52 protein-coding genes, 3 tRNA genes and 1 pseudogene (1 of these 56 cut by a window edge) are annotated in these 55,741 nt (G+C 72.6%); 32 read left to right on the top strand and 24 right to left on the bottom strand.

Annotated features, from left to right (window positions below; genetic code table 11):
• Both ACWGH1_RS19695 and ACWGH1_RS19690 read right to left on the bottom strand, forming a co-directional pair.
• Positions 1 to 77: the beginning of a peroxiredoxin gene (locus ACWGH1_RS19695; protein WP_453357779.1), read on the bottom strand. Its footprint begins 382 nt before the window's first position; 77 of the gene's 459 nt are visible here — the first part of the coding sequence; it begins with the start codon at positions 75 to 77; its stop codon lies off the left edge, out of view.
• A 183-nt stretch (positions 78 to 260) separates the two neighbouring features.
• On the bottom strand, positions 261 to 686 hold the full coding sequence (locus ACWGH1_RS19690) for a DUF3052 domain-containing protein (protein WP_030009300.1): 426 nt from the start codon (positions 684 to 686) through the stop codon (positions 261 to 263).
• Between the two features lie 448 nt (positions 687 to 1,134).
• Here ACWGH1_RS19690 and aceE point away from each other — a divergent pair, with 448 nt between their 5' ends.
• Positions 1,135 to 3,867 (top strand): pyruvate dehydrogenase (acetyl-transferring), homodimeric type, encoded by a 2,733-nt coding sequence (gene aceE / locus ACWGH1_RS19685; RefSeq protein WP_453356734.1) that lies wholly within the window; start codon positions 1,135 to 1,137, stop codon positions 3,865 to 3,867.
• A 70-nt stretch (positions 3,868 to 3,937) separates the two neighbouring features.
• Positions 3,938 to 4,774 (top strand): potassium channel family protein, encoded by an 837-nt coding sequence (locus tag ACWGH1_RS19680; protein WP_453357768.1) that lies wholly within the window; start codon positions 3,938 to 3,940, stop codon positions 4,772 to 4,774.
• On the opposite strand, the gene ACWGH1_RS19675 is transcribed toward ACWGH1_RS19680, so the two are convergent.
• Positions 4,755 to 5,150: a peptidase inhibitor family I36 protein gene (locus ACWGH1_RS19675; protein ID WP_453357767.1), complete on the bottom strand. Its 396-nt coding sequence runs from the start codon at positions 5,148 to 5,150 to the stop codon at positions 4,755 to 4,757. The two genes, ACWGH1_RS19680 and ACWGH1_RS19675, sit on opposite strands and share 20 nt — an antisense overlap.
• Before the next feature lie 198 nt (positions 5,151 to 5,348).
• Complete coding sequence (locus ACWGH1_RS19670) at positions 5,349 to 6,956, bottom strand: MFS transporter (protein WP_453408856.1); 1,608 nt, start codon at positions 6,954 to 6,956, stop codon at positions 5,349 to 5,351.
• Positions 6,957 to 7,109: 153 nt separating this feature from the next.
• On the opposite strand from ACWGH1_RS19670, the gene ACWGH1_RS19665 reads away from it, so the two are divergent.
• The 3 genes from ACWGH1_RS19665 to ACWGH1_RS19655 all read left to right on the top strand — a co-directional run bounded on the left by ACWGH1_RS19665 (position 7,110) and on the right by ACWGH1_RS19655 (position 10,037).
• The gene (locus tag ACWGH1_RS19665; protein WP_453356817.1) at positions 7,110 to 7,763 is read left to right on the top strand and encodes a TetR/AcrR family transcriptional regulator; all 654 of its coding nucleotides are present in this window, start codon (positions 7,110 to 7,112) and stop codon (positions 7,761 to 7,763) included.
• Between the two features lie 197 nt (positions 7,764 to 7,960).
• Complete coding sequence (locus tag ACWGH1_RS19660; protein ID WP_453356819.1) at positions 7,961 to 9,127, top strand: alpha/beta hydrolase; 1,167 nt, start codon at positions 7,961 to 7,963, stop codon at positions 9,125 to 9,127.
• Positions 9,128 to 9,203: 76 nt separating this feature from the next.
• A complete protein-coding gene (locus ACWGH1_RS19655; protein WP_453408855.1) occupies positions 9,204 to 10,037 on the top strand; it encodes a DUF4429 domain-containing protein in 834 nt (277 codons plus the stop codon).
• A gap of 184 nt (positions 10,038 to 10,221) precedes the next feature.
• On the opposite strand, the gene ACWGH1_RS19650 is transcribed toward ACWGH1_RS19655, so the two are convergent.
• Positions 10,222 to 11,244 (bottom strand): aldo/keto reductase, encoded by a 1,023-nt coding sequence (locus ACWGH1_RS19650; protein WP_453355223.1) that lies wholly within the window; start codon positions 11,242 to 11,244, stop codon positions 10,222 to 10,224.
• Complete coding sequence (locus ACWGH1_RS19645) at positions 11,241 to 11,621, bottom strand: MerR family transcriptional regulator (RefSeq protein ID WP_453355224.1); 381 nt, start codon at positions 11,619 to 11,621, stop codon at positions 11,241 to 11,243. The genes ACWGH1_RS19650 and ACWGH1_RS19645 overlap by 4 nt, the downstream gene beginning before the upstream one ends.
• A gap of 70 nt (positions 11,622 to 11,691) precedes the next feature.
• Between ACWGH1_RS19645 and ACWGH1_RS19640 the strand changes: the two genes are divergently transcribed.
• Entirely contained in the window at positions 11,692 to 12,510 is an 819-nt protein-coding gene (locus tag ACWGH1_RS19640; RefSeq protein WP_453355229.1) for a serine hydrolase domain-containing protein, read from the top strand.
• Here the strand turns inward: ACWGH1_RS19640 and ACWGH1_RS19635 are convergent.
• Positions 12,507 to 13,163, bottom strand: coding sequence for a pirin family protein (locus ACWGH1_RS19635; RefSeq protein ID WP_453355225.1), 657 nt, complete (start codon positions 13,161 to 13,163; stop codon positions 12,507 to 12,509). The two genes, ACWGH1_RS19640 and ACWGH1_RS19635, sit on opposite strands and share 4 nt — an antisense overlap.
• Positions 13,164 to 13,278: 115 nt before the next feature.
• Here ACWGH1_RS19635 and ACWGH1_RS19630 point away from each other — a divergent pair, with 115 nt between their 5' ends.
• The 5 genes from ACWGH1_RS19630 (at position 13,279) to fabF (ending at position 18,191) form a co-directional block, all read left to right on the top strand.
• Positions 13,279 to 14,508 carry a PucR family transcriptional regulator gene (locus ACWGH1_RS19630; protein WP_453355226.1) on the top strand — a complete coding sequence of 410 codons (1,230 nt, stop codon included), beginning with the start codon at positions 13,279 to 13,281 and terminating at the stop codon, positions 14,506 to 14,508.
• A gap of 89 nt (positions 14,509 to 14,597) precedes the next feature.
• A complete protein-coding gene (locus ACWGH1_RS19625; protein ID WP_453355230.1) occupies positions 14,598 to 15,515 on the top strand; it encodes an ACP S-malonyltransferase in 918 nt (305 codons plus the stop codon).
• Between the two features lie 20 nt (positions 15,516 to 15,535).
• Positions 15,536 to 16,540 carry a beta-ketoacyl-ACP synthase 3 gene (locus tag ACWGH1_RS19620; protein ID WP_453355227.1) on the top strand — a complete coding sequence of 335 codons (1,005 nt, stop codon included), beginning with the start codon at positions 15,536 to 15,538 and terminating at the stop codon, positions 16,538 to 16,540.
• A 55-nt stretch (positions 16,541 to 16,595) separates the two neighbouring features.
• Positions 16,596 to 16,844, top strand: a complete 249-nt coding sequence (locus tag ACWGH1_RS19615; protein ID WP_053677848.1) for an acyl carrier protein — start codon at positions 16,596 to 16,598, stop codon at positions 16,842 to 16,844.
• An 81-nt stretch (positions 16,845 to 16,925) separates the two neighbouring features.
• A complete protein-coding gene (gene fabF / locus ACWGH1_RS19610; RefSeq protein WP_453356231.1) occupies positions 16,926 to 18,191 on the top strand; it encodes a beta-ketoacyl-ACP synthase II in 1,266 nt (421 codons plus the stop codon).
• 64 nt (positions 18,192 to 18,255) lie between these two features.
• Here the strand turns inward: fabF and ACWGH1_RS19605 are convergent, their stop codons facing one another.
• Positions 18,256 to 18,750: a DUF3145 domain-containing protein gene (locus tag ACWGH1_RS19605; RefSeq protein ID WP_453356232.1), complete on the bottom strand. Its 495-nt coding sequence runs from the start codon at positions 18,748 to 18,750 to the stop codon at positions 18,256 to 18,258.
• A gap of 250 nt (positions 18,751 to 19,000) precedes the next feature.
• Between ACWGH1_RS19605 and ACWGH1_RS19600 the strand changes: the two genes are divergently transcribed.
• Complete coding sequence (locus tag ACWGH1_RS19600) at positions 19,001 to 19,897, top strand: SGNH/GDSL hydrolase family protein (RefSeq protein ID WP_453356233.1); 897 nt, start codon at positions 19,001 to 19,003, stop codon at positions 19,895 to 19,897.
• Between the two features lie 68 nt (positions 19,898 to 19,965).
• Here the strand turns inward: ACWGH1_RS19600 and ACWGH1_RS19595 are convergent, their stop codons facing one another.
• Positions 19,966 to 22,419: a beta-glucosidase gene (locus tag ACWGH1_RS19595; RefSeq protein WP_453408854.1), complete on the bottom strand. Its 2,454-nt coding sequence runs from the start codon at positions 22,417 to 22,419 to the stop codon at positions 19,966 to 19,968.
• A 154-nt stretch (positions 22,420 to 22,573) separates the two neighbouring features.
• On the opposite strand from ACWGH1_RS19595, the gene ACWGH1_RS19590 reads away from it, so the two are divergent.
• Positions 22,574 to 23,155 carry a TetR/AcrR family transcriptional regulator gene (locus tag ACWGH1_RS19590; RefSeq protein ID WP_453355915.1) on the top strand — a complete coding sequence of 194 codons (582 nt, stop codon included), beginning with the start codon at positions 22,574 to 22,576 and terminating at the stop codon, positions 23,153 to 23,155.
• A gap of 63 nt (positions 23,156 to 23,218) precedes the next feature.
• Here ACWGH1_RS19590 and ACWGH1_RS19585 read toward each other — a convergent pair whose 3' ends face one another.
• The 3 genes from ACWGH1_RS19585 to ACWGH1_RS19575 all read right to left on the bottom strand — a co-directional run bounded on the left by ACWGH1_RS19585 (position 23,219) and on the right by ACWGH1_RS19575 (position 25,631).
• Complete coding sequence (locus ACWGH1_RS19585; RefSeq protein WP_453355914.1) at positions 23,219 to 24,049, bottom strand: EI24 domain-containing protein; 831 nt, start codon at positions 24,047 to 24,049, stop codon at positions 23,219 to 23,221.
• Between the two features lie 71 nt (positions 24,050 to 24,120).
• A complete protein-coding gene (locus ACWGH1_RS19580) occupies positions 24,121 to 24,543 on the bottom strand; it encodes an organic hydroperoxide resistance protein (RefSeq protein ID WP_453355913.1) in 423 nt (140 codons plus the stop codon).
• Positions 24,544 to 24,608: 65 nt separating this feature from the next.
• Positions 24,609 to 25,631, bottom strand: a complete 1,023-nt coding sequence (locus tag ACWGH1_RS19575) for an NADP-dependent oxidoreductase (RefSeq protein ID WP_453355912.1) — start codon at positions 25,629 to 25,631, stop codon at positions 24,609 to 24,611.
• 115 nt (positions 25,632 to 25,746) lie between these two features.
• On the opposite strand from ACWGH1_RS19575, the gene ACWGH1_RS19570 reads away from it, so the two are divergent.
• Positions 25,747 to 26,169 carry a MarR family winged helix-turn-helix transcriptional regulator gene (locus ACWGH1_RS19570; RefSeq protein ID WP_361136527.1) on the top strand — a complete coding sequence of 141 codons (423 nt, stop codon included), beginning with the start codon at positions 25,747 to 25,749 and terminating at the stop codon, positions 26,167 to 26,169.
• 3 nt (positions 26,170 to 26,172) lie between these two features.
• Here the strand turns inward: ACWGH1_RS19570 and ACWGH1_RS19565 are convergent, their stop codons facing one another.
• The gene (locus ACWGH1_RS19565) at positions 26,173 to 27,060 is read right to left on the bottom strand and encodes an SCO2400 family protein (RefSeq protein WP_453408853.1); all 888 of its coding nucleotides are present in this window, start codon (positions 27,058 to 27,060) and stop codon (positions 26,173 to 26,175) included.
• A gap of 78 nt (positions 27,061 to 27,138) precedes the next feature.
• Here ACWGH1_RS19565 and ACWGH1_RS19560 point away from each other — a divergent pair, with 78 nt between their 5' ends.
• Positions 27,139 to 27,732, top strand: coding sequence for a hypothetical protein (locus tag ACWGH1_RS19560; protein ID WP_453357112.1), 594 nt, complete (start codon positions 27,139 to 27,141; stop codon positions 27,730 to 27,732).
• A gap of 16 nt (positions 27,733 to 27,748) precedes the next feature.
• On the opposite strand, the gene ACWGH1_RS19555 is transcribed toward ACWGH1_RS19560, so the two are convergent.
• Complete coding sequence (locus ACWGH1_RS19555) at positions 27,749 to 28,447, bottom strand: esterase/lipase family protein (RefSeq protein ID WP_453357111.1); 699 nt, start codon at positions 28,445 to 28,447, stop codon at positions 27,749 to 27,751.
• Positions 28,448 to 28,670: 223 nt separating this feature from the next.
• Between ACWGH1_RS19555 and ACWGH1_RS19550 the strand changes: the two genes are divergently transcribed.
• Both ACWGH1_RS19550 and ACWGH1_RS19545 read left to right on the top strand, forming a co-directional pair.
• Positions 28,671 to 29,708, top strand: a complete 1,038-nt coding sequence (locus ACWGH1_RS19550) for a rod shape-determining protein (protein ID WP_453357110.1) — start codon at positions 28,671 to 28,673, stop codon at positions 29,706 to 29,708.
• On the top strand, positions 29,705 to 31,315 hold the full coding sequence (locus ACWGH1_RS19545; protein ID WP_453408852.1) for a sensor histidine kinase: 1,611 nt from the start codon (positions 29,705 to 29,707) through the stop codon (positions 31,313 to 31,315). The genes ACWGH1_RS19550 and ACWGH1_RS19545 overlap by 4 nt, the downstream gene beginning before the upstream one ends.
• 14 nt (positions 31,316 to 31,329) lie before the next feature.
• On the opposite strand, the gene ACWGH1_RS19540 is transcribed toward ACWGH1_RS19545, so the two are convergent.
• Entirely contained in the window at positions 31,330 to 31,611 is a 282-nt protein-coding gene (locus tag ACWGH1_RS19540) for a hypothetical protein (protein ID WP_453357860.1), read from the bottom strand.
• A gap of 21 nt (positions 31,612 to 31,632) precedes the next feature.
• Here ACWGH1_RS19540 and ACWGH1_RS19535 point away from each other — a divergent pair, with 21 nt between their 5' ends.
• Together ACWGH1_RS19535 and ACWGH1_RS19530 are read left to right on the top strand one after the other, a co-directional pair.
• Complete coding sequence (locus ACWGH1_RS19535; RefSeq protein WP_453408851.1) at positions 31,633 to 32,985, top strand: carboxyl transferase domain-containing protein; 1,353 nt, start codon at positions 31,633 to 31,635, stop codon at positions 32,983 to 32,985.
• Between the two features lie 86 nt (positions 32,986 to 33,071).
• Positions 33,072 to 33,455 carry a hypothetical protein gene (locus ACWGH1_RS19530; protein WP_453357228.1) on the top strand — a complete coding sequence of 128 codons (384 nt, stop codon included), beginning with the start codon at positions 33,072 to 33,074 and terminating at the stop codon, positions 33,453 to 33,455.
• 26 nt (positions 33,456 to 33,481) lie between these two features.
• Here the strand turns inward: ACWGH1_RS19530 and ACWGH1_RS19525 are convergent, their stop codons facing one another.
• A complete protein-coding gene (locus tag ACWGH1_RS19525) occupies positions 33,482 to 34,744 on the bottom strand; it encodes an MFS transporter (protein WP_453357227.1) in 1,263 nt (420 codons plus the stop codon).
• 215 nt (positions 34,745 to 34,959) lie between these two features.
• Between ACWGH1_RS19525 and ACWGH1_RS19520 the strand changes: the two genes are divergently transcribed.
• The gene (locus ACWGH1_RS19520; protein ID WP_453354341.1) at positions 34,960 to 36,126 is read left to right on the top strand and encodes a carboxylate-amine ligase; all 1,167 of its coding nucleotides are present in this window, start codon (positions 34,960 to 34,962) and stop codon (positions 36,124 to 36,126) included.
• Positions 36,127 to 36,218: 92 nt separating this feature from the next.
• Positions 36,219 to 37,841 carry an MFS transporter gene (locus tag ACWGH1_RS19515; RefSeq protein ID WP_453354340.1) on the top strand — a complete coding sequence of 541 codons (1,623 nt, stop codon included), beginning with the start codon at positions 36,219 to 36,221 and terminating at the stop codon, positions 37,839 to 37,841.
• Positions 37,842 to 38,580: 739 nt separating this feature from the next.
• Here ACWGH1_RS19515 and ACWGH1_RS19510 read toward each other — a convergent pair.
• From ACWGH1_RS19510 to ACWGH1_RS19500, 3 genes are all read right to left on the bottom strand, one after another.
• Positions 38,581 to 39,267: a GAP family protein gene (locus tag ACWGH1_RS19510; protein ID WP_453354339.1), complete on the bottom strand. Its 687-nt coding sequence runs from the start codon at positions 39,265 to 39,267 to the stop codon at positions 38,581 to 38,583.
• 70 nt (positions 39,268 to 39,337) lie between these two features.
• Entirely contained in the window at positions 39,338 to 39,751 is a 414-nt protein-coding gene (locus ACWGH1_RS19505) for an SHOCT domain-containing protein (protein WP_453354338.1), read from the bottom strand.
• A 220-nt stretch (positions 39,752 to 39,971) separates the two neighbouring features.
• Entirely contained in the window at positions 39,972 to 40,250 is a 279-nt protein-coding gene (locus tag ACWGH1_RS19500) for a hypothetical protein (RefSeq protein ID WP_453354337.1), read from the bottom strand.
• Positions 40,251 to 40,851: 601 nt separating this feature from the next.
• Here ACWGH1_RS19500 and ACWGH1_RS19495 point away from each other — a divergent pair.
• A complete protein-coding gene (locus ACWGH1_RS19495) occupies positions 40,852 to 41,970 on the top strand; it encodes a sensor histidine kinase (RefSeq protein WP_453354336.1) in 1,119 nt (372 codons plus the stop codon).
• Here ACWGH1_RS19495 and ACWGH1_RS19490 read toward each other — a convergent pair.
• Positions 41,945 to 42,643 carry a response regulator gene (locus ACWGH1_RS19490; RefSeq protein ID WP_453354335.1) on the bottom strand — a complete coding sequence of 233 codons (699 nt, stop codon included), beginning with the start codon at positions 42,641 to 42,643 and terminating at the stop codon, positions 41,945 to 41,947. The two genes, ACWGH1_RS19495 and ACWGH1_RS19490, sit on opposite strands and share 26 nt — an antisense overlap.
• Positions 42,644 to 42,913: 270 nt before the next feature.
• Here ACWGH1_RS19490 and ACWGH1_RS19485 point away from each other — a divergent pair, with 270 nt between their 5' ends.
• The 9 genes from ACWGH1_RS19485 (at position 42,914) to ACWGH1_RS19445 (ending at position 54,163) form a co-directional block, all read left to right on the top strand.
• Positions 42,914 to 43,294: a helix-turn-helix domain-containing protein gene (locus ACWGH1_RS19485; RefSeq protein ID WP_453354334.1), complete on the top strand. Its 381-nt coding sequence runs from the start codon at positions 42,914 to 42,916 to the stop codon at positions 43,292 to 43,294.
• Positions 43,295 to 43,394: 100 nt separating this feature from the next.
• A complete protein-coding gene (locus ACWGH1_RS19480) occupies positions 43,395 to 43,571 on the top strand; it encodes a hypothetical protein (protein WP_453354333.1) in 177 nt (58 codons plus the stop codon).
• Between the two features lie 95 nt (positions 43,572 to 43,666).
• Entirely contained in the window at positions 43,667 to 45,019 is a 1,353-nt protein-coding gene (locus ACWGH1_RS19475) for a lanthionine synthetase C family protein (RefSeq protein ID WP_453353352.1), read from the top strand.
• 50 nt (positions 45,020 to 45,069) lie between these two features.
• Positions 45,070 to 48,387 (top strand): lantibiotic dehydratase, encoded by a 3,318-nt coding sequence (locus tag ACWGH1_RS19470; protein ID WP_453353351.1) that lies wholly within the window; start codon positions 45,070 to 45,072, stop codon positions 48,385 to 48,387.
• The gene (locus ACWGH1_RS19465) at positions 48,384 to 50,207 is read left to right on the top strand and encodes an ABC transporter ATP-binding protein (protein ID WP_453353350.1); all 1,824 of its coding nucleotides are present in this window, start codon (positions 48,384 to 48,386) and stop codon (positions 50,205 to 50,207) included. The genes ACWGH1_RS19470 and ACWGH1_RS19465 overlap by 4 nt, the downstream gene beginning before the upstream one ends.
• Positions 50,204 to 50,491, top strand: coding sequence for a hypothetical protein (locus tag ACWGH1_RS19460; RefSeq protein ID WP_453353349.1), 288 nt, complete (start codon positions 50,204 to 50,206; stop codon positions 50,489 to 50,491). Before ACWGH1_RS19465 ends, ACWGH1_RS19460 begins: the two co-directional genes overlap by 4 nt.
• Positions 50,488 to 51,177 carry an ABC transporter ATP-binding protein gene (locus tag ACWGH1_RS19455; protein WP_453353348.1) on the top strand — a complete coding sequence of 230 codons (690 nt, stop codon included), beginning with the start codon at positions 50,488 to 50,490 and terminating at the stop codon, positions 51,175 to 51,177. The genes ACWGH1_RS19460 and ACWGH1_RS19455 overlap by 4 nt, the downstream gene beginning before the upstream one ends.
• Positions 51,174 to 52,853, top strand: coding sequence for a DUF6297 family protein (locus ACWGH1_RS19450; protein WP_453353347.1), 1,680 nt, complete (start codon positions 51,174 to 51,176; stop codon positions 52,851 to 52,853). Before ACWGH1_RS19455 ends, ACWGH1_RS19450 begins: the two co-directional genes overlap by 4 nt.
• Before the next feature lie 59 nt (positions 52,854 to 52,912).
• A complete protein-coding gene (locus ACWGH1_RS19445; RefSeq protein ID WP_453353346.1) occupies positions 52,913 to 54,163 on the top strand; it encodes a S1 family peptidase in 1,251 nt (416 codons plus the stop codon).
• A 58-nt stretch (positions 54,164 to 54,221) separates the two neighbouring features.
• On the opposite strand, the pseudogene ACWGH1_RS19440 reads toward ACWGH1_RS19445, so the two are convergent.
• The 4 genes and pseudogenes from ACWGH1_RS19440 to ACWGH1_RS19425 form a co-directional block, all read right to left on the bottom strand.
• A pseudogene (locus ACWGH1_RS19440) lies at positions 54,222 to 54,451 on the bottom strand (ISAzo13 family transposase); the annotation flags it as partial.
• 405 nt (positions 54,452 to 54,856) lie between these two features.
• Positions 54,857 to 54,930 (bottom strand) — tRNA-Ile (locus ACWGH1_RS19435).
• Positions 54,931 to 55,104: 174 nt separating this feature from the next.
• A tRNA-Asn gene (locus ACWGH1_RS19430) sits at positions 55,105 to 55,177 on the bottom strand.
• A gap of 5 nt (positions 55,178 to 55,182) precedes the next feature.
• Positions 55,183 to 55,255 (bottom strand) — tRNA-Asn (locus ACWGH1_RS19425).
• Positions 55,256 to 55,400: 145 nt separating this feature from the next.
• Here ACWGH1_RS19425 and ACWGH1_RS19420 point away from each other — a divergent pair.
• Positions 55,401 to 55,703, top strand: a complete 303-nt coding sequence (locus tag ACWGH1_RS19420; RefSeq protein ID WP_453408850.1) for a YtxH domain-containing protein — start codon at positions 55,401 to 55,403, stop codon at positions 55,701 to 55,703.
• The last annotated feature ends 38 nt before the right edge of the window (positions 55,704 to 55,741 follow it).

Genomic DNA, 55,741 nt, shown 5'->3' with positions numbered 1-55,741 from the left:
TCGGAGAGCCGCACGGTGGCGCCGTGGTTGTCCTTGAGCTCGAAGTCCGGGGCCTTGCTGCCGACCTCGATCGCCATCTCTCGCAATCCCTTCGTTCCTGCATTCCTGCGGTGGGCTGTTCGGGTGCGGCCAGCCTATGGGGTACGGCCTCCGGGAGGGGAACGCGCGTGCGCCACCGCAACGCCGCCGGAACGCGCACACCCCGCCGACCGGGGTGATTCCGGTCGGCGGGGTGTGTCCGCTCGGCTGCGGGGCGCGGCTCAGCGCTTGGCCTTGGCGGCCTTCGGCGTCACCAGCTTGGTGGAGGTCCACTCCTTGCCGACGGGCAGGCCCTTGGCAAGCGAGAGGCCGGCCGTCTCGGCGGCCTCGCTGATGTCGCTGGCCTCGACGTAGCCGTCACGGCCCGTCTTGGGGGTCAGCAGCAGGATCAGTGCGCCGTCCTCGACCAGCTCGGTCGCATCGACCAGGGCGTCCGTCAGATCGCCGTCCTCGTCTCGGAACCACAACAGCACCGCGTCGGCGACGTCGTCGTAGTCCTCGTCGGCGAGCTCGCTGACGAGCTTCTCGACGGCGTCACGGAATTCCTGATCGACGTCGTCGTCGTAGCCGATCTCCTGGACCACCTGTTCGGACTGGAAACCCAGCCGGGCGGCCAGGCTCTCCGCGTGGTCCGCGGTCGCGCTCACGGGGTGCCTCCTGCTCATGTTCGGTGAATGTCTTTCGGCGGCGCGCGTACGCGCAGCATTGGGCGTAGTCCACACGGGCGCGGCGGATCGCGCAAGTACCCGGCCGCCGAGACCGTCGAAACGGTGACGATTGCGGCCGTCTCGCCGCAACTTTGATGGTGCCCGTACGGGCCTGTGGTGATTCATCCCACACCATTCCGGCTCAATCGGCATCGCTCGGGACTTCCCACCTGTTTGAGGGACGAACGGCCTTACGAAGGGGCTGATCGACTTGGGCGTAAGGTGGCGGTCCGGCCGGACCCGCTCTGACGTCGTTTCCCCCCGCTCCACCGGCGGTGCCCAGGCTTTCCAGGGGTTACCCAGTGGTAGAGGTGAAGATTTCGGCCGAGCGTAAGACCATGGGAGGCGGCGACCCAAGGCACGACTCCCCCGACAGCGAAGGAACAGCGTGGCTTCCGCATCCGATCGCAATCCGATCATCATTGGCGGCCTGCCGAGCCAGGTCCCGGACTTCGATCCGGAAGAGACGCAGGAGTGGCTCGACTCCCTGGACGCGGCCGTCGACGAGCGCGGCCGTGAACGCGCCCGTTACCTGATGCTGCGCCTGATCGAGCGGGCGCGCGAGAAGCGCGTGGCCGTTCCCGAGATGCGCAGTACGGACTACGTCAACACGATCGCCACCAAGGACGAGCCCTTCTTCCCCGGCAACGAGGAGATCGAGCGCAAGGTCCTCAACGCGACCCGGTGGAACGCGGCCGTCATGGTCTCGCGCGCACAGCGCCCCGGGATCGGGGTCGGCGGCCACATCGCGACCTTCGCCTCCTCCGCCTCCCTCTACGACGTGGGCTTCAACCACTTCTTCCGCGGCAAGGACGAGGGTGACGGCGGCGACCAGATCTTCTTCCAGGGCCACGCCTCGCCCGGCATCTACGCCCGCGCCTACCTCCTGGACCGGCTCTCCGAGCAGCAGCTCGACGCGTTCCGGCAGGAGAAGTCGAAGGCTCCGTACGGTCTGTCCAGCTACCCGCACCCGCGGCTGATGCCCGACTTCTGGGAGTTCCCGACCGTCTCGATGGGCCTCGGCCCGCTCGGTGCGATCTACCAGGCCCGGATGAACCGGTACATGGAGGCGCGCGGGATCGCGGACACCTCCAAGTCCCACGTTTGGGCGTACCTCGGTGACGGTGAGATGGACGAGCCGGAGTCGCTGGGCCAGTTGTCCATCGCGGCCCGCGAGGGTCTGGACAACCTGACGTTCGTCGTCAACTGCAACCTCCAGCGCCTGGACGGCCCGGTCCGCGGCAACGGGAAGATCATCCAGGAGCTGGAGTCGATCTTCCGGGGTGCCGGCTGGAACGTCATCAAGCTGATCTGGGACCGCTCGTGGGACCCGCTGCTGGCGCAGGACCGCGACGGCATCCTGGTCAACAAGATGAACTCCACCCCCGACGGGCAGTTCCAGACGTACGCCACCGAGTCCGGCGCGTACATCCGCGAGCACTTCTTCGGCGGTGACCAGCGGCTGCGAGCGATGGTCGAGAACATGACCGACCAGCAGATCCAGCACCTCGGGCGCGGCGGCCACGACCACAAGAAGGTCTACGCGGCGTACGCGGCGGCCAAGGCCCACAAGGGCCAGCCGACGGTGATCCTGGCCCAGACGGTGAAGGGCTGGACGCTGGGCCCGAACTTCGAGGGCCGCAACGCGACGCACCAGATGAAGAAGCTGACGGTCGACGACCTCAAGCGCTTCCGCGACCGGCTGCACATCCCGATCACGGACGCGCAGCTGGAGCGCGGCGCCCCGCCGTACTACCACCCGGGCCGCAACTCCCCCGAGATCCAGTACATGCACGACCAGCGCAACGCCCACGGCGGCTACGTGCCGACCCGCGTGGTGCGCGCGAAGCCGCTCCAGCTGCCCGACGACGCGGCCTACGCGGCGGCCAAGAAGGGCTCGGGCCACCAGTCGATCGCGACGACGATGGCGTTCGTGCGGATCCTGAAGGACCTGATGCGGGACAAGGAGATCGGCAAGCGGTTCGTGCTGATCGCGCCCGACGAGTACCGCACCTTCGGCATGGACGCCTTCTTCCCGAGCGCCAAGATCTACAACCCGCTGGGGCAGCAGTACGAGGCGGTCGACCGCGAGCTGCTGCTCGCGTACAAGGAGTCGCCGACCGGCCAGATGCTGCACGACGGCATCTCCGAGGCGGGCTGCACGGCCTCGCTGATCGCGGCGGGTTCGGCGTACGCGACGCACGGCGAGCCGCTGATCCCGGTCTACGTCTTCTACTCGATGTTCGGTTTCCAGCGCACCGGTGACCAGTTCTGGCAGATGGCCGACCAGCTGGCGCGCGGTTTCGTCCTCGGCGCGACGGCCGGGCGGACCACCCTCACGGGTGAGGGTCTCCAGCACGCCGACGGTCACTCCCAGCTGCTGGCGTCGACCAACCCGGGCTGCGTGGCGTACGACCCGGCGTACGGGTACGAGATCGCGCACATCGTCAAGGACGGTCTGCGGCGCATGTACGGCCCGGAGTCGGAGGACGTCTTCTACTACCTGACCGTCTACAACGAGCCGATCCAGCACCCGGCCGAGCCGGCCGGGGTCGACGTCGAGGGCATCCTCAAGGGCATCCACCGGGTGTCGGCGGCCACGGAGGGCAGCATCGGGGCGCAGATCATGGCCTCCGGCGTGGCCGTGCCGTGGGCGCTGGAAGCCCAGCGGATCCTGGCCGCCGAGTGGAACGTGAAGGCGGACGTCTGGTCGGCGACCTCCTGGAACGAGCTGCGCCGCGAGGCCGTGGAGGTGGAGGAGCACAACCTGCTCCACCCGGAGGAGGAGCAGCGCGTCCCGTACGTGACGCGCAAGCTCTCGGGGTCCGAGGGGCCGTTCGTGGCGGTCTCCGACTGGATGCGGTCGGTGCCGGACCAGATCTCGCGCTGGATCCCCGGCCCGTACACCTCGCTCGGCGCCGACGGGTTCGGTTTCGCGGACACCCGTGGCGCGGCCCGCCGGTTCTTCCACATCGACGCGCAGTCGGTGGTGCTGGCCGTGCTGACCGAGCTGGCGAAGGCGGGCCGGATCGACCGTTCGCTGCTGAAGCAGGCCATCGACCGCTACCAGCTGCTGGACGTCGCGGCGGCCGACCCGGGCGCGGCGGGCGGCGACGCGTAGCCGTCACCCTTCCGAGGGGGCGTTGGGACGGTTGTCCCAACGCCCCTTACTCGTTCTTTACTATGCGGGCATGAAAGAACCCTCCCGCCAGGCCCGGTGGGAGCGGCGGAGCCAGACCCCGCTGCTCGTGCTCGCCGTGGCGTTCGCCGTCGCGTACGCCGTGCCGATCGTGGCGCCGGACGCGAGCCCCGCGGTGCACCGGGCGTGCACGCACGCCGAGTGGGTGGTGTGGGGCGCCTTCGCCGCCGACTACCTGGTCCGGCTGACCCTGTCGCCGTCGCGGAAGGCGTTCGTACGGGGCCACTGGCTGGACCTGGCCGCGGTACTGGTGCCGATGATCCAGCCGCTGCGGCTGCTGCGGCTGGTGTCGACGCTGCTGCTGGTGGGCCGGCGGGCCCGGATGGCGCCGCAGGTCCGGCTGACCACGTACGTGGCGGGCGCGGTGGTGGGGCTGCTGATGTTCGGCTCGCTGGCGGTGCTGAGCGTGGAGCGGGACGCGCCCGGGGGGAACATCAAGAGCCTCGGGGACGCGCTGTGGTGGTCGGTGACCACCATGACCACGGTCGGGTACGGGGACCACTCCCCCACCACCGGGCTGGGGCGGCTGCTGGCGGTCGGGCTGATGCTGTCGGGGATCGCACTGCTGGGTGTGGTCACCGCCAACATCGCCGCCTGGTTCATCTCCAGGTTCGAGCGCGACGACCAGGTGGAGCGGGCGCAGACCGCGGCGATCGCGGAGCTGGCCGAGGAGGTACGGGCGCTGCGCGCCGAGGTCGCCCGGCTGGGAAACCGGCCGGCGGGGCCGGGGCCGGCCGGCGCCCCGGCGCGGGAGGACCGCACCGGGGCCCCGGCGGGGGCGGCGGACGACCACGCGTTCCCCGGGCCGGTCAGCGCTCCCAGACCTTGAACGCCCGCACCTGGTAGGGCGACTGCGGCAGCCAGACGCCGTCGCCCGGGTAGGTCTGGAACTCTCCCGTCTCCTGGCACTCCGCCGACTGGTACGTGGTCACCGGGCGGCCGGTCCGGTTGGTGAGGGCCTGGGCGCTGGTCCCGGCGGGCAGCGCGGTGCAGCTGTTGATGTCGAGGGTGCTGAGCTCGTAGGTGTGCCGGGCGCCCTTGAAGTCCGGCTTCACCCACAGGCACAGCTGCCCGGTGGCGCAGGCGCCGAGCGTCGGTGGCCCGGCGGCGTGCGCGGGGCCGGCCGTGCCCGGGACGAGGGCGGCCGCGGCCAGGGCGAGGGCGGCCAGGAAGGTACTGCGCTGCGCGGGGATACACGTACGCATGACGGGTCAACTCCTTGTGGACAAGCAGGCCCCGGACCGTTTCCGGAGCTCCGACGACCCCACGCTGACCTGCGGCGACGTGCGTCCGGAAGGTGCTGCGGCCGGGTCCACCCGGATAGGCGACAGCCCCGCCGGAACCGTCCGGCGGGGCTGTCGTGCGCAGGGGGTTGACGCCTGTGCGGCGCCCGGACGGCCGGCTCAGACGTGGGCCGCGCCCGTCCCCGCGGCGGCGTTCTCGCCGCGCTTGGTGAAGCCGGCCACGATCGCGGCGAGCACCGCGACCACGCCCGCGACGGTGAAGGCGGTGCTCATGCCCGAGACGAACGTGTCGTGCGCGACCTTGGTGACCGCCTGCGCGACCTGCTGCGGAACGCCCGGCGGGACGGGCGCGATGCCGACCTGCACGCCCTTCTCGGCGAGGTCGAGCTGCTCGGGGCTGAGCGGCGGCAGCTGCGCGCGCTGCCAGTTGTCCCCGAACGAGTCACGGACGGTGCCCGCCATGACGGCGCCGAGCACGGCGGTGCCCAGGCTGCCGCCGACCTGCATGGCGGCCTGCTGGAGCCCGCCGGCCACCCCGGACAGCTCCAGCGGGGCGTTGCCGACGATGACCTCGGTGGCGCCGACCATGACGGGCGCGAGGCCGAGGCCGAGGAGGGCGAACCAGAGCGACATGACCATCGTGCCGGTGCCCGGGGTCAGCTGGGCCATCCCGAAGCAGGCCGCCGCGGTGGCGACCATGCCGGCGACCAGCGGGATCCGCGGGCCGATCTTGGTGATCGCGGCGCCCGCCAGGGGCGATCCGATGATCATCATGCCGGTGAGCGGCAGCAGGTGGAGCCCGCTGTCGACCGGCCTCATGCCGTGGACGTTCTGGAGGTAGAAGGTGACGAAGAACAGGCCGCCCATGAACGCGAAGGCCATCAGCACCATCAGTACGGTGCCGGCGGACAGCGGCAGCGAACGGAACATCCCAAGCGGGATGAGCGGTTCGGCGACCCGGTTCTCCCAGAAGGCGAAGAGCGCGAAGCAGACGACCGAGGCGCCCAGGAAGGCCAGGGTCTTGGCGTCGCCCCAGCCCCACTCGGCGGCCTTGATCAGGGCCCAGATGAGCGAGAACATCGCGCCGGACAGCAGCAGGATGCCCAGCAGGTCGAAGGAGCGCGGGGCGTTCTCGGCCCGGTGGTCGAGCAGGATGAAGAGGCCGAAGCCGAGCGCGACGATCCCGACGGGGACGTTGATGAAGAAGACGGACTGCCAGCTGACGTGCTCGACGAGCAGGCCGCCGACGATGGGCCCGGCGGCCGTCGAGGCGCCGATGACCATGCCCCAGATGCCGATGGCCATGTTCAGCTTCTCGGCGCTGAAGGTGGCGCGCAGCAGGCCGAGCGCTGCGGGCATCAGCAGCGCGCCGAAGAGACCCTGGGCGACCCGGAAGCCGATGACGAGCTCGACGCCGGTGGACAGGCCGATGACGGCCGAGGAGAGCGCGAAGCCGGCGATGCCTATGAGGAAGGTCTGCCGGTGACCGAAGCGGTCACCGAGCTTGCCGGCGGTGATGAGGGAGACGGCGAGGGCCAGGAGGTAGCCGTTGGTGATCCACTGCACGTCGGCGAGGCTGGCGCCGAGGTCCTTCTGGATGGCGGGGTTGGCGACCGCGACGATCGTGCCGTCCAGGGTCACCATCATGACGCCGATCGCAACGGCGAAGAGGGTGAGCCACGGATGGCCGCGCAGTCCTGAACCCGACGGCGGCGGGCCTAATTTCTCAAGGGTCACCCGGCCGTCGGCGGTGATCTGACTAGTCATGCGAACAGGCTAGTGACAGCGACTGACACTTCACAAACGGCTTAACGGGACAGTCGCTGTCAGCTGGGTCACAGGTACCCTGACCGCTCACTCAGCGTCAGAACAGACCGGCATCGGATCCCGGCAGCAACACCGGAAGGGGACCACGCGGTGATGACCGAACACCGGCCCGCGCCGGCCGTTCCGGCGGCCGGACTGCGCGAACGCAAGAAGCGGCGCACCAGGGACGCGCTGCTGCGCGCAGCCCTCCTGCTGTTCCTCGCGCAGGGCTACGAGAAGACGACGGTCGACGAGATCACCGACGCCGTGGAGGTCTCCCAGCGCACCTTCTTCCGCTACTTCGCCAACAAGGAGGAGGTCGCGTTCGCCGTCCAGGACCTGGTCGAGTCGCACTTCGTGGCGGCGCTGCGGGCACGGCCGGCCGCCGAGGGGCCGCTGACCGCGATGCGCAACGCGGTGCTCGTCGCCTGGGACACCGTGGACGAGGCGATCTCCGACGTGGTGCCCGTCGACCTCTACATGCGCGGCTACCAGCTCATCGAGTCGACTCCGGCGCTGCTCGCCGTCCACCTGCGGCGCTCCACCGAGCTGGAGGAGCGCATCGCGCGGCTCGTCGCGGAACGCGAGGGACTGGACGTGGACGCCGACCCCCGGCCGCGGGTCGCGGTGGCCGCCTTCTCCGGCGTCATGCGGGTCACCGGACGGCTGTGGGGGCAGGGGCACGACACCAGCGTGGCGGCGATCCGGCGGATGACCGAGGCCTACCTCGATCAGATCGGCCCGGCACTGGCCGCGGACTGGCACTGAGCGACGGCGTGCGCGGGGGCGTACGTGCGGCGGCGGGGGCAGTAGCCGAGCGTGACGGCCCGACAGTCTGTGACTCGGTCGGCGGTGAGACCCGTCACCCGGCGCGCCAGGGGCTCCAGCGGTCTCCTAGGCTGGTTCCAGTGAAACTGCCCGGCTCCGTCCACCACACCGCCGGCGCCACAGCGCCCCCCGCCGCAATGCGCACCCTGCTCGCGCTCGCGGTCGTCCTCGTCATGCTGGTGATCACCGGCTGGACCTCCGTGCACCGGCCCGAGGCGGGCATCTCGCCGCGGGCCGCCGCCCTCTCCGCCTGGTCCCTGGCCCGGATCGACGGGCGCGCCCTGCCCGCCGCCGACGCCCCCGTCGCCGCGGTCTCCCGCTTCTTCGCCGGACTCGACGGCGCTCAGCGCGCCCGGCTCGCGGACGGCTACCCGCTCGTCGTCGGCAACCTCGACGGGGTGCCCGCCACCACCCGCTACCGGGCCAACCTGCACTCCCTGGAGCAGGCCCGGCGCGTGGAGGAGGCCCGCAGCCGGGACGTCGCCCTGACCCCGGCCGACCGCGCCACCGCGCTCCGGCGCGCCCACCGCCTCGAATCGCTGGCCGACCCGGGACGGCAGATCCTCCTGTTCGACCCCACCGGCGACGGCCTCGTCGCGGAGGTCTACGGCGACCTCGACCAGGCCCGCCGGGTGTCGGTGATCGTGCCCGGCGTCGACACCGACCTGCTCACCTTCGAGCGGACGCAGCGCCGGCTGACCGCGCCGTCCGGCATGGCGCGCTCCCTCTACGAGGCCGAACGCGCGAGCGCGCCGGACAGCAGCACCGCGGTCATCGCCTGGGCCGGGTACACCGCCCCCACCGGGGTCGGCATGGACGCCGCCACCGGCAAGCTCGCCGTGGAGGGCTCCGTACGGCTGCGGGCGCTGGCCGCGTCCCTGCCCGGGCGGTCCAGCGTGGCGCTGGTCTGCCACAGCTACGGCTCGGTGGTGTGCGGGGTCGCCGCGCACGAGCTGCCGTCGCGGGTGACCGACGTGGTGGTGGCCGGCAGCCCCGGGATGCGCGTGTCGAACGCCGCCGAGCTGCACACCGCGGCCCGGGTGTGGGCGATGCGGGACTCCGGCGACTGGATCGCCGACGTACCGCACCTGGAACTGGGCGGCCTGGGCCACGGGGCGGACCCCGTGTCGCCGGACTTCGGGGCGCGCCTGCTGTCCTCGGCGGGGGCCCGGAACCACACCGGCTATTTCGAGCCAGGGACCGCCTCGCTGGACAACTTCGCGAAGATCGGAACCGGCGCGTTCGGTTCCGTTGTGTGCGTGACAGGGGACGACACGTGCCGACAGGGAGTTTCCGGGGACTGACGGGCCCACTGGCCCCGCAGAACCGTCTCTGCGGTGAGGGGGACGAGCGGGGGCACGTCCCTCTACCATGAGCCGCATGGGGGACGTATTGGCCGGAAACCATGCCGTCTGGGAGTTCGACTCCGACTCGGTGATCATCCGTTTCGCGCGGGGGCTGCGGACGCCAAGGCTCTGGCACGCCCTCAGGGAGCGCCGGATCCCGCTGGAAGCGCTGTCCGAGGTGAGTCTGGCGGTGGGCAGGCGGGACACCGTGGTGCTGCGCGCCGTGCCGAGGCCCGGGGCGGATCCGCTGATGGAGGCCGCCGCCGGACAGCTCAAGGAGAGCTGCGACCCGTACCGGCTGGTGCTGCCCGGCGCGTGCGCCCCGCGGGCGGCGGCGCTGGCGGACGACGTTCGGGACCGGCTCGGGCCCGCGGCGGCGGCGGAGCGCTTCCTCGTCGCGGCCCCGCAGGCGCCGGCGCACCTCAAGGCGTACGACGCGCGCGTCGGCTTCGACGGGGCGGCCGTCGGCTTCCACTGGTCGCGCACGGGCGCCAGCAGTACCAAGTGGAAGGCGGGCGACCAGCGGTATCCGCTGGCGGAGGTGACGGGGGTGGTGTGGCGCTCCCCCGAGGGGCCGGAGGGGCACCTGCGGTTGCTGCTGCGGGACGCCGCCGCGGACGCCGCCGGCGGGGCCCGGCCGGACCACGACCTGGCGGCGGCCGTGTTCGGGGTGGGGTACGGGGCGGTGCACGAGTCGCTGCCGTTCGCGGCGGCCGTGCTGGCGGCGTTGCGGGGGCGGCGGATGCCGGTGACGACGGCCGCGCCGAAGGCCTCCGGCGGGGACCGGCTCCTTCACCTCGGTGAGCTGCACAGCGCGGGGCTGCTCACGGACGCCGAGTACTCGGCCCTGCGCGACCGGCTGGCGTAGCCGACGCCGTACGCCGCCGCGGCCGGCCGGGCTGCGGCGCCGTCGCGCGAGCGGCCCCGGCTGCGCCGGGTTAGTGGGGCTCCGCCCCACACCCCTCAATCGCCGGCGAGGCTGAAATTGCCCGGCCCCGCCGACCCCGGCCATGCCGGAATCGCCCGGGCCGCCGGCGGGCTGGATTCGCAGGCTAGCCCTCGCGGGCCGCCGAGGTGGAGGACATGTCCGGGTAGCGGTCGCCGGTGACCCCGGAGGCGATCGGCTCCAGCAGGGCCAGCTCCGACTGCGTCAGGGTGATCCGCGTCGCCGCCGTGTTCTCCGCGAGCCGGCCGGGCTTGCGGGTCCCCGGGATCGGCACCACGGTCAGCCCGTGCACCTGCGCCCGCTGCTGCACCCACGCCAGCGCGATCTGCGCCGGGGTCGCCCCGTGCGCCGCCGCGATCTCCCGCACCGGGGCCAGTAGCGCCGCGTTCGCCTTCGCGTTGTCGCCCGTGAACCGCGGCTGGTGCTTGCGGAAGTCGCCCTCGGACAGCTCCGTCGCCGCGTCCGTGAACGCGCCCGTCAGGAACCCGCGCCCGAGCGGCGAGTACGGCACGAACGCCACCCCCAGCTCCGCCGCCGCGCCCACCGCGCTGCGCTCCACGTCCCGGCTGAACAGCGACCACTCCGACTGGAGCGCCGCGATCGGGTGCACCGCGTGCGCCTCGCGCAGCTCGGCTCCGGTGACCTCGCTCAGGCCGAGGTGGCGCACCTTGCCCTCCCGCACGAGTTCGGCCATCGCGCCCACCGACTCGGCGAGCGGCACGGCCGGGTCGCGCCGGTGCATGTAGTAGAGGTCGATCACGTCGGTGCCGAGCCGCCGCAGGCTGCCCTCGACCGCCTGCCGGAGGTATCCGCGGTCGTTGCGGACGCCGCGGTAGTGCGGGTCGTCGGTGCGCTCGATGGCGAACTTCGTCGCCAGGGTGATCTCCTCGCGGTGCGCCGCGACGAACGGCGCGAGGAACTCCTCGTTCGCCCCGCGCCCGTACACGTCCGCGGTGTCGAAGAGGGTGACCCCCGCGGCCAGTGCCGCGTCCAGGGTCTGCCGGGCCGCCGCCTCGTCCGTGTCCCCGTAGAACTCGCTCATGCCCATGCAGCCGAGGCCCTGCACACCGACTATGGGGCCGCCCTTGCCCAGTTCGACCCGCTCGATCCGCTCCGTGCTCTGCGTCATTGCCGTACAGCCTTCCCCGCGTAGTGATCGATCTTGTAGTCCAGTACGGCGAGCGCGTCCGTCAGTTCCGAGATCCGCGCCCGCACCTCGCGGCGCGTCCGCTCCAGCAGCTCGCGCCGCTGCTCGACGGTGTGCTCGCCCTCGCGGACCAGCTCCGCGTACCGCACCATGTCCGCCACCGACATCCCGGTGGTGCGCAGCTTGCCCACGAAGGCCAGCCAGTCGAGGTCCTTGTCGCTGAACCGCCGCTGTCCCGAGTGGGAACGGTCCACGTGCGGCATCAGGCCGATCCGCTCGTACCAGCGCAAGGTGTGCTGGGTCAGACCGGTCAGCGCCTCGACCTCGCTGATCGTGTACCGCGTCTGCGTCAGGCTCATGGCGACCACGCTAAAACCTTGGAGTGCACTCCAAGCAAGTAGGCTCGGCCGCATGGAGAGCCCGGAGACCTTGCAGACCCTGCGGACCATCGAGAGCTGGCCGGTCCCGACCGCCGCGGCGGCCGTCGTGCGCGCCGACGGGAGCCTCGCCGGCTCCCACGGGCCCGTACAGCACCGCTTCCGCCTGGCCTCGGTCACCAAGCCGCTCACCGCGTACGCCGCCCTGGTCGCGTACGAGGAGGGCGCAGTCGAACTGGACGAGCCGGCCGGGCCGGAGGGTTCCACCGTCCGGCACCTGCTCGCCCACACCAGCGGCCTCGCGTTCGACGAGCACCGGGTGACGGGGCCGCCCGGGCAGCGCCGGCTGTACAGCAACGCGGGCTTCGAGGTGCTCGGCGACCACATCGCCAAGGCCACCGGGATCCCCTTCGCCGAGTACCTGCACCAGGCCGTCTTCGAGCCGCTGGGCATGGCGTCGAGCGCGCTGGAGGGCTCCCCCGCCAAGGACGGCGTGTCCACCGTCGCCGACCTGGTGCGCTTCGCCGCCGAACTCCAGGCGCCCCGGCTGCTCGACGTCCGCACCGTCGCCGAGGCCACCTCCGTCGTGCACCCGGGCCTCAAGGGCGTCCTGCCGGGCTACGGGCACCAGTCCCCTAACGACTGGGGGCTGGGCATGGAGATCCGCGACGGCAAGTCCCCGCACTGGACGGGCACCACGTCCTCGCCCCGCACCTTCGGGCACTTCGGCCAGTCCGGCACCTTCCTGTGGGTGGACCCGGACGCGCGCGCCGCGTGCGTGGCGCTGACCGACCGCGCCTTCGGCCCGTGGGCCGTGGCGGCCTGGACCCCGTTCACCGACGCGGTCCTCGCCGAGCTCCGCGCGCGTTAGGGCAGTTCCCAGATCAGCAGTTCGCCCGGGGAACCGGCGACGATCCGCAGTCCCGTCTCGCCGGTGATCCGCGCCGAGTCGCCGGGGCCGAGTTCCTCGCCGTCCAGGCGCAGGTCGCCGCGCACCACGTGCAGGTAGACCCGGGGCGCCGACGGCACGGTGATCCGCTCGCCCGCGCCGGGCCGCCGCACGTGCAGGACGGCGCCGGCCGCGGGGACCTCGTACGGCTGCCCGTCCGCGAGGCCCCGGACCAGCCGGTACGAGGGCTCGCCGCCCGCCGTCAGCGGGGCCAGCCAGGTCTGGACGAAGCGCAGCGGCGCGGGGCCGTCGTTGCGTTCGATGTGCCGCGCGCCCGCGCCGGCGGCGAAGTGCTGTACGTCGCCGGAGCGGACCAGGCCGGTGTCGCCGGTGGTGCTGTCCTTGTGCGTGAGCTCGCCCTCCACCACCCAGGTGACGATCTCGGTCTGGCTGTGCGGGTGCTCGTCGAAACCGGAGCCCGGCTGCAGGAGCTCTTCGTTGCAGGCGAGCACGGGTCCGAAGCGGATGTTGTCCGGGTCGTAGGAGGAACCGAAGGAGAAGGCGTGCCGGGTGGTGATCCCGGCGGCCGGGTTCCCGCCCTCGTACCGGTCCGCGGCGCGGCGTACATCAATCATGGTGGCCACCGTAGACCCCGGGGCGGGTCCGTCCGGGACGGCCGCGGCGGGTGCGGCGGCCGGGTGCCCGTGGACCCGGCTCCGCGCCGGGGCGCCGATAAGGCAGTCTTGTCCCGTGCCCCAACCCGAACGTGAGCATTCCCCCGAGACCGGCCCGGCGCGTCCCGCGCACGCCGCGCATCCCGCCCACCCGCATCCCGCGACGCTGCGCCGGCTGGAGAAGTCCGCCGGCCGGCTCTCCGCCAACGCGATCGCGCGCATGGACGAGACCCTGCCGTGGTACCGGGCGATGCCGCCGGAGAACCGGTCGTGGATCGGCCTGGTCGCCCAGGCCGGCATCGCCGCGTTCACGGAGTGGTTCCGGCACCCGGAGACCCCGCAGGCGATCTCCACGGACGTGTTCGGGACGGCTCCGCGCGAGCTGACCCGGGCGATCACCCTGCGCCAGACGGTGGAGATGGTCCGTACGACGATCGAGGTCATGGAGACCGCGATCGACGAGGTGGCGGCCCCGGGCGACGAGTCGGTGCTGCGCGAGGCGCTGCTCGTGTACGCCCGGGAGATCGCCTTCGCGACCGCCCAGGTGTACGCCCAGGCGGCGGAGGCGCGCGGGGCGTGGGACGCCCGCCTGGAGTCCCTCGTCGTCAACGCGGTGCTGTCGGGCGAGGCGGACGAGGGTGCGCTGTCGCGGGCGGCGGCGCTCGGCTGGAATTCGCCGGAGCACGTGTGCGTCGTCCTGGGCACGGCCCCGGACGGTGACAGCGAGCTGACGGTCGAGGCGATCCGGCGGGCGGCCCGCCACCACAAGCTCCAGGTGCTGACGGGGGTACTGGGCGACCGGCTCGTGGTCATCGCGGGCGGCAGCGACAACCCGCTACAGGTGGCGAAATCGCTGATCGGGCCGTTCGCGGCCGGGCCGGTGGTGGCCGGGCCGGTGGTCCCCGACCTGCTGAACGCGACGAAGTCGGCGCAGGCCGCCGCGGCCGGGCTGAAGGCGTGCACGGCCTGGCAGGACGCCCCCCGGCCGGTGCTGGCGGACGACCTCCTTCCCGAGCGCGCGATCGCGGCTGATCCCTCGGCGAGGGAGCAGTTGGTGGAGGAGATCTACAGACCGCTGGAGGAGGCGGGCTCGGCGCTGCTGGAGACGCTGAGTGTCTACCTGGAGCAGGCGAGCAGCCTGGAGGGGGCCGCGCGGATGCTGTTCGTGCACCCCAACACGGTGCGCTACCGGCTCCGACGTGTGACCGACGTCACCGGCTGGTCGCCCTCCGATGTCCGTTCGGCGTTCACGCTGCGGATCGCCCTGATCCTCGGGCGTCTGGCCGACGGCGATCTCCAGTCCTAGACTTTTGTCAGACATCAACAATTACCCCGACGGTTCTTCGTCCCTGTCCCCACGGGCGGCGCGGGCCGGATACAAGAGAGAGTGTGAGGGTGCTCGTACTCGTCGCTCCAGGCCAAGGCGCTCAGACGCCCGGCTTCCTGACTCCCTGGCTCGAACTCCCCGGCGCCGCCGAGCGCGTCGCGGGGTGGTCCGACGCTCTCGGGCTCGACCTCGCCCACTACGGCACGAAGGCCGACGCGGACGAGATCCGCGACACGGCGGTGGCCCAGCCGCTGCTGGTCGCGGCGGGTCTGCTGTCCGCTTCGGCGCTGGGTTCCCCGGCGGCTTTCGGCGCGGTCGCCGGCCACAGCGTCGGTGAGATCACCGCCGCCGCGTACGCCGGTGTGCTGGGCGAGGCCGACGCGCTGTCGTTCGTACGGACCCGGGGCCTGGCCATGGCCGAGGCGGCCGCGGTCGTCCCGACGGGCATGGCCGCGGTGCTGGGCGGTGACCGCGACGTGGTCGTGGCGCACCTGGAGAAGCTGGGGCTCGCCCCGGCCAACATCAACGGCGCGGGCCAGATCGTGGCGGCCGGGACCCTGGAGCAGATCGCCGCTCTGGAGGCCGACAAGCCCGAAGGCTCCATGAAGGTCGTCGCCCTCAAGGTCGCGGGCGCCTTCCACACGCATCACATGGCCCCGGCGGTCGCCACCCTGGAGAAGGCCGCGCAGGCCCTCGACCCGGCGGACCCGGCGCTGACGTACGTGTCGAACAAGGACGGCGGGGTCGTCACCTCGGGCGCCGATGTCGTCGCCCGCCTGGTCGGCCAGGTCGCCCATCCGGTCCGCTGGGACCTGTGCATGGAGACGTTCGCCGCACTGGGCGTCACCGGGATCATCGAGCTGTGCCCCGGCGGGACCCTGACGGGGCTGGCCAAGCGGGCGCTCAAGGGCGTTCCGAGCGTGGCCCTGAAGACCCCGGACGATCTCCAGAAGGCCGCGGAGCTGCTCGCCGGGCACGCGGCCTGAGAGAAGGAGCCCACCTCAGCATGTCGAAGATCAAGCCTGCCAAGGGCTCCCCGTACGCCCGCATCCTCGGTGTCGGCGGTTACCGCCCGACCCGTGTGGTGCCCAACGAGGTCATCCTGGAGACGATCGACTCGTCCGACGAGTGGATCCGCTCGCGGTCGGGCATCGCGACCCGGCACTGGGCCTCGCCCCAGGAGACCGTCACCGCGATGTCGGTGGAGGCTTCGGGCAAGGCGCTGGCCGATGCCGGCGTCTCGCCCGAGCAGATCGGCGCCGTGATCGTCTCCACGGTCTCGCACTTCAAGCAGACGCCGGCCGTCGCGACGGAGATCGCGCACCTGGTCGGGGCGGTCAAGCCGGCCGCGTTCGACATCTCCGCGGGCTGCGCCGGGTTCGGTTACGGCCTGACGCTGGCCAAGGGCATGGTGGTCGAGGGCTCGGCGCAGTACGTCCTCGTCATCGGTGTCGAGCGGCTGTCGGACCTGACCGACCTGGAGGACCGGGCGACGGCCTTCCTGTTCGGCGACGGCGCCGGCGCGGTGGTCGTCGGCCCTTCGGACGAGCCGGCCATCGGCCCCACGGTGTGGGGTTCCGAGGGCGACAAGTCCGAGACGATCAAGCAGACCGTGCCCTGGGACGAGTACCTCGGCAAGAGCGGTGGGGAGAAGTTCCCGGCCATCACCCAGGAGGGCCAGGCGGTCTTCCGCTGGGCCGTCTTCGAGATGGCCAAGGTGGCCCAGCAGGCGCTCGACGCCGCCGGGATCACCGCCGAGGACCTGGACGTCTTCATCCCGCACCAGGCGAACATGCGGATCATCGACTCGATGGTGAAGACTCTCAAGCTGCCGGAGCACGTCACGGTCGCCCGTGACGTGGAGACCACCGGCAATACGTCGGCCGCCTCGATTCCGCTCGCCATGGAGCGGCTCCTGGCGACCGGAGCGGCGAAGAGCGGCGACACCGCGCTCGTCATCGGCTTCGGGGCGGGGCTCGTCTACGCCGCGACGGTCGTTACCCTCCCCTAGGGCCGGGATCGTTTTTCCCTCCCTGATCATCAATTAGCTAGAGAAGGAGCGCCTCATGGCCGCCACGCAGGAAGAGATCCTCGAAGGTCTCGCGGAGATCGTCAACGAGATCGCCGGCATCCCGCAGGAGGACGTCCAGCTCGACAAGTCCTTCACCGACGACCTGGACGTCGACTCGCTGTCCATGGTCGAGGTCGTCGTCGCCGCCGAAGAGCGCTTCGAGGTGAAGATCCCGGACGAGGACGTCAAGAACCTCAAGACGGTCGGCGACGCCGCGGACTACATCCTGAAGAACCAGGCCTAAGAGCCTGCCGAGCGTTTGTCGCCACCCCGCGGTGGCGCCGTGACAATTCAGCACCCCCTGAGACGTGGAGAAAGAATTCCTGTGAGCCCGACCAATCGCACCGTGGTCGTCACCGGTATCGGCGCAACCACTCCGCTGGGTGGCGACAGCGCTTCGACCTGGGAAGGTCTGCTTGCCGGCCGTTCCGGCGTCAAGCCCCTGGAGGGCGAACGTTTCGCCGAACTCCCGGTCCGCATCGCCGCTCAGGCCGCCGTGGACCCGAGCGAGATCCTGCCCAAGCCGCTGGCGCGCAAGCTCGACCGTTCGGCGCAGTTCGCGCTGATCGCGGCCCGCGAGGCCTGGGCCGACGCCGGCTACACCGCTCCGGCCGGCGAGGACGCCGCCATCGTGCCCGAGCGGCTGGGCACCGTGATCGCCTCCGGCATCGGCGGTGTCACCACCCTGCTCGACCAGTACGACGTACTGAAGGAAAAGGGCGTGCGCCGGGTCTCCCCGCACACCGTCCCCATGCTCATGCCGAACGGCCCGTCGGCCAACGTCGGCCTCGAGGTCAACGCCCGCGCCGGTGTGCACACGCCGGTCAGCGCGTGCGCGTCGGGCGCCGAGGCCATCGGCTACGCCGTCGAGATGATCCGCACCGGCCGCGCCGACGTGGTCGTCGCCGGCGGCACCGAGGCGGCGATCCACCCGCTGCCGATCGCCGCGTTCGCCAACATGATGGCGATGTCCAAGAACAACGAGAACCCCACCCAGGCCTCCCGCCCCTACGACAAGGCCCGTGACGGCTTCGTCCTGGGCGAGGGCGCGGGCGTCGTGGTGCTGGAGTCCGCAGAGCACGCCGCCGCACGCGGCGCCCGGGTCTACTGCGAGGTGCTGGGCCAGGGCCTGTCCGCGGACAGCCACCACATCGCGCAGCCGGAGCCCACGGGCCGCGGTGTCGCGGCCGCGGTGCGCAACCTGCTCGACAACACGGACCTCGACCCGGCCGAGCTGGTGCACCTGAACGCGCACGCCACGTCCACCCCGCAGGGTGACACGGCCGAGCTCAAGGCGCTGCGCCAGGTCCTGGGCGGCGACCTCGACCACATCGCGATCTCGGCGACGAAGTCGATGACCGGCCACCTGCTGGGTGGCGCGGGCGGCATCGAGACGGTCGCGACGGTGCTGGCCCTGTACCACCGCATCGCCCCGCCGACGATCAACGTCGACGAACTGGACGACGACATCGACGCGGACATCGTCCGCGGCGAGCCGCGCAAGCTGCCGGTGGACGGCCCGATCGCGGCGATCAACAACTCGTTCGGCTTCGGCGGCCACAACGTGACGCTCGCGTTCCGTACGGTCTGACGCCCCGGCCCCGAAGACCGCAGAAGGCCCACCCGCTGCCGGGTGGGCCTTTCGCGTGCCGGGCTCAGACCACCTGGTGGAGCCAGCGGACCGGGGCACCCTCGCCCGCGTAGCGGAAGGGCTCCAGTTCGTCGTCCCAGGGCTTGCCGAGCAGTGTGGAGATCTCCGTCTCCAGGTCGCTCTCGCCGCTCGCGGACCGGGCGACGGCGGCGCGCAGCCGGTCCTCGGGGATCAGGATGTCGCCGTGCAGGCCGGTGACGGCGTGGAAGATGCCGAGCTCCGGGGTGCAGCTGTAGCGCTCGCCCTCGGCCGTCGGGCAGGGCTCGGCCGTCACCTCGAAGCGCAGCAGGTGCCAGCCGCGCAGCGCGGAGGCGAGCTTCGAGGCGGTGCCCGCTTCGGCCTGCCAGGAGAATTCGGATCTCCAGGTGCCGGGGGAGGCGGGCTGCCTGATCCAGTCGAGGTTCACCCGCACCCCCAGCACCCCCGCAACAGCCCACTCCACGTGCGGGCAGAGCGCGCGCGGTGCGGAATGCACGTACAGGACTCCACGTGTCGTCACCGGGACCTCCAGTGTGGGACGAGGTCGGGAATAAACTCCAGAAAACGGACAGTATGTGACGAGATGTAATGTAACGGAAATGATCTGACATTGCGTCGCGGGACCTGCGGCCGAAACGCCACGGGAAAAAGCTACCGTGCGCCAGGGGTCCTGGTGTGACGTACGGTCGCTCAGAACCCCGTGAACACAGAGCATTCACTCAGCAGGACGCCCCCGCAGGACGGGGGGCGACGAGGGAGGGACCACCCCGATGGGCACCACCGCTCCGCGCCGACGCACCCGCCGGACCCTCGCGGCGGCGGTCGCGACGGCCGCCCTGCTGGCAGGGGGCGCGACGGCCTGCGACTCGGGCGGCCCGGGTTCCGAGGGCGGCCGGGGAGCACAGGCCGGACCCCGCTGGAACACCTCCCCGAAGTCGATCGCCGCCGTGGGCGACTCCATCACCCGGGGGTTCGACGCCTGTTCGGTACTGGCGGACTGCCCGGAGGTCTCGTGGGCCACCGGTGCGGACCCGGAGGTCGACTCCCTCGCCACCCGGCTGCTCGGCCAGGCCGACGCGCCCGCGCACAGCTGGAACTACGCGGTGACCGGCTCCCGGATGGCCGACCTGGCGGCCCAGCTGACCTCGGCGGCCGCGCACAAGCCCGACCTGGTCACGGTGATGGTCGGCTCGAACGACGCCTGCCGGCCCACGTCTTCCTCGATGACCTCGGTGGCCGCCTTCAAGGCCGGCTTCGAGAAGGCCCTCGCCGACCTCCGGGCCGCCTCTCCCGCAACCCAGGTGTACGTGTCCTCCGTGCCGGACCTGCAGCGGCTGTGGGAGCAGGGCAAGGACGCCCCGATGGTGCGGCAGGTGTGGAAGCTCGGCATCTGCCAGTCGATGCTGGCGGATCCGCTGTCGTCCACCCAGGAGGCCACGGCCCGGCGCGAACGGGTCCGGGCGCGCGTGGTCGAGTACAACGAGGTGCTGCGCACGGTCTGCTCGAAGGATCCGCTGTGCCGCTACGACGGCGGCGCCGTGTTCCAGTACCCCTTCGGGACCGGGCAGTTGAGCCGCTGGGACTGGTTCCATCCGGGCAAGGCCGGCCAGGCCCGGCTCGCGGAGCTCGCGCACCGGCAGGTGACGGCCCCCGCGCTGCCGCGCTGAGCGCGCGGGAGGACCGGCGGAGGCTGTCAGGGCCTCTGCCGGTCCGGTTCACGGGTGATTTCCGGCCATTACGCCTGCACAGTGGCCGTCAGCCGCGTGTCGCCGTGCGCGCGGCTCGCGCGGACCTCGTAGGCGCCGCCGATCCGCCGCCAGGAGCCGGCCGCCTCGTCCCAGATCTCGAAGGCCCGGTCGGGCAGGGTGATCTCCGCCTCGACGCTCTCGCCGGGGCCCGCCGCGACGGACGCGAAGCCGGCCAGCCAGCTCGCCGGGCGCTCGACGCCGTCGGCGAGCGGGGCCAGGTAGACCTGGACGACCTCCCGGCCCGGCCGGGCTCCGGTGTTGGTCAGCCGCACCCGCGCCACCGACCCGGTGACCTCCAGCGACTCGTACGCCCATTCGGTGTAGCCGAGCCCGTACCCGAACGGGTAGGCGGGGGCCACCCCACGGGCCTCGTACGCCCGGTGCCCGATGAGGAGGCCTTCTCGGTACTCCAGCCGCCCCTCCGCGGGGACGACGTCCGTGACGGGGGCGTCGGCGATCCCGGCGGGCCACGTGGTGGGCAGCCGGCCGCCCGGCTCGGCCGCGCCGAGGAGTACGTCGGCCAGCGCGGCGCCGCCCTCCTGCCCGGGGAACCAGGTCAGCAGCACGGCGGCCACGTCGTCGCGCCAGGGCAGTTCCACCGGGGAACCGGCGTTGACCACGACCACGGTGTTCGGGTTCACGGCGGCGACGGCCCGGACCAGGTCGTCCTGCCGCCCGGGCAGTCCGAGGTCCTTGCGGTCGAAGCCCTCGGACTCGACGCGCTCGGTGGTGGCGACGACGACCACGGCGGTGTCTGCGGACCGGGCGGCCCGCACCGCCTCCGCGATCAGCTCGTCCGCGTCCCGCCGGGGCCCGAGGTGGAGCAGCGAGAACATGATCGCCTTGAGCGGCAGCGCGGTCACGTCGGGGACCCGGTAGGTCAGGGACACCTCGACGGGCTCGCCCTCGGTCAGCGTGACGCGGGCGCGCTCGCTGGGCGCCCCGAAGAAGGCCTCGAACGGGTCGGCCTCGTCGCCCATCCGCTGCACGCCCTTCCAGCGGGTCCGCCCGTCCACGGCGAGGGCGAAGGCACCCAGCCCCCGGGTGCCGAAGGCGTGCTCGCCGCTCTCGCGGGGCACGAACGTACCGGTGACCTCGATGCTCGCCATGGTCTCGTAGCCGGCGCCGGCGGGCAGGTCCTCGCCGATCCACTGCACCTGGCCGGACGGCAGGCTGCGCTCGCCGAGAACGGCGCCGGAGGCGTCGCGGCAGATCGCGCGCAGTTCGAAGCCCTTGTCCGCGGGGACGAGTTCCTCGCTCGGGTCGGCGCCGACGCTGAAGGTGAGCGACCCGGCGGGGAGCGCGGCCTCCAGGCCGTCGAGCGGGGAGACGACCCGCTCGGGGAAGACCGTCGCGGAGCCGCCGCCGAGGACCCGGGCGTCGCGGGCGGCGGCTCCGATCAGCGCCACCGTGCGGCCGGGGGCGGTGTCCAGCGGCAGCGCGCGCCGCCCGTCGGACCCGGCCTCGTTGCGGACGAGGACGAAGCCGCGGGCGGCGATCTCCCGGGCCAGCGCCTCGCCGTCGATCCCGGCCGGGGGGTTGCTGACGACGGCGGGCGCGCCTTCCAGCGCGCCCGCGCGGGCGGCGAGCCGCAGGACGTTGCGCACGGCGCCGTCCACCGCCTCCTGCGGGACCTCCCCGGCGCGGACCGCGGCGGCGAGGGCGGTCCCGTAGACGGTCTGCGGGCCGGGCATGGCCACGTCCAGGCCGCCCAGGATGGCGCCGGCCGTGGAGCGGGCGGCCATCCAGTCGGAGACGTTGCAGCCGTCGAAGCCCCACTCGGCGCGCAGCACGTCGTTGACGAGGTGCTGGTGCTCGGTCATCGTCGTGCCGTTGACCTGGTTGTATGCGGTCATGATGCCCCAGGGGCGGGCGTTCTTGACGATGGCCTCGAAGGGCGCCAGGTACAGCTCGCGCAGCGGGCGCGGCGCGATGACGGCGTCCACGGTGAACCGGTCGGTCTCGGCGTCGTTGCCGACGAAGTGCTTGACGGTGGTGCCTACGCCGCCGTCCTGGACGCCGCTCACGTAGCCGGTGCCGATGGCGCCGGTCAGGTACGGGTCCTCGGAGTAGCACTCGAAGTGCCGCCCCCCGAGCGGTGAGCGGTGCAGGTTGACGGTCGGGGCCAGGAGTACGTGGACGCCCTTGCGGCGCGCTTCCTGGGCGAGGAGCCGGCCGGCCCGGCGGGCCAGCGCGGGGTCCCAGGAGGCGGCGAGCGCGGTGGGGGAAGGCAGCGCCACGGACGGGTCGTCGGCGGTCCAGCGCACGCCGCGGACCCCGACGGGCCCGTCCGACATGACCAGGGAGGCCAGCCCGATCTCGGGGACGGCGGGCAGGGACCACATGTCCTGGCCCGCCAGCAGCCGGGCCTTGGTGTCGAGGTCCAGCTTGTCGAGCGCGGCCTCCACGGCGTCTTCGCGGGCCTGATCGGCATCGGTCACGGCCGTGCCTCCTCATCGGGTGCGTGCGGTGTGCGGTGCGGTCCGCCCATCGTGGACCCATTCCCTGTAGAGCGGTAGGTCTTGTTATCTTCTTGTGATATCAGTATGGAGTACGGTCCTGCCGCAGGGTGCGAACGGAAGGGGAGCCGGGGCGATGGCGAGGACGAGGAGCGAGGAACGGCGCGGCGAGATCGTGCGCGCCGCCGTCGAGGTGATGGCGGAGCGCGGCTACCGCGGCGCGTCCCTGGGCACGGTCGCCGAACGCGTCGGCCTGACCCAGCAGGGGCTGCTGCACTACTTCCCCACCAAGGAGGCCCTGCTGGTGGCGGTGCTGGAGGAGCGCGACCGCTGGGACACCGGTGGCGGCTCGCGCGCCTCCGCGGACACCTGGCGGCTCGACCTGCTGGCGTCGCTCGTCGACTACAACGCGATGCGCCCGGGCATCGTGCAGACCTTCTCGGCACTGCTGGGCGAGAGCGTCACCGACGGACACCCGGCCCGGGAGTTCTTCACCGACCGCTACGCGCAGGTCCGCACCGAGATGGCCGCGGTGCTGCGCGCGGAGTTCGGCGACCGCCTGCCCTCCGGCCTCACCCCGGAGGACGCGGCGCCGCTGCTGACGGCGGTGATGGACGGGCTCCAGTACCAGTGGCTGCTCGCCCCGCAGTCGGTGGACATGCCGGCCGCGTTCCGCTCCTTCCTGACCCTGCTGCGCGGCCCGGACGCCGCCGGCTAGCCGGTCGCGGGGCGCACGTCGGGGACCCGGCAGTAGGCGCGGCCGCATGGTCCGGGGGCGGCCCTACCAGGACGGCGGCGGCCCGAACTCCCCGGCCGGCACGCCGTCCTGTCCGGCGTCCTCCGCCGCGTCCTCCCGCTCGACGTCCCGCTCGGCATCCGCGCCGACCAGGTGCCGCGCCATCAGGGTGGCCCCAGCCACCGCGCCCGGCATCAGGAACACCGCCACCAGCGGCACCAGGAACGCCAGCACCAGCGGCACCCCGAACCCGAGCGCCAGCGCCCGCCGCCCCCGCAGCAGCACCAACTGCTCGTCGAGGTCCACCCGGCGCCGCTGGAGGGCGACGGAGGTGAGCTCCTGGGTCAGGAAGTAGCCGGAGACGCAGAACCCGATCGCCGGGACCACGGTCTGCCCGACCACCGGGACGAAACCGAGGGCGAACAGCAGGACCCCGTACAGCACCACCCGCAGCAGCAGCCGCACGCTGTCCCGGCCGGAGATCCACACGTCCTGCCACAGGCTCCGCCCGGACTCGGGCACCTCGCCGCCCTCGGTCCGGTCGACCTGCTCGGAGAGGGACTCGTAGAAGGGCTGGCCGACCAGCAGGGTCACGGCGGTGAAGGTGATCACCGCGAGGAAGAGCCCGAGGGCGAACACCAGGGCCGTCAGGAAGCCCCGGAACAACCCGAGCCACGGGGAGGACCAGTCGTCGGCGAAGGGAGTGGCCCAGACCGTCAGGTCGTCGGCGCCGAAGCCGAGGCCGACCAGCGCGCCCGCGTAGAGCACCAGCGAGACCAGCCCCGGCAGCAGGCCGAAGCCCAGCCAGCGCCCGTGGCCGAACACCCACCGCTGTCCGGCGAGCAGGTACCGGAAGCCCCCTACAAGATCACCCATGCGGGCCAGTTTACGGCGAAGGCCGCACCCCCCGGGGGGAGTGCGGCCTTCGCTTCGAGCGCGGTGCGGGATCAGACGGCCAGCTCGACCGTGATGTTGCCGCGGGTCGCCTTGGAGTACGGGCAGACCTGGTGGGCCTTCTCGATGAGGTCCTTGGCGGTGGCGGCGTCCACGTTCGGGATCACGGCGGAGATCTTGACGATCAGGCCGAACCCGTCCTCGTTCTTGCCGATGCCCACCTCGGCGGTGACGGTGGAGCCGGAGATGTCGGCGTTCTCGTTCTTCGCGACGACTCCGAGGGCGCCCTGGAAGCAGGCGCTGTAGCCGGCGGCGAACAGCTGCTCCGGGTTGGTGCCCGCGCCACTGCCGCCGAGCTCCTTCGGCGGGTTCACGACGACGTCGAGCTTGCCGTCGTTGGTGGCGACGCGGCCGTCACGGCCGTTCTCGGCGGTGGCCACGGCGGTGTACGCGACGTCGGACTGCGTGATGGACATGTAAGTGGATCCTCCAGATGAATCGCCGTGACTCGCGCCCACGATCACGACGGTGTGGAGTGAGCCTAACGGGTGAAGGAAACGATCATCTTTCCGGTGTTCTCACCGCGCAGCATCCCGAGGAAGGCCTCGGCGGCGTTCTCCACGCCCTCCTGGACCGTCTCGTCGTAGCGCAGCTCACCGGAGCGCAGCCAGCCGGCCACGTCCTGGACGAACCGCTCCTGGATCCCGGCGTGGTCGCTGACGAGGATGCCCTGGAGCCGCAGCCGCTTGCCGATGACCTGCACGAGGTTGCGCGGGCCGGGCGCCGGCTCGGTGTCGTTGTACTGGGCGATCGCACCGCAGAGGGTGGCGCGGCCGTGCACCTTGAGGGCGGAGATGGCGGCTTCGAGGTGGTCGCCGCCGACGTTGTCGAAGTAGACGTCGATGCCCTCGGGCGCGGCGTCCTTGAGCTGCTCGGCGACGGGGGCGTTCTTGTAGTTGAAGGCGGCGTCGAAGCCGTACTTCTCGGTGAGGAGCGTCACCTTCTCGTCCGAGCCGGCCGAGCCGATCACCCGGGACGCGCCCTTGATCCTGGCGAACTGGCCGACGAGGCTGCCGACCGCACCGGCGGCGCCGGAGACGAACACGGCGTCGCCCTCCTTGAAGGAGGCGACCTCGAAGAGACCGGCGTAGGCGGTCAGGCCGGGCATGCCGAGCACGCCCAGGTAGGCGGAGAGCGGGGCGAGCGAGGCGTCGACCTTGGTGGCGTGCGCGGCGTCCAGCTCGGCGTACTCGCGCCAGCCCAGGCCGTGCAGGACGTGGTCGCCGACCGCGATGCCCTCGGCGGCGGAGGCGACGACCTCGCCGACCGCGCCGCCGTCCATCGGCCGGTCCAGCTGGAACGGCGGGACGTAGGACTTCACGTCGTTCATCCGGCCGCGCATGTAGGGGTCGACCGACATGTGGAGGTTGCGCACCAGGATCCGGCCCGGCGCGGGCTCGGCGTTCACCGGGACCTCGCGCAGGGCGAAGTCTTCGGCGACGGGCCAGCCCTGCGGGCGGCGGACGAGGTGCCACTCGCGGCTCACGGCGGGGATCTGGGACATGGGGTGCTCCTGGGGCGAGGGGGAAAGCGGAACCCGGCGGCAAAATGCTTCACCACCTGAAACAACCATGCTCCTGGATATTTCATGTTGTCAAGTAAATGGGTACGCTGGATCCATGCCCAGTCGTCGCACAGACCCCCTGACCCTTGAGGTCGTCGAACTCATCGGCGACGTCGTGGCCCGCTACCACCAGGAGTACGAGCACGCGGCCGCCGGCCACCAGCTCACCGGCGCCCAGGCCCGCGTGCTGAACCTGCTGTCCCTGGAACCGATGCCCATGCGCCGGATCGCGCAGAAGCTCAAGTGCGAGCCCTCGAACATCACCGGCATCGTGGACCGGCTGGAGTCCCGCGGCCTGGTCGAACGCAGGCCGGACCCGGCGGACCGCCGGGTGAAACTGGCCGCTCCGACCGAGGAGGGGCTGCTGACCGCGGACCGGCTGCGCGAGTCGCTCGACTTCGCGCGCGAACCGCTGGCCGGGCTGTCCGACGCCGAGCGGGGCATGCTCCGGGACCTGCTCAGGCGGATGCTGGGCTGAGCCTCACCAGCAGAAGAGCCAGCACGTGGGCTTGGGCTTCCTGGTCTTGGTGGGGGTGGGCACCGGCACGGGCGGAGCCGTCGCCGAGCCGGACGTGCTGGGCGCGGGCTGCCCCGGCTTCGTGGGCTGTACGGATGATCCCGGCCCGGAGCCGGTGGGCGTCGGCTCCGGCTTCCCGGAGGCGGAGGCGCTCGCCCCGGCGGCCGGCTGCGCGGACCCGCTCGGCGACCCGCTCGGCCCGGCCTGCTTCGTGGCGCCCGCGGTGGCCTTCGCGCCCCCGGCGCCCTTGCCCGTGCCCGCCGCACCGGAGCGCGCGGCCCCGCTCGGCGCGTCCGGCGCCGGCTCCGGCTTCTCGGGGCCGACCTCGTCGGTCAGCACCACCTTGGCGGCCCGGCCGCCCCCGTCGTCGTCCGTCGCCATCCGGGCCAGCGCCACCGAACCGCCGGTGGCCAGCAGCAGCCCGAGCCCGACGCTGAGCACGGTCCGGCGGCCCCGGCCACCCCGGGGGGCGCCCCGGCCGCGCGTCCGGGCCCGGCCCTCCACCGGGCCGGACAGCAGCACGATCGACTCGGCGTACGGGTCGGCGGGCTCCGGGGCGGGGGCGGGGTGCTCGTACTGGTGCTCCGCGTGTCCGGGGCCGGGGTAGCCGGTGTACCCGGGACCGGCAGGCCCGGCCCCGCCGGCGTACCCAGGGTCGCCGTAGCCGCCGTGGCCCGCGTAGCCCGGCGGCGCGTAGCCGGGTGCCGGTGCCGACACGAACCCCGGCTGCTCATGGGCGGGCGCCGCGGCGGAGGCCGGCGGCGCGGGTATGAGGTACTCGGCCGGGGTTCCGCATCCGGCGCAGGCGAGCGCGCCGTTGAGGTGCCTCCGGCAGGCAGGGCAGTAATTCATAGGGCCCGCAGGCTACGTGGTGATCGGCAACAGCGGGATTCCGGGAACGTAAGGATCCTGTGTGGAATCGTGGCTTCCATGACCGCGATCCCGTCCGATCCGCCGCAGGCCGCCTCGGGAGCCTTCGGCCCGGCCGCCTTCCAGCTCGTGCTGCTGCGCAGGATGGCGGACTTCCAGCCCGGCCTCGCCGAGCGGGCCCGGCTGCGCCTGGGCGCCTCGCTCGCCGAGCAGCGTCAGGCCAACAAGCGCTGGCAGGCCATGGTCCGCTCGCCCCGGTCCCGCGGGGCCCTGGCCCGCTACCGCTCGGTGCTCGGGCCGCCGGAGTCGACCGGGCCCCGGCGGATCGGCGACCTGGAGTGCAAGGCACTGCTCTGGCCGGTGCCGCTCTGGCCCGACCTGCGCTTCGAGGTGCTGGCCGGGCCGGACGGGGCGGTGTGGAACGAGTGGCTGGTGCGGGCCCCGGGCGCACGCGGGCCCGTACTGGAGACGGAGCGGGATCTGCTGCCCTGGACGGCGACGGTCGACGAGGTGGCGCGGGCCTTCGCTCCGGTCCGCCCGATGGAGGGCACGGCCCCGACGCGGTGGCGGCTGGCCTTCACCGCGGCGGGGGCGCCGCTGGTGGCGGAGTTCACGTACGGCCTGCTCCAGGAGGTCCGGCCGGGGACGGCCTGAGGCCGCCGGGCCGGGTTCAGGAGCGCAGGAAGGCCCGGACGCCGGCCGAGGTGGCGTCGTCGCCGAGCAGGTCGTTGTGTTTCAGGCAGCCCACCGCCACGTTGGTGGCGCCGGTCAGCGGGACGCTGTCGTCCGGGTTGACCACTTCGTCGCAGTCCGACCGGAAGGTGGCGTACGCGACCGCCCCCGGCGTCTCGTCCCCGGCGGCCAGGTTCTTCACCACGTACGACCCCGGTGTCATGTCCCGGCAGGCCTGGTCCCAGAGCGCGCAGGCCCAGGCGGTGGAGGTGCCGTGGTTGGGGCCGGCGAGCGAGACCCAGTGGGCGACGGTCGCCGTACCACCGCCGTACTTCACGTACCAGCGGCTGACGAGCGAGCCGAAGGAGTGCCCCACGATGTCGACTCTGGCCGCTCCCGTCTCCCGGCGGACCCGGTCTACGTAGGCGCCGAGCTGCCCGGCGAGGACCTCGTTGACGGACCGGTGGGTGTCGTAGCCCCAGGAGAAGAACTCCGCGTCCGCGTACCCGTCGGCCCGCAGGTCCTCGCGCAGGGACCCCCACACTCCGGGATCGGCGTTGTAACCGTGCACGAAGACCACCGGATTGCGGGCGGCCGCCCGGGCGCCCGCCCGGGCCTGGGCGGGGACGAGGAGGACGGCGCAGAGGGTCAGGCAGAGCGTCAGGAGGGCCGGCAGTCCCTGGCGGGACGTCAGCATCGGCTCCCCTTTACCTTGTTACGCGCCGGTAGCGCGGACGGTGCGCGCATCGTGGCGCCTGTCGGTACAGAAGACCACCCCTGTGCAGCACCGTCCGGCACGGGCGACCCACCCCGGCCGGAGCATCCCAACAGGCGCATGACCCCAATGACCCGAGAAGATATGAGTTGTCCGACCGGCAGTCGCCGGTCTTCTTGCGTCAGCGCTCTCGGAGGGATCTGCCGTGACCGTCAGTCTTGAGCAGTTGCGCCGCTGCCACGTCGCTGTCGACCTGGGGGCGGCCAGGACCCGCGTCTACGTGAAGGGTGCCGGCCTGGTCGTCGACGAGCCCAGCGTCGCCGCGGTCAACACCCGTACGGGGGCCCTCATCGCCGTCGGCACCTTCGCCGAGCGGATGACGGGCCGTACGCCCGACTACATCCGGGTGGTGCGCCCCGTCTCCGGCGGCACCGTCGTCGACATCGAGATGGCGCAGCGGATGCTGCGTCACCTGCTCGGCGAGAAGCTGCGCCGGGCCCTGCGGCGCAAGCCCCGGCTGCGCGCCGCCGCCTGCACCCCGCACGACGCCGATCCGCTCGCGCAGCGGGCGGCGGTGGAGACGCTGGTCGGCCTCGGCGCCCGGCGTGTCGAGCTGGTCGACACCCTGATCGCGGCGGCCGTCGGCTGCGGCCTGCCCGTGGAGCAGCCGACCGCGACCATGATCATGGTGTGCGGAGCGGCGGCCACCCAGGTGGCGGTGCTGTCCCTGGGCTCCATCGTGACCGCCGAGCGGATCCCGGTCGGCGGTGAGGCCATCGACCACGCCGTGGTGCAGCACCTGCGGCACGCGCACGAGCTGATGCTCCCCAGCCAGGCCGTCCGGCCGCTCCAGCTGGCCCTGCACGGCAACGGCATCACCGCCGAGGGCCCCGCCTCCACCCTCATCCACGGCCGGGACGTGGCCACCGGGCTGGCCCGCTCCGTGCACGTGGACACCGCGGCGGTGCGCGACGCGATCCACACGCCGCTGACGGCGGTGCTCGACGGCATCGGCAAGGTGCTGCGGGACTGCCCGCCGGACCTGGTCGCCGACCTGACGGACCGGGGGATCATGATGGTAGGAGGCAGCGCACTGCTGCCGGGCCTGGACCAGATGCTGCGCGACGCCACCGGCATGCCCGTCGCCATCGCGGAACGGCCGGACGTGTGCGCCGTGCTCGGTCTCGGCATGATGCTCGAAGGGAAGATCGCCCCGATGGTCCTCAACCCCTTGACCGAATGACACCGCACGCAGCCGAAGACCCGGCCGGCCGGGAGCCGCGCCCGGGCCGCCCCCCGGCCGCCCCCGGCGGGGAGGTCGCGGCGCTGCCCGTACTGCTGGAGGCGGTGCTGGCCGTCGGATCGGAGCCGGAGCTGCACAGCACCCTCCAGCACCTCGTGGACTCGGCCGCCGAGCTGTGCGCGGCACGCTACGCCGCGCTCGGGGTCGTCGACCCCGAGCGCGGCCGGCTGACCGAGCTGTTCACCTCCGGCCTGAGCGACGCCGAGCGGGCCGCGCTGCCCCGGCTGCCCGACGGCCGCACCGGCCTGCTCGGGGCGCTGCTGGCCGACGCGCGCCCGCTGCTGCTCGACGACGTCACCCTGGACCCCCGCAGCGTCGGCTTCCCGCCCGGGCATCCCCCGATGCGCGGCTTCCTGGGCGTACCCATCCGGGTGCACACGGAGGTCTTCGGGAACCTCTACCTCACGCAGAAGCGCGGCGGCGGCCCCTTCACCGACGAGGACCTGTCCCTGCTGCGGGTACTGGCCTCGCAGGCGGGGATAGCGATCGGCAACGCCCGCCTCTACGACACCGCCCGCCGCCGGGAGCGCTGGATCGAGGGCGCCGCTGCGGTGACCACCGCCCTGCTGGCGGGCCGCCCGGCGGCGGACGCGCTGATGTGCGTCGCGGACCGGGCCCGGCTGCTGGCGGACGCGACGGCCGGGGTGGTGCTCCAGCCCACCGCCGAGGGCGGCATGGAGATCGTCGCCGCCTCGACGCACGGCGACCCCGGCGACCTGGTCGGCACCACCATCGCCCCCGGTTCGCCGGTACTGGAGCAACTCCTCGGCGGCGAGCCCGTCTTCATAGAGGACTCGGCGACCGATCCCCGGATGACCACGCACGTACGGGAACGGTTCGGCCCGAGCATGATGCTCCCGCTCCAGAGCGGCGGCCGGCTGATCGGCACCCTGGCCCTGCCGCGGGCGCGGGGCGGGCGCCCGTACGACGCCGTGGACCGGCTGCTGGCCTCGCAGTTCGCCTCCCAGGCCGCGCTGGCTCTGGTACTGGCGGACGCACAGCACGACCGCGAGCAGCTGGCCGTCTACGAGGACCGCGACCGGATCGCGCGCGACCTGCACGACCTGGTGGTCCAGCGGCTGTTCGCGACGGAGATGATGCTGGAGAGCACGAAGAAGCGCTCGGCGGCGGCCGCCGCCGGGGACCCGGTCGGCGCCGAGCTCGGCCGGGCCGTGGACGAACTGGACTCCACCATCCAGGAGGTCCGCACCGCGATCTTCGCGCTCCAGCAGCCCCCGACGGACACCCCGGCGACCTTCCGCGGCCGGGTGCTGCGCGAGACGGGCGGGGCGGCGGTGCTGCTGGGCTTCCAGCCGTCGGTGCGCTTCGCCGGGGCCGTCGACGCCCTGCTCCCGGAGCGGGTGGCGGCCGAACTGCTCTCCGCCCTGCGGGGCGCCCTGGCCGCGGCCCACCGCCGGGCGGACGTCACCTCGATCGAGGTGGAGGTGGACGCCGTCCCGGGCCGGGTCCGCCTGACGGTCTGCGACGACGGCCGCACGCGGGAGGGCGCCCGGGGCACGACACTCAGCTGGGAGTCACCGCTCTGACGGCTCCCGTCCCGCTACCCGGTGGGGTTCGCGGCCCGGAGCGCGATCCGGGTACTGGACTGGGCCGCCCCCGCCTCCAGTTTGAGGCGGCGGAGCAACGCGTCGAGGGCGGCGGCGTCGCCTCCCTCCTGTGGCAGCAACTGCTGGTCGCGGTCGGCTTCTTCGCCGCCGCCCTGATCTACGCCGCCGTCCGCGTCTGGACGTTCCGCCCCGGCTACGGCCTGGTCGCCGGCTACGCCCTCGAGATCGCGTTCCCGCTCCCGTGAACCGCCCCACACACCGGCCCGCGGCGCCACCGGCCGCCCTAAGGTGGCCCCGTGACCACGACCCGCCTGTCGGCCCGCGCGGCCATCGCCTCCCTCGCCGACCCCGGCAGCTTCGCCGAACTCGACGTTCCAGAGCGGGAGTCGGCCCCCGACGGGCCGCTGGCCTGGGCCGGCTACGACGGCTCCCGCGCCCGGGCGTCCGCCGCCACCGGTGAGCGGGAGTCCGTCGTCGTCGGCGCCGCGCGCATCGGCGGCCACGAAGCCGTCCTCGTCTCCTTCGAGTTCGGCTTCCTGGGGGGTTCGCTGGGCCTGCGGACCGGGGACCGGCTGGAGGCCGCCTACCGGTACGCGCGCGAGCACCGGCTCCCCCTGGTCTCCCTCGTCGCCACCGGCGGCTCCCGGATGCAGGAGGGGATGCTGGCGCTGTCCCAACTCCACCGGGTGGCCGCCCAGTCCGCCCTCACCCGGGCCGCCGGGCTCCCCCAGATCGCCGTCCTGCGCGACCCCACCACCGGCGGCGGCTGGGCCACCCTCGGGGCGGGGGCCGATGTCGTGCTCGCCCTCCCGGGCGCCCAGGTCGGCTTCGCCGGGTCCCGGGTGCGCCCGCCGGACGCGGACCCCGAGGCCTACACCGCCGAGGGACAGTACGCGGCCGGGCACGTCGACGCCGTCGTGCCCGGCCCGGAGCTCGCCCGGACCGTGACCGACTGGCTCCGGCTGCTGGCCGCGCCCCGCCCGGCCGGACCCGTCGAGCCCCCGGCCGCGCTGGCCGACGTGGCGGCGCCCGCGACGGGGTGGGACGCCGTCCGGCAGGCCCGCCACCCGGACCGCCCGCGCGCCGGGGCGTACCTGGACGCGTACTTCGGGCTCCGCCTGCCCCTGCACGGAGACCGGGCGGGCGGCACCGACCCCGGGATGCTGTGCGGATTCGGCCTGCGGGAGGGGCGGGCGGTCGCGTACGTCGCCCAGTGCGGCACGGCCACCCTGCCGGCCGGCTACCGTACGGCGGCCCGCGTGATCCGCCTCGCGGACCGGCTCGGGATCCCGGTGCTCACCCTGGTCGACACCCCGGGCGCGGCGAACGACGCCGCCGCCGAACGGGCCGGGGCCGGGGCGGCCATCGCGGACGCCTTCGCGGCGGTGGCGTCGGCGACCGTCCCGGTGACCACGCTCCTGATCGGCGAGGGGGGCTCGGGCGGCGCCCTCGCGCTGGCCGCGCCGGGGAACACCTGGGTCACCCCGGACAGCTACTTCTCGGTCATCGCCCCGGAACTGGCGGCGGCCATCCTCAAACGCCCCGCCTCCGAGGCCCCCGCCACGGCCTGCCAGCTCCACGTCCGCCCGCACGACCTGGTCGCCCTCGGCGTCGCCCGGGGCGTGGTGGCCCCGCGGGCGGGCGCATGACCGGCAGCCCCCGCGGAGCGGGCCCGTACCGCTTCCGGTAGTGCCCGCCGGACTCCCCCGGCGGTGCCCCGAGCCCGGAGCCGTCCATGTCGCGTACCGCCCACCACATCCGTTCCCGCCGTCGCGCCGGCCACCCGGCGAAGGCGCTCTGCGTGCTCGTGCTCGTGCACGGCCTCCGCTACAGCGCCCGCTGCCGCACCGAAGCGGCCCGCGGCGGCCACCGTCCCCGACCGCGGGCCGTACGCCGGCGCGGCGTCGCCCGCCGCCTGCCACGCGTCCTGCGCGACCGTTCCGTCCACCACTGGGCCGCGCAGGAGGAACGCCGTGCGCGGCAGCGGCTGCGCGCGGACACCCGTACGCTGCTCCGGCTCACGGACCGCGGCCCCGGCCGGCGGCTCGACCTGTCCCGGGCCGAGGAGGCGGACACCGCGCCGGCCCGCCACCGCCGCGCCGCGCTCCGGCTCGCCTGAGCAGTACGGCGCACGTGTACCGGCGGTCAGGCCTGCGGGTTCCGCGCGTCGTACCGGGCGAACCCGCGCCAGCGCGCCGCCAGCAGGCCCAGCACCAGCACGCACCCGAGGCCGCCGCCCGTTATCGCGACGGCCGGGGAGGTGAGGTCGGCGGTGGTCCCGGCGAGGAAGTCCCCGAGCCGGGGGCCGCCCGCGACGACCACGATGAAGACGCCCTGGAGGCGGCCGCGCATCTCGTCCGGGGTCGCGGCCTGCATCATCGTCGAGCGGAACACCATGGAGATGGTGTCGGCGCAGCCGGCCAGGGCCAGGAAGAACAGCCCGAGCCACAGGTTCCGGGTGACGCCGAAGACGGCGACGGCCAGGCCCCAGGCCGCCACCGAGAGCAGGATCGCCAGCCCGTGCCGGCGGATCCGGCCCTGCCAGCCGGAGAACAGCCCGCCCAGCAGCGCCCCGACGGCCGGCGCCGCCACCAGCAGGCCGACGGTCTTGGCGTCGCCGCCGTACCAGAGCACGGCGATCGCCGGGAACAGCGCCTTCGGCTGGGCCAGCACCATGGCGGCCATGTCGGAGAAGAAGGTCATCCGGATGTTCGGCCGGGTACCGAGGAAGCGCAGCCCGTCCAGCACCGACGCCCGGCCCCGCTTGCCGTCCGTCCGGTCGGGCAGCATGGCCGGGAGCCGCCACATGGCGTAGAGGGCGGCGCAGAAGGTGACGGCGTCGATCAGGTAGGCGGACTGGTAGCCCCACCAGCCGACGGCGAGTCCGCCGAGCACCGGGCCGATCATCGTCCCGGAGGTCATCGTCACCGAGTTCAGCGCATTGGCGGCGGGCAGCTGCCCGGCCGGCAGCAGCCGCGGGATCATGGCCGACCGGGCGGGCCCGTTCAGGGCGCCGCACACCGCCTGGAGCGCGACGACCGTGTACAGCAGCCAGACCCGGTGGTAGCCGAGCAGCGCGGCGCCGGCGAGTGCGATCGACAGGGCCGTCAGGCCGAGGGAGCTGTACAGGCCGAGCTTGCGCCGGTCCGCGGTGTCGGCGATGGCCCCGCCGTAGAGCCCGAAGGCGACGAGCGGGACGAGCGAGAAGAGTCCGACCAGGCCGACGGAGAAGCTGGAGCTGGTGATGTCGTAGACCTGGAGCGAGATGGCGAGGGCGGTCATCGCCTGGCCCATCCAGGAGATGGTGCCGCCGATCCACAGCCGCCGGTAGTCCGAGGAGGTGCGCAGCGGGGTCAGGTCGGCGAATATGCGCCGCGGGGGCCGGGTGGGGGTGCTCGTAGCGGTCACAGCGGATGATAACCGGCGGCCCGCCGAGCGGGCGGGCCCGAGTGGTGCGGGTGCGCGCACCCGCACCAGTCGCCCCTCCCTGATCCGCGGCCCCAGGCCGGTCCGGTCCTTGCCGGTAACCCGCCACCGTCGCGGGACATTTGACCGAATCGGCGTGCGCTCCCCGCCTGGTGTTCAGCTCATGATGAAAAGACTCGTATGTCCAGGGAGGCGTAGTGATCGAACCTGGCAACAGCACCACGAGCACCGGAAGCGCGGACGACGGAGTCCACGCGGTCCCCCTCAAGGCCCCGCTGACCGTCGGTGTCGAGGAGGAGTTCCTCCTCGTCGACGCCCGCACTTTCCGGGTGGTCCCGGCCGCCCCGCTCGTCCTGGCCACCGCCGCGGGCCTGCCCCACGAAGTGCACCCCGAGGGCACCCGCTACCAGGTGGAGATCTCCACCCCGGTCGCCGATTCGGCGCCCGTGCTGCGCGAGGAGCTGGCCACCCTGCGGCGCACCCTCGCCCGGGCGGCCCGAGCCCACGGCTGCCGGCTGCTGGCCGCCCCCTCGCCGGTCGTGGCGGTGGAGGGGCCGCTGCACCTGACCGACGACGAGCCGCGCCAGCGCGAGCAGCACCGCCGGTTCGGCGCGCTCACCGACACCCTGGTCAGCTGCGGCCGCCACATCCACATCGGCACCTTCGACGTGGACACGGCGGTGGCGGTGTCGAACCGGGTCAGACCGTGGCTGCCCACGCTGATCGCGCTGGCCGCCAATTCGCCGTTCTGGGGCGGCCGGGACACGGGCCACGCCAGCTGGCGGGCGATGGCCTGGTCGGGCTGGCCCTCGGCGGGCCTGCCTCCGCACTTCACGTCCACCGCGCACTTCCGGCGCTCGGTGCAGACCCTGCTCGGCTCCGGGGCGGCCCTGGACACCAAGATGGTCTACTGGGACCTCCGGCCGTCCGGACACTGGCCGACGCTCGAGATCCGGGCGCCCGACATGTCGCCGGACATCGACACGGCGATCCTCCAGGCCGAGCTGGTGCGCGCCCTGGTGGCCACCGTCCTGCGGGACATCGCGGAGCAGCGCCCCGAACCGGCGCTGCGGGACGACGTACTGCGCCTCGCGCGCTGGCGGGCGGCCCACGACGGGCTGGAGGGCTTCGGCCTCGACCCGTACACGGGCGCGGAACTCCCGGCGGCGGACCTGGCGGAGGCCCTGCTGGACCTGGTCGCCCCGGAGCTGGCGGCGTCGGGCGAGCTCGACCACGCGGCCAAGACCCTGGGCGGCCTCTTGCGCGACGGCTCGGGCGCCCACCGCCAACGCGCGGCGTTCGCCCGGCGCCAGGACCTGAACGACGTACTGCGCCACTTGGCGGACGAAACGGAGAACTTCTAGGCGTCCTTCTGTGCACGGCGGGCCGCCCCCGTCCGGTTGACTGCCGGGCGGGTCGGCCCTGCGCCGCGCCGGGCGGCTGGGAGCATGCGTCCATGTCATCACGGTCAGGCACGGCGCAGGGTTCGGCGACGGCGCGACTCGTCCTGCTCGCGCTCGCGTCCGGCCAGTTCCTGATGGCGCTCGACAGCTCCGTCATGAACGTCTCCATCGCCACGGTGGCCGAGGACGTGGGCACGACGGTGACGGGCATCCAGGGCGCGATCACCGCGTACACCCTGGTCATGGCGATGTTCATGATCCCCGGCGGCAAGGTCGGCGCGTTGATCGGCCGCAAACGCTCGTTCATGATCGGCTGCTGCATCTACGGGGCCGGCTCCCTCACCACGTCACTCGCACCGAACCTTCCCGTACTGCTGCTGGGCTGGGCGTTCTTGGAGGGGGTCGGAGCGGCGCTCATCCTGCCCGCGATCGTGGCCCTGGTCGCCGGCAACTTCGCCGTCGAACGCCGCCCCGCCGCTTACGGGCTCGTCGTGGCGGCGGGTGCCGTGGCGATCGCGGTGGGGCCGCTCATCGGCGGCGTCGCGACGACGTACTTCTCCTGGCGGTGGGTCTTCGCGGGAGAGGTCCTGGTGGTGCTCGGCATCCTCCTGCTGGCGCGCCGCATCGCGGACGCCCCGCCCGGTGAACGCCGGAGCATCGACTTCGTGGGCGCCGTCCTCTCCGCCCTCGGACTCGGGATCTTCGTCTACGGCGTCCTCCGGTCCGACGAGTGGGGCTGGTTCCAGCCCAAACCCGGCACGCCCTCGTGGCTCGGGATCTCCCTCACGACGTGGCTGATGCTGGCGGGCCTGCTGCTGCTCTGGCTCTTCCTCCGCTGGGAAGCCCGGGTCGTCGGGCGGAGCGGGGATCCACTCGTCGATCCCGGCATGCTGCGCAACGAGCAGCTCTCCGGCGGCCTGACGATGTTCTTCTTCCAGTACCTCGTGCAGATGGGCGTGTTCTTCGTCGTCCCCCTCTACCTGTCCGTCGCCCTGGGCCTGTCGGCACTGCAAACCGGAGCCCGCCTCCTGCCGCTCTCTGTGGCCCTGCTCGCCGCCGCCACCCTGATCCCGCGCTTCCTCCCGGACGTCTCGCCGCGGCGCGTGGTGCGGCTCGGGATCATCGCGCTGCTCGCGGGGTCGGTGGTCCTGATGGCCGCGCTCGACGCGGACGCCGGCGCGGAGATCGTCACCGTCCCGCTCCTGCTGATCGGGCTCGGCATGGGTGCCCTGGCGTCCCAGCTCGGGTCGGTCACCGTCTCCGCGGTACCGCAGGAGCAGAGTGCGGACGTCGGTGGCGTACAGAACGCCGTCACCAACCTCGGTGCCTCGATCGGTACGGCACTCGCCGGATCGATCATGATTGCCGCGCTCACGTCCTCCTTCCTGACCAGCGTCGAGGCGAATCCGGCGGTCCCGGACAGCGTCACGAGCCAGGCGACCGTCCAGCTCCAGAGCGGCGCCCCGTTCCTGTCCGACGCCCAGCTCGAAACCGCGCTCGGCAACGCCGGCGTGAGTGCGGAGGTGTCCCGGGCGGCACTGGACGCCAACGCCGAAGCCCGGCTCGACGGCCTGCGCGCGGCGCTCGCCGTCCTGGCCTTCGCCGCGCTCATCGCCCTGTTCTTCACCCAGCGGATCCCCTCGGTCCAGCCGCGCTCGGCGGAGCCGCAGCCGTAGTGGTGCCCGCGCCCGGCGTACGGCGCGGGGGTGCGGGGCCCGGCGCGGCATGGTGCCCCGGGAGCCCCGTAGGCCGGCCGCGATGGCCGACGCCCGCGACGGGGCGGGGCGGTCAACGCCGACGACCACCGCCCCTGCTTCGACGTCGGCCCCCTGCACTGCGACAAGGCCGACTACCTCGCCCCCCGCTACGCCCCCGGTTACCCCCGCACCCGGGACGAGGCCACCACCGAGCTGCTGGCCTGCGTACGTACCGCCGTCGCCGCTTCCGGCGCGCGGTCGCCGCCGCCGACGGCCTCGTGGACGCCGACGGCAGGGTGCGCGCCGACCAGAGCGACCTGTCTTCCCCTGCACGTGGGACGAGAGGCCCGGGCGGCCCAAGTGCGCGGTCCTCGAACAGCCCGGCCGCGGCCGGCACCCGCTGGGGGACCCGGCGGACCTCGCCACCGGCTGCTACCCCGACTTGGGTTCCACCGGCGTCAAACCCGCCGACTGCGACGGCCGCGTCTCCCACAACCGGGCCCTCAACAAGGACACCCGCGTCGGCCCGGTCGCGGACGGGCGACAACTTCCGGCACGCGGCGGCGGCCGGAGCGACCGCCGAGATCACCCGCCAGTGGAACGCCTTCGGGGCGGAGCGGCTCGCGCGCTACCCCGATCACCTGCGCGGCGCCCGGATGGTCTGCGCGCTCGTCCACGACGACCCGGCGGCCGCCCGCCGCTGACGTCCCGGCAGGAGTCAGGCGGTGAGCTGGTAGAGGGTCCGGCCCACGATCCACAGCCCGAGCACCAGGCACGTGACGACGATCGCCGGGTCCTTGTGGCTGTCCAGCCATGCGCGCAGGTCCGCCAGGGCCACCTCGGCCCGCCGCGGCGCGAACACCATGTAGAGCTCCATGGCCAGCAGGCTGGAGCTGGCCAGGACGCAGAAGCCCAGGAGCGCCAGGTACGAGGCGGCGTGGGAGAGGTCGGCTTCGACCACGGTGGTGGCGGCCAGGCCGACCATGCCCCAAGGCTGGAGGAGCACGGCGAGCGAGGCCGCGGACCACACCGTGGCCTCGTCCGTCCTGGAGGTGATCGGGGTCTCGGAGGCCGCCGGATCCGGCTGCCCGTCCGCCGGGCTGTCGAGGGCCTCAGCCGTACGCCGCCGGCGCCGCCTGCGTTCGCTGTACACGATCAGCCCCAGCCCCAAGGCCAGTTTGGCCGCGAGTACGGCGGTGGAGGGCGGGGAGCGCGGCGGGGGCGGCTGCCCGTCGGTGAGGAGCAGGACGACGGCGATGACGGCCAGCAGGCAGGCGAGCCAGGCGAGGATGAACGCCAGTCCCTTCCACACTCCGCGGGGGGCCGACACGACCAGGACGAAGGCCAGGATCGGCAGCGGGTACAGCGTGATGACCAGGCCGATGAAGAGCAGGTCGAGCACCATGGCGACGCACCTTCAGCTCGGCACTGCTGCCGTACCCACTGCCGTACCCGTTGCCGCCTCCCGGCTCCGCTTATCCCGCGAGGACCTTCGCCTTGGCCTGCTCGAACTCGGCGGCCGTGATGTCGCCCCGGTTCTTGAGCTCGGCGAGCCGGGCGAGTTCCTCCGCCTGGCTGCCGGTGCCGACGCTCTGCTTGACGTAGCTGCGGAAATCGTCCTCGGCGCGCTGGGCCCGCGCCAGCTCCCGTTCGCCCATGCCGCGCCCGCGGGCGATCAGGTACACGAACACGCCCAGGAAGGGCAGCAGGATCACGAAGATGGTCCACCCCGCCTTGCCCCAGCCGCCCAGCCCGTCGTCGCGGAAGATGTCGCCGATGATGCGGAAGAGCAGCATGAACCAGAGGACCCAGAGGAAGATCATCATCATGGTCCAGAACATGTTCAGCAGCGGGTAGTCCACCGCCAGGTTCACCATCGACTCGTTCATGGCCCGTCTCCTACTCTGCCGTGGGCACAGACATCGATCGCGGCGTCAGGCCGCTTGACGGACGGCGGGCGGCGAAACCCGGTCCCGGCCGGCCGAGGATGTCACCGACCGCACCTGACGGCAGTTTCATGGTCAACCCATCCCACGGTGATCGCCACGCGGGCGGCCCCGGCCACCCGAGGACGGCCGGCGCGGCGCGGCGTCGGATGCGAGGGCGTTCTCACACGGGTCCGGCGTGCCGCGCAGGGTCCTGGCGAACCAGTGCCCGTACCGGTACCCCCAGCAAGGGGGCGGAAGCTCCGTGGAACAGGATGCCCAGGCCCACGGCCTCGGTCACGGCGACGGCGTCACCGAGCAGGGTCCCCCCGGGCAGGTGCTCTTCGAAGGCGAGCAGGCCGAACACCAGGGAGGCCGGCCCGCGAGGACCGAACCAGCCGATGTAGGCCACGGGGGCGGGGCACCGACCGGTCCCGAGCAGCGCGAGGGCGACCGGCAGCATCCCGACGACGGTCAGGCCGGCCGGAACGCCGGCGCCTCGTAGGCAACGCCGCTGTGCGCGATCGCCTTGTCGAGCATCAGGGCGGGTGGGGGACGTCGGCCCGCCCGTGCTCTCGGTCCTGATGCCGATCCTGGGCGAGGTCACCGCCGTGCTCAACCACCCGCGGCCCCTCCGACGTGGTCCAGCCGGCCCTGCGGCACGCCTCCGGCGCGGCCGGCACCGCCGTGCTCAGCCCGGGCGCGCCGCGCGCGGCGGCCGGGGTAGGGGCTGGAACTGCGCGGAGCCGGGGGTGTCTGCGCACTGCCCGACTGGAGCGACGTACCGGGCGCCTACGGCCGGCCCTCGACGCGCTGCCCACCCGCCGCCCGCACGAGCGTCCCGGATCCGCGCGGCGCGGAGTTCAGGGCCCGGCTGACGGAGATACTGGCGGAGGTGGAAGCCCAGCTTCCGGAGTGACCCCCGGGCTCGCTGCCACCGTCTCTTCGAGCGAGGGCTTCCTGGGGGCGCAGTATCATTTCAGCGTCCTGATTCGCCATGCGTGTCGGACCTCTGACACGTACTCCGGAGATCGGCGAAGCCGCGGACAAAGGTGCTCCCAACCTTGAAAGCAAGTCCTGCCCGGATGCGATGGGCCTGTCTGATCACGCCGGTGCTGCTCGGGGTGGTGGACGCCCTCCTCGTGCACGGGAGGGACGTCGGGCTCGGGCTGGGTGTGGCTCTCGGGGCGGCCGTCGCGCTGGTGGCGCGCAGGCGGTTGCCCGTGCCGGTGTTCCTCGCCACGCTGCCCGGTCTGTACCTCGGCTACGTGTGGCTCGCGCCTCTGATCGCGCTGTACACGGTGGCCTCGACGCGGAGACGGCCCTGGCTGCTGGCGGCGGCCGGCGCTCTGTTCGCCGTCGCGCACTTCCTTCCGTATCCGGTCGCCGATCTCGCCGGGCACTCCCCCCGGGAGATCGCGCTCGCCGCGACCGACGCCTGCACCGCGGTGGCCGTGCCGCTGGCGCTCGGGCTGCTCGCCCGTACCCGCCGTGAGCTGATCGAGAACCTGGCGGTGCTGCACGGCAGCCGGGCCGGTGAGCGCCGGCTGCTCGCCGACCAGGTGCTGGCCGCCGAGCGGGCACGGCTCGCCAGGGAGATGCACGACGTGGTGGCCCATCAGGTCGGCCTGATCAGCATGCAGGCAGGGGCCCTGCACCTCACCACGGACGACCCGCAGGTCGGGGAGCGTGCCCGGACCATACGGGAGCTGTCCGCGCGCACCCTGGACGAACTGCGGCACATGGTCGGAGTGCTGCGCGAGGCCGACGGCGGATCCACCGGCCCCGCACCGCGCCCGCGTCTGGAGGACGTGTCCCGGATGATCGGCCAATCGGGACTCGACGTCGCCTACCGCAACGACATCCCCGAGGACGCCCGCCTCTCCACGGGCGTCGAGCGGACCGCCTACCGGACCGTGCAGGAAGCGCTGACGAACGCGCGTCGGTACGCGCCAGCCGCGCACGTGGATGTCCTACTCGCTCTGGAGGGGGACGGAGGAGCCCTGCGGGTCGAGGTGCGCAACGGGCCCTCCGCACCGAGCGAGGTGCCGCAGTGCGGGACCGGAGGCGGACACGGGCTGGTGGGGCTGAAGGAGCGGGTGCACGACGTGGGCGGCACCCTGGAGGCGCACCCCACGAGCGACCGGGGCTTCCTGGTCAGTGCGCTGCTTCCACTGGGCTGACGGCCGACCGCTCCGGCCGGCGGGCGGAGCGGTGCTCCAGCAGACCCTCCTGGTGGCTGATCGCGGCGATCGCAATGCGGCTCGGCGCGTTGAACTTCCTCTTGAGGGCGCCGACGTGCGTCTTGACCGTCGTCATGCCCACGCCCAGCCGCTCGGCCATCTCCGAGTTGGTCAGTCCCGCCGAGAGGAGCGCCAGGACTTCGCGCTCCCGGCCGGTGAGCCGGCCCCGCAGCTTCGCCGGGACCGGCGCGGACAGCGGCGCGTTGACGCGAACACTCATCACGGAGCGGCTCTGCGGCGGCACGTAGACGACGCCGCCGCCGGCGAGGATGCGAACGCAGTCGATGAGGAGGCGCGGCTCGGTGTCCTTGAGGAGGTACCCGCAGGCTCCGAACCGCACTGCGGCATCGAGGTATTCGTCGGAGCCCAGCAGGGTCAGCATGGCGACCGGGGGCGGCTCGGGCAGTGCCCGCAGCGCGGCCAGTACGGAGAACCCGTCCCCGCCGGGCATGTTGACGTCCAGCAGCACGACATCGGGTGCGGTGCTGCGGGTGAGCCCTACCGCCTCGGGGCCGTCGCAGACCACCGTCTCGATGTCCGGAGCGGAGCCGAGGACGGCCTGCAGCGCAACCCGTACCAGCTCCTCGTCGTCAACCAGCAGCACGCGGACCATGAGTTCCGTCCCCCCGTCGGCGACCGACCTCAAGTCGTAGAACCGATGTCATCCTGAGGTCGGAGCTCGGCGACCGAGCGTCGGGTCAGCATTGAACTTGATCATTATGCCGCCTTCACAGGCGCCTCCGCGGCAACGGGCCCGACCAGCCCGGACCCTTCGGATCGAGCGTGCAGGCGGCAGGGAGCGTCCGGTGGAGCGGTGTGCCGCGAGCTCGGCCCGATGGCCACCGACGCTCCCTACGGGGTTCATTGCACAGGGAGAGTCATCTTGAGGCACGTCATGGGGGACGGGCGGCACTGCGAAGCGGATGCCACCGGGCCGGACACCAGGCCGTTCGGCCAGGAGTGCCGATGTCTGGGCGGAGTGCCCGCCATCACCGAGGACTTCGTCCCGGCACTGGCCGAACTCACGCCGCGGGAGAGGGAAGTACTGAGCAGACTGGCTCTCTGCGACACCAACCGGGCCATAGCCCGAAGTCTGCACATCACCGAACGGACGGCCAAAGCACACCTGTCGCGCATCATGGCGAAGCTCGGCACGGGGTCGCGGACGGAGAGCGCGATCGTCGCCCTGCGCTACCACGACGTGCTGTGCCACCCGCTCGGATCTGCCGCTGTGTACCAAGGTCCACTATCGGCCATGGCGTGATTCGGGAAATGCTTGACGGTATCGGCTGGTGCATCGGCCGGTGCACCAGCCGATGCACCCCTTTCACTGCATCAGCAAGATTTTCTTGAAGGAGATTTCCATGTCTGCGAACGACCCGTTCAACCTGGACGTCCGCGTCGCCACCCCGCAGCAGACGGGCGCCGACCCCGCCTCGTGGGGCGCCATCGTCCGCACCACGGCGAAGGTCATCACCAAGGTGACCTGCCACAGCTGCACCTGCGCCTCCTGCGTGACCATGACGCCGATCAGCTGCTAGCCGGTGTGGGCCGCTGACGCGGCCCAGTGGGTGTGCTGCCGCCCGCGGCAGCACACCCTCCCCTTTCCTCCCCCTCCTGAAAGAACACCCTGGCCGTGTCCATAAGTGTGCTGCCCCTCGTTCCGGACGCCCTCGCGGCGCGTTCCCGGAAATTCGCGGAAATCATCGTCCGTCGCCTCGCAGACCCGGACCTGGTGCGGAACTCGTTGGATTCCAGCGAGAAGAACGCCGCTAATCCATTCATGTGGGGTGGCGTTTCTCTGCTTGCCGGAGAGGCCGGTAGCGCTCTTGCCTTCCGGTACGCGGCCCGGGCCATTCCCGACGAGGCGGAGTACTGGACGGGCCTCGCCCACGAGCGCCTCGCGGCCGTGGTGCGCTCCACCCATGACGAACCCGTCGGCACCCCCGGGATGGCCGGCGGAACCGCGGGCCTCGCGCTGGCGCTCGCCGACTTCGCGGCCGATGACCCCCGCTACGCACCGGCGCTCGCAGGCATCGACGCCCAGCTGGCGGCCCAGGTCGCCGATCTGCCGCCGGGGCACACCACCACGGGGGACGGCGTCAGCTTCGACGCGTACGACGCGGTGGCCGGCCTGTCGGGCGTGCTGGCCCATCTCGCGACCACGCCCAGCGGACGGGGACCGGACGGCGCCGCCGTACGGACGGCAGCACAGTCCCTGACCCGTGAACTGGTCGCCCTGTCCGTCGCCCGCACCGCCGAAGGGCGCCCAGGCTGGTACGTACCCCCGCGGCACTACCCGCTCGACAGCTACCGCGAGACGTTCCCGCACGGCTATGTGAACCTCGGACTCGCCCACGGAGTCCCGGGCATCCTCTCCGCCCTCGCACTCGCCCTTTCCGGCGGCGACCGCACACCGCAACTCGCCGCGGCCGTGAGGCGGATCGCCGACTACGTGGTCTCGGTCTCCTTCGAGGACGCCTGGGGCCGCAACTGGCCCACCGGCATCCCCCTGGACGCCTCCGGCGCCGAACAGCCCGCCGACCTGGCTCCCGCCCGCGCAACCTGGTGCTACGGCGCTCCCGGCATCGCCTGCGCGCTGCTGAACGCCGCCGACGCGCTCGACGACCCGTCCCTGCGCGCCATCGCCGTCGACGCCTTCGAGGCGGTCCTGCGCCGGTTCGACGCCAGCGACGGCTTCCCCTCCGCCACCGTGTGCCACGGAGCGGCCGGCCTAGTGGTCATCTGCGCCGGGTTCGCACGCCGCACGACGAGCCAGAAGGCCAGGGCCTCCCTCGTCCCGCTCACCGAGCACCTTCTGACGCACTGCGACCCCGACCTTCCGCTCGGCGTCCAGGACCTGGAGCAGCCCGGTGTCCTGCTGGACTGCCCCGGCATCCTGACCGGCGCGGACGGTGTCGCCCTGGCTCTGTGGGCGGTCTCCACCCCCGTCGAGCCCCGCTGGACGCGCGCGCTGCTGATCGCGTGACGGCACGTACGCCGCCACGACACTGACGGGTCATCGAGGAGCACATTCACTTGCAGGCAGCACGTCACCCCTCCGCCTCCGACGGCGGCCCGCTGTACCGGGCCGCCGACTTCTTCCTGCTGCGTGCGCCCGTGCTGCCCGTACAGGACTTCCTGGCGATTACCGCCGGCCCCGGGACGCAGGACGCGGCAGACGGCCACGGGGATCCGTACCGGCTCGACCAGATGCGGCAGCACGGCCGCGGCCTGCTGCGGGACATGGTGCGCAGGCCGCGGGTGGCCCAGGCGCTGCACATCGCCAGCGGCTCCGTCACCGTAGGCCTCGACCGGCTCGGTGAGGCTCCGGAGGACAGCAAGAGGGTCCGGCGCACGTACTCCACGCTGTTCCGGTACCTGACCCGCATGTCGACCAGGTCCACTCCCTACGGTCTGTTCTCCGGCGTGGCCACCGGGCTGTTCACCGACACGGCCGACCTGGGGATGGCGGCCGATCCGGTCGCCAGGACGCGCACCCGGGCCGATCTGGGCTGGCTCCTCGCCCTTCTCAAGAAGCTGGAGAACGATCCGGCCGTCAGGCCCCGGCTGGGCGTGCGGGTCAACTCCGCCCTCTACCGGGCGGGCGGGCGAGGCGTGCTGCCCGGCGCCGATGTCTATGGCGAGGAGGACAACCGGCTCGCTGGATTCCGCATCACCGAGCCCGCGGATCTGGCGATGCGCATCGCCCGGCGCCCGGGAGCCACCTACGAAGACATCCTCGACGGCATCGCGGCCACCGTGCCGGGCGCGACCCGTGACAAGGCAGAGGCGTTCCTCGCCCAGCTGTGGGACCTGCACGCCCTGACCAGCGACCTGAGGCCGTCGCTCGTCGAGCCGCACCCAGAGCTGGAACTCGCCGAGCGGCTGACCGGGCTGGACGCGGCCCAGGATGTCCTGGGCGGGCTCCACACGGTCCGGGAACTGGCCGAGCGCATCGATTGCGCGCGCGGCGCGGCACCGGTGTCCCTGCTCCGCGAGCTCACCGCGCACCAGAAGTCCATGGCGCCGGACTACGCCAGGGAGACCTACCAGCTCGACACCGCACTCGCCGTCACCGGCACCGGGCTGCCGGAGGAGATCGGGGCGGCTGCGGCGACTACCGCCGAGGCGCTGCTGCGCATGGGCAGCTTCCCGCCCCGTCCCCAGCACATCGCCGAATACCACTCGGCGTTCCTGGAGCGGTTCGGCGTCGACTCCGAGATTCCGCTGCTGCAGCTGCTCAGCCCGGAGACCGGGCTCGACGCGCCCAACTCGTACAGCAATCCCGTACGGGCCTTCCCGCTGCCGCCGGTCGGCGAGGACCGCGCCGTCGGCAAGGAGATGCGCCTGGCCGCGCTGGTCACCGAGGCCATGCGGGCGGGGGCGTACGAGCTGGAGATCACCGACGAGCGGCTCAAGCAGCTGTCGGTGTGGCAGGCGGGCGAGGCGCAGCCCCGCGTACGTCCGGCGATCGACCTGTACGCGCAGATCGCGGCCAAGTCGCCCGAGGCGCTGCGGGGCGACGACTGGCGACTGGTGCTGGCGCCCGCCGGCATGGCCGAGGGCGGCCGTACCTTCGGCCGCTTCTTCGACCTGTTCGACGAAGGGACGCTGGAGCGTCTTCGGCAGTACGCACGGGCCGAGGAGGAGCTGTGCCCGGACGTGGTCTTCGCCGACCTCAACTACCTGCACCCGCACGGCCGGTCGGCCAATGTGTCGCTCCATCCCGGGCTGCGGAGCCACGAGATCTGTGTCAACACCGCCCCCACGCTCGCGGCGGACCGGCAGATTCCGCTGAGTGACATCCTGGTGGGCGCCACGGCGAGCCGCTTCTTCCTGCGCTCGGCACGGCTGGGCAAGGAGCTGGTGGTCTCCCAGGGCCACATGCTCAGCGCGTTCCAGGCGCCGAACGCGTGCAGGCTGCTCCTGGAGCTCTCCGACGACGGTTACGCACCGCTCGCAGGGTTCGACTGGGGGCCGCTGCGCATGTCCCCCTTCCTGCCCCGGGTGACCCGCGGGCGCGCCGTGCTGCACCCCGCGCAGTGGTCGCTCACCCCCGAGCGTCTGGGTCTGCCCGCCGGGCGGAACGCCCTGCCCGGCCGCGACGCCTTCTACGCGGCCGTACAGCGCTGGCGCGGGCAGTGGAACGTGCCGCGGTACGTCTCGCTGGTGTACATGGACAACTGGCTGGCGCTGGACCTGGAACACCCCCTGTCGGTGGACGAGTTGTACGACGAGGTGACCGGCCTGGCCGAGGCGGACCGGCAGCACGTGGTCATCCAGGAGGCACTGGCCGGCTTCCCCGGCACCTGGCTGCGGGACCCGGCGGGCGGGCAGTACCTCAACGAGGTCGTCGTCCCGCTGCTGGCCCGCGACCCGAAGCACTGCCGGCGCTCCGCCGCCCCGGTCGGCCCCGCGCAGCCGGCGCCCGGCCCGGAGTCGGCGCCGCTCACCGACGTCACCGCCCCGGCGCACCCGCGCACGTTTCCTCCGGGCAGCGAGTGGACCTACCTGAAGCTGTACTGCGCGGTGGGAGGGCAGGACGACGTCGTCGCCGGGCCGCTGCGCGAGCTCGCCGGAAGCCTGGGCTCCCAGGGAGTCGTCGACCGCTGGTTCTTCCTCCGGTACGCCGATCCGATGCCGCACCTGCGGATCCGGTTCCGTGCCGCCCAGCCGGAGCTGGCGGCCCCCGTGCTCGCCGCGTGCCTGGACTGGGCGAACGGCCTGATCGCCGCCGGCCTCGCCCATGACGTGGCCGTCGTCGCCTACGACCGCGAGGTGGAGCGCTACGGCGGCCCCGAGGCGATCGACGCCATGGAGCGACTGTTCCAGGCCAACAGCGAGGTGTGCGCCGAACTGGTGGCGGCCCGGCGGCAGGGCGGTGTGCGGCTGGACGACGAGGTCCTGTGCGTCCTGGGGATGCACGCCCTCTATCGCGACTGGGGGCTCGACCCCCTGGAGCTGCTGCCCCCACCCGCCGGGAGACGGATCTCCGAGGCGGCGCGCAAGCATTTCAGGCGTGTGCAGCGGCAGCTGTGCGACCTGCTCGTCCCGTGGGACGCATACCCGGACCAGACGGCACGAAACAGCCGAGAATATGTTGAAGGTATAGTTTCCCGGCAGCAAGGGGTGCTGGCCGAAGTGAGTGACCACATACGGGCGTTGGCATCGGCAGACCGGCTCGTGGGGGACGAACAGCAGATGTTGGCAAGTCTGGCGCACATGCACGCCAACCGATTCCTGGGGCTGGGGCAGGATCGTGAGCGGCTCTGTCACGATCTGTGGATCCTGGCCGCCGAGGCGATACGCCGGCGCCCCGCCGCGACCGTTCCGGACCGGGGAGACGGGCGATGAGCGCCGCCGGCGAGAGCGCCGAGCCGTCTGGGCGGCACTGGGCCCGCACGCTGCGCCTGCTGTGGCGGGTGAGCCCCGCCCACATGCTGGGCGTGGCCGTCACCACCGTGCTGAGCGCCCTGATCCCCGCCGCCTCCGTGCAGTTGACCACGCAGGCGGTACAGAAGGTGGCCGACGCGGTCGCCGGCGACGGCGCCGCCGGCCGCGCCGCCCTGGGCGCCGGCATCGTGCTGACCGTGGTCGCCCTGCTCGGCCATCTGTGTTCCACGGGCCAGAACTACCTCGAAGCGCTGCTGCAGTACCGCATGGCCAACGGGATCAACACCCGGATCATGGAGAAGGCCGTACGCCTCCGGCTGGAGCACTTCGAGGACTCCAGCACGTACGACAGCCTGCAACTCGCCAACCGGGAGGCGGCCTACCGCCCCTATCAGCTCTTCACCCAGCTGATATCGGTGATGTCCAACGCGGTCACCCTGGTCTCTGTCGCCGCCGTCCTGCTGACGTGGGACCCGTGGGTGGCACTGGCCGTCCTGTGCGCGCCCCTACCCGCGGTCGGCGCCACCATGTTCTACAGCCGGATCACCTGGCAGGTGGAGAACGAGCGGTCGGCCGACCGCCGCCGCACCAACTACCTCCAGTACCTCATCACCAACGACCGCACCTACAAGGAGACCCGGCTCTTCGGCCTGGGAGGCTTCTTCCTGGACCGCTACCGGGACCTGATCGGCCGGTTCTACCACGTCGACCGTTCCGTGGCCCGCCGGCAGTCCACGGCCAACGCCCTGCTGGGCCTGCTCAGTGTCGCCGCTACCAGCGGCGCCATCCTGTTCGCGATCACCAGCACCATCGACAGCGGCACCATCGGGCAGCTCGCCGGCTACATGGCGGCCGTCACCGTGGTGCAGGGATCTGCGCACGCGCTCTTCTCCGGCTTCGGCGAGCTGTACGAGCACAACCTCTTCCTGGGCAACCTCTTTTCGTTCCTGGACATCCCCGAGCGCGCAGTGGCCACCGGAACCAGGCCCTTCCCCGCACGGCTCGGCGCGGGCATCGAGTTCCGCGAGGTCACCTTCACCTACCCGGGCAACACCGCTCCGGTCCTGGACCGCTTCAACCTCACACTTCCAGCCGGCCGCTGCGTGGCGCTGGTCGGCCAGAACGGAGCCGGGAAGACCACCATCGTGAAGCTTCTCTCCCGGCTGTACGAGCCGGACAGCGGGACCATCCTCATCGACGGTCACCCGGTGGAGGAGTACGACCTCGACGAGCTGCGCACCAACATCGGGGTCATCTTCCAGGACTTCGTCCAGTACGAGGAGTCCGCACGCGCCAACATCGGCTACGCCAAGGTGACGGACCTCCAGGACGAGGAGGGCATCCGCCGGGCCGCCGCCCAGGCCGACGCGACCGGCTTCCTCGAACGGCTGCCGCAAGGTCTGGACACCCAGCTGGGGCGCCTGTTCGAAGGCGGGCGGCAGCTCTCCGGCGGCCAGTGGCAGAAGGTCGCCCTGGCCAGGGCCTTCCTGCGCAACGCACCGGTGGTGGTGCTCGACGAGCCCACCGCCGCCATCGACGCGGCGTCCGAGGCCGAGATCTTCGAGAAGCTCCGGGAGATCTCCGGCCAGGCGACCACGCTGCTCATAGCCCACCGCTTCTCCACCGTGCGCGTGGCCGACCACATCGTGGTGATGGAGCGGGGCCGGGTGCTCGAAGAAGGCACGCACGTAGAGTTGATGGAACGGGACGGCACCTACGCCGAGTTGTTCCGCCTCCAGGCCGCCGGATATCTCGACGAGCCTGCGACGGAGACGACATGACCCGCTCCGCAGTAGAGGTCCCCCCACACGAAGGCGAGTTCACCATGCCGTCCGAGCAGCGCGACGAGACCACGGCCACCTCACTCCCCTCCAGGGCCGCATGGCTCGCCGGAGGCGTCGTCCTCATCGTCCTGGGCGTCGTCCTGATCCGGATGACGCAGGTCCACGTCGCCGACATGTCGGAAGACATCCGCCTCATGGCAACCCTGGCGATGCGCGGGGCGACCTTCGTACTCATCGGCGGCGGAGCGTGGTGCCTCGTACGGGGCTGGAAGCGCACGTGACGCGAGCCCCCCTGCTCCAGCTCACGGGCGTACGGAAGACGTACGCCGAGCGCACGGTGCTGCACCCCGTCGACTTCACTCTGAGTCCCGGCGAGTCCGTCGCCCTGATGGGGCCGAACGGGTCCGGCAAGTCCACTCTGCTTCGGATCGCGGTGGGCCGGGACCGGCCGAGCGAGGGCACCGTCACCTTCGACGGGAGCCCACTGCACGAGGACGACCCCCGGGTACGAGCGCGCATCGCCGTGGTCGCCGACGGCCCCTCCTTCTACCCCGACCTCACCGTCCGCCAGCACCTGCACCTGGTGGCCGTGGCCCACGGGGCGGGCGCGGAGGCGGCCACGCTCGTGGACCACGCGCTGGAGCACACCCGCCTGACCGGCCAGGCGGGCCTGCGCCCCTCCGCGCTCTCCTCCGGGCAGGCCCAGCAACTCCTGCTCGCCGCTTCGCTGGTACGCCCCCGGGACCTGCTCGTCCTCGACGAGCCCGAGCAGCGGCTGGACCCCGAGGCCCGTACGCGGCTCACGGAACACATCCGGCAGGAACAGCTCCGCGGCGTCGCGGTGGTGTTCGCCACCCACCACACGGAGCTGGCCCTGGGCGCCGCGGACCGGGTGCTCGTCCTGGCCGACGGCCGTCTCGTCGACGAGGGGGCGCCCGGGCGCATCCTGCACGAGGCCGGCCGATGACCCCGGTGACCCCGTACCGCACGATGGAGGCCACCGTGACGGGCGGACGGGCCGTGTGGCGGGACGCGACCGACGAGGCGTTCGATCTGCTGCACGGTGCCCGCCGGGAGCACCGCCTGCGAAAGCGCGGTGACACGGCCTTCCACCTCTACGTCGTCCTGCTCCTCACGGTCATGTACCTCGTCCCCTTCGGGGCGATCGCCTACGCGGAGGCGGGCAGCCCGAGGGAGCCGTGGGCGTCGTACGCGCGTGAGGCCATGCCCTTCGCGGGCACGGCCGTCGCCCTGGCCTGGCTCCGCATCGTGGTGGGCGACGCACGATGGCGGGGCCCCGTGCTGCTGGACGCGGCGACCGCGACCTGGCTGCTGCCCGCGCCCGTCGACCGCGGCCGGCTGCTGCGGCCCAGGCTCCGCCGCGCGGTGCTGCTGCACGGTGCGGGGGCCGGGTTGTCGACCGCAGTGGCCATGTACTTCCTGAACCTGATGATGCTCGGCCGGCCCACGGCGGGCATCGGCCTCGCGGCGGCCGCGGCAGCCGTGTTCGGCGCGCTCACCGCCGGGACCGCCGGGCTGGTCGTGTGCCGTGATGCCGTCGCGCATGCGCGCCGGGCGGCTGCCGTGCTGACGGCTCTGGCCGCGTCGGCGCTGCTCTGCGCAGTGCTGGACGCCCCGGCCTGGCTGGAGCCGCTCTTCCTGTGGTCGGGTCCGTGGGGCTGGACGACCCAGTGCCTGGCCGCCGCGTCCGGCAGCCCGCCGACGGGGTGGCCCGCGGCCGCGGTGCTGCTCGTAGCCTGCGCGGCCTGGGTGATCGGCCGGGCCGACCGGGAGATCGCCGCCCTGCCCGTGGACGTGCTGCTCAGGCGGATCCGCTCGGCGGCCTCGGTCTCCGCGGCAGTGGTCGGCGTGGACTTCCGGCTGGCCCGCCTGGCAGTCCGTCAGGCCGGGGCAGGCGGGGCCCGGTCCCGCATGCCCGCGCTGCCTGCTCCCCGCCGTCCCGCGCTGGTCATTCCCTGGCGTACCGCAGTCGGCTGGCTCGCCGGGCCGGCCCGCCTCGGCTGGGCGGCCGTGTGGCTGGGGGGCGCGTTCACCGCCGTGACGGTCGCCCCCGCCACCGAGGGCCTGGACCGGGTCGCGGCCGTGCTGTCGGCCCTGGCCGCCGGGTACGGCGCCGCGGTCGGGCTCCTGGAGGCGGCCCGGCTGGACGGCGACGACGTGAACCGCTCCCGGGCACTGCCCTGGCCGTTCCCCGGAATCGTCCTGCGTCACGCGGTGCTGCCGCTCGTGGTGCTCCTGTCGGCCGGTGGCGCCGCCTGCGTGCTGGTCGCCGTACTCGGCCGGCCCGCACTGCCCGCGGTGCTGCTGCTCTGCTGCTTTCCAGCCCTCGTGGGCGCGGCGCTGGTCTCCGCGTGCCGGGGGACGCTGCCCCACGAACTGCTCGTCGGCGCCGACACGGCCTTGGGGAACACGGCGGTGCTCCAGGTGGCCGTCTGGTACCTGCGCGGTCCGCTGGCGGCCTGCGCGGTGTTGTTCCCCTTCCTGACCTATGGGCTGCGCTGTGCCGAACGCGGTGCGCCGAGCCTGCTGGCGGGCTCCGTCCTGGGCGGGGGTCTGCTGCTCGGCACCACCGGTCTCGCGGCCTGGGCCGGCGTGCGGGCCTGGTCGCACCTGCGCGGCTGAACAGCCCCGCGCACGGTCCCCGTTCTCGTTCTGCTGCCCGGTATCTCCTGAGGAGTCCTGTGAAGTTCACGCCCCTGTACGGATCCCTGTGCGGATCCCTGTGTGCCGGAGCCCTCGGCCTCGGCCTGCTGGCCGGAGCGGTGAGCCCCGCGTACGCGGTGCCCGCTCCGGACGAACCACGCACCGCCACCGCGACCACCACCGCCCGGCCGGCCTCCGGGTTCGCCTCGGAGGCCGGGGCCGTGGCGCTGATGCGGCGCCAGAGACCGCTGCTGGACGCCGCGCACCAGCTGCGGCAGACGGGCGCAGCCTCCCTGCCCGGTTTCTCCGGCATCACCGTCGACCCGGAGCGCTCCACCCTCCACCTGTACTGGCACGACGTCCTCCCCACGTCGGTGAAGCAGACGGTGCAACGCCTGAGCCGGCCCTCCGTACGCATCGAGGTGAGCCAGGCGCCCGCCCCGAAGCCCGGTCGGACAGGGGAAGCCGCCAAGGTGTCGGTGGCGGTCGGAACACCCGCCAGACCGGTCGCCGGGACTTCGGACCCGGCGCCCGCGCCTCGGCCGGCGGGCAGGGTGAACGACAGGTCTCCCGTCTCCGGTGGCGCCCTGATCATCACCCAGCCCGAAACGTGCACGACCGGCTTCGGTGTGGTCAGCGAGGCGACGGGCAGGAAGCAGCTGCTCACCGCCGGGCACTGTGGCCCCGTCGGCAGCCCGTGGTTCAACGGCGAAGGGGAATTCATCGGCAACGCCGTGTCCCGACACCCCGCGGCCGACGCCCTGGTCATCGACGCGAACAGCTCCGACCGGGTCTGGCACGGCGCGGTGACCGAGAACCTCGAAGGCGTCGACGACAAGGGCCGGACGGTCACCGCGGCGCGCTCTCCCGAGGTCGGCCAGTACCTGTGCACCTCGGGCGCCGTGTCCGGGACGCACTGCGGCCTGCGGGTCACCCGGACCGGTGTGGTGGTGTCCGTCGCGGGGACGGACGTCCCCGACCAGATCGAGGCCGAGCAGGTCGAGCACGCGGCGGCCGTCGGCAACGGGGACAGCGGCGGACCGGTCTACTCGGCCACCACGAGCACCGGACCAGTGACGGCGCACGGCATGATCACGGCCTACGACCGGCAGGAGACGGCGCCATGCTCCGGCGCGCCGACCGGCAACGGCCGCAACTGCTCGTGGCGGGTCTACTTCACGGACATCCTGTCGGTGCTGAAGGCGACGGGTACCCGGCTGCCCAGTGCCGCCTGTGCCGTGCACCGCGAAGGGCATCCGGATCGCGGGGCTTCCCCCAAGGCCGGATAGTCAGGGCTTGCAGATCATCAACTCGCAGTCCTGATCTCTGGCATGGGGGGATGCCCGTTCTGTTCGCGAGGGTGAGGACGGGGCGGCGTCCGGTGTCGCCATCGCCCTTGACGCGTGGCCGGTGGCCTCGGCGTTTGCCCAGGCCGGCTTCGCGCTCGCCCTCTTGGGAGACGTGAGGGTGGTGATCAGGGTGTCCCACTCGTGTGCGGCCCTTCCGGTCAGGACCGGGTGGCGCAGCCAGGCGAGTCGCCTACCTCGCGGCCAACGCCGCCCTGAGGGAGGGGGCGCGCGGCCTGCGGAAGATCACAGGGCCGGCCACGCTTCACCGCATCAACGCCACCCCGAGCAGCTTCCCCGACAACGGGATCAAGCCGCTCGAATGCCAGACCTACCGGCGGCGCTCATTGAGCTGCCCCCCGTCAAGCGGCCCAAGCCCGGTTCGCCTCGTGATCGACCGCACAGCGGTGATGGGCCGCGCCGAGCCGGTGCGCCGCTTCCCGACGGGCACCCGCAAGGCTTCCGTCGGCACCGGGTGACGTCTGTCCCCGGGTCGCTGCCGCCGCGTCCCCGCAGCGTCCCCGCAGCGCCCATGGAACGCGAAAGGCGGCCCCGGAGGGCCGCCAAGATCACCGTAGCGACTCGCGCCACCAGCAAAAATGCTGGTCAGATCGTTTCTGCACACCTGGTGCGCAGTGGGGCGGGTGGGACTCGAACCCACGGCCGACGGATTATGAGTCCGCTGCTCTAACCGGCTGAGCTACCGCCCCTCTACGGCGTGGCGCGTACATGTGTGCGCGCCGTCTGCCGCAGCATAGCCGCTCATACGATCTGCTGCCTCGCATGATCGGCTTCGCCTGCCCGGGAAGACCGTGCCGAGCGCTGCCCGGTTCCGGTGCGGGGCAAAAAAGAAGAGGACCCACCCGGGGCCCTCGTCTTCCGTGCTCCCCCGACTGGACTCGAACCAGTAACCTGCCGGTTAACAGCCGGCTGCTCTGCCAATTGAGCTACAGGGGATCGCGCTCCCCCGACTGGACTCGAACCAGTAACCTGCCGGTTAACAGCCGGCTGCTCTGCCAATTGAGCTACAGGGGATTGCTGCGGTGCGCCGAACAGCCCACCTCCGGCCTTGCCGAAGGGCGAGCGCCCGGTGCGAGTCATAGATTAGCGCAAGCAGGGGGGTGCTCCGCCAATCGGTATCGGCAGTGGGCCGGGCACCACACGACGAAGGGTGGCAAGCATGCGGTACAAGGTCACGTTCGTGGTCGGACTGGCCGTCGGGTACGTGCTCGGGACCCGGGCCGGGCGCGAGCGGTACGAGCAGCTGAAGAAGTCCGCGCGCCAGGTCGCGCAGACCCCGGCGGTGCGCAACGCCGCCGAGTCCGCCGGGCAGGCCGGCCGCGCCTACACGGGCAAGGCGTTCGCCGTGGTCGGGGACAAAATCGGCCACGCGCTGCCCGACTCCCTGACGGACCGGGTACGGACGCTGCGCGGCCGGGGCGGCTCCGGCGGCGAGGACGAGTGGGGTACGAGCAACACCTGACGGTGTTGCCGACGCCGCGGGCCCCGGACTTTCCGGGG

The sequence above is a fragment of the Streptomyces sp. NPDC054883 genome (assembly GCF_053610645.1).
Note: the sequence above shows the minus strand (reverse complement) of the source record. Positions and strands in the feature narration are given on the sequence as shown.

Coding starts and splice junctions, on each gene's coding strand:
- ACWGH1_RS19545 (WP_453408852.1), top strand. CDS start 29,705: ATGACACCGCACGCAGCCGAAGACCCGGCCGGCCGGGAGCCGCGCCCG.
- ACWGH1_RS19660 (WP_453356819.1), top strand. CDS start 7,961: ATGCGCACCCTGCTCGCGCTCGCGGTCGTCCTCGTCATGCTGGTGATC.
- ACWGH1_RS19565 (WP_453408853.1), bottom strand. CDS start 27,060: ATGAATTACTGCCCTGCCTGCCGGAGGCACCTCAACGGCGCGCTCGCC.
- ACWGH1_RS19530 (WP_453357228.1), top strand. CDS start 33,072: ATGTCGCGTACCGCCCACCACATCCGTTCCCGCCGTCGCGCCGGCCAC.
- ACWGH1_RS19460 (WP_453353349.1), top strand. CDS start 50,204: ATGACCCGCTCCGCAGTAGAGGTCCCCCCACACGAAGGCGAGTTCACC.
- ACWGH1_RS19510 (WP_453354339.1), bottom strand. CDS start 39,267: ATGGTGCTCGACCTGCTCTTCATCGGCCTGGTCATCACGCTGTACCCG.
- ACWGH1_RS19570 (WP_361136527.1), top strand. CDS start 25,747: ATGCCCAGTCGTCGCACAGACCCCCTGACCCTTGAGGTCGTCGAACTC.
- ACWGH1_RS19505 (WP_453354338.1), bottom strand. CDS start 39,751: ATGAACGAGTCGATGGTGAACCTGGCGGTGGACTACCCGCTGCTGAAC.
- ACWGH1_RS19585 (WP_453355914.1), bottom strand. CDS start 24,049: ATGGGTGATCTTGTAGGGGGCTTCCGGTACCTGCTCGCCGGACAGCGG.
- ACWGH1_RS19650 (WP_453355223.1), bottom strand. CDS start 11,244: ATGACGCAGAGCACGGAGCGGATCGAGCGGGTCGAACTGGGCAAGGGC.
- ACWGH1_RS19555 (WP_453357111.1), bottom strand. CDS start 28,447: ATGCTGACGTCCCGCCAGGGACTGCCGGCCCTCCTGACGCTCTGCCTG.
- ACWGH1_RS19490 (WP_453354335.1), bottom strand. CDS start 42,643: ATGGTCCGCGTGCTGCTGGTTGACGACGAGGAGCTGGTACGGGTTGCG.
- ACWGH1_RS19645 (WP_453355224.1), bottom strand. CDS start 11,621: ATGAGCCTGACGCAGACGCGGTACACGATCAGCGAGGTCGAGGCGCTG.
- ACWGH1_RS19450 (WP_453353347.1), top strand. CDS start 51,174: ATGACCCCGGTGACCCCGTACCGCACGATGGAGGCCACCGTGACGGGC.
- ACWGH1_RS19620 (WP_453355227.1), top strand. CDS start 15,536: ATGTCGAAGATCAAGCCTGCCAAGGGCTCCCCGTACGCCCGCATCCTC.
- ACWGH1_RS19670 (WP_453408856.1), bottom strand. CDS start 6,956: ATGACTAGTCAGATCACCGCCGACGGCCGGGTGACCCTTGAGAAATTA.
- ACWGH1_RS19590 (WP_453355915.1), top strand. CDS start 22,574: ATGGCGAGGACGAGGAGCGAGGAACGGCGCGGCGAGATCGTGCGCGCC.
- ACWGH1_RS19515 (WP_453354340.1), top strand. CDS start 36,219: ATGTCATCACGGTCAGGCACGGCGCAGGGTTCGGCGACGGCGCGACTC.
- ACWGH1_RS19580 (WP_453355913.1), bottom strand. CDS start 24,543: ATGTCCATCACGCAGTCCGACGTCGCGTACACCGCCGTGGCCACCGCC.
- ACWGH1_RS19420 (WP_453408850.1), top strand. CDS start 55,401: ATGCGGTACAAGGTCACGTTCGTGGTCGGACTGGCCGTCGGGTACGTG.
- ACWGH1_RS19480 (WP_453354333.1), top strand. CDS start 43,395: ATGTCTGCGAACGACCCGTTCAACCTGGACGTCCGCGTCGCCACCCCG.
- ACWGH1_RS19560 (WP_453357112.1), top strand. CDS start 27,139: ATGACCGCGATCCCGTCCGATCCGCCGCAGGCCGCCTCGGGAGCCTTC.
- ACWGH1_RS19575 (WP_453355912.1), bottom strand. CDS start 25,631: ATGTCCCAGATCCCCGCCGTGAGCCGCGAGTGGCACCTCGTCCGCCGC.
- ACWGH1_RS19680 (WP_453357768.1), top strand. CDS start 3,938: ATGAAAGAACCCTCCCGCCAGGCCCGGTGGGAGCGGCGGAGCCAGACC.
- ACWGH1_RS19615 (WP_053677848.1), top strand. CDS start 16,596: ATGGCCGCCACGCAGGAAGAGATCCTCGAAGGTCTCGCGGAGATCGTC.
- ACWGH1_RS19675 (WP_453357767.1), bottom strand. CDS start 5,150: ATGCGTACGTGTATCCCCGCGCAGCGCAGTACCTTCCTGGCCGCCCTC.
- ACWGH1_RS19655 (WP_453408855.1), top strand. CDS start 9,204: ATGGGGGACGTATTGGCCGGAAACCATGCCGTCTGGGAGTTCGACTCC.
- ACWGH1_RS19600 (WP_453356233.1), top strand. CDS start 19,001: ATGGGCACCACCGCTCCGCGCCGACGCACCCGCCGGACCCTCGCGGCG.
- ACWGH1_RS19500 (WP_453354337.1), bottom strand. CDS start 40,250: ATGCTGCCGGTCGCCCTCGCGCTGCTCGGGACCGGTCGGTGCCCCGCC.
- ACWGH1_RS19465 (WP_453353350.1), top strand. CDS start 48,384: ATGAGCGCCGCCGGCGAGAGCGCCGAGCCGTCTGGGCGGCACTGGGCC.
- ACWGH1_RS19635 (WP_453355225.1), bottom strand. CDS start 13,163: ATGATTGATGTACGCCGCGCCGCGGACCGGTACGAGGGCGGGAACCCG.
- ACWGH1_RS19665 (WP_453356817.1), top strand. CDS start 7,110: ATGACCGAACACCGGCCCGCGCCGGCCGTTCCGGCGGCCGGACTGCGC.